At 61.9% G+C, this 57,125-nt stretch carries 50 protein-coding genes and 1 tRNA gene (2 of these 51 cut by a window edge); 36 read left to right on the top strand and 15 right to left on the bottom strand.

The genetic code is table 11. From position 1 onward, the window contains the following. Nucleotides 1–264 carry the 5' portion of a hypothetical protein gene (locus QRN46_RS09150; protein ID WP_011333385.1) on the bottom strand. The gene continues 39 nt to the left of window position 1, outside the view, so only the first 264 of its 303 coding nucleotides appear in the window; the start codon lies at nt 262–264; its stop codon lies off the left edge, out of view. A gap of 371 nt (nt 265–635) precedes the next feature. Between QRN46_RS09150 and thrS the strand changes: the two genes are divergently transcribed. The 9 genes from thrS (at nt 636) to QRN46_RS09105 (ending at nt 8,091) form a co-directional block, all read left to right on the top strand. After that, nucleotides 636–2,558, top strand: coding sequence for a threonine--tRNA ligase (thrS, locus tag QRN46_RS09145; protein ID WP_011333386.1), 1,923 nt, complete (start codon nt 636–638; stop codon nt 2,556–2,558). Further along, a complete protein-coding gene (gene infC / locus QRN46_RS09140) occupies nt 2,558–3,109 on the top strand; it encodes a translation initiation factor IF-3 (RefSeq protein ID WP_169432615.1) in 552 nt (183 codons plus the stop codon). The genes thrS and infC overlap by 1 nt, the downstream gene beginning before the upstream one ends. A gap of 60 nt (nt 3,110–3,169) precedes the next feature. Beyond that, entirely contained in the window at nt 3,170–3,364 is a 195-nt protein-coding gene (gene rpmI / locus QRN46_RS09135) for a 50S ribosomal protein L35 (protein WP_002553160.1), read from the top strand. A 30-nt stretch (nt 3,365–3,394) separates the two neighbouring features. Then, on the top strand, nt 3,395–3,751 hold the full coding sequence (gene rplT, locus QRN46_RS09130) for a 50S ribosomal protein L20 (protein WP_002553161.1): 357 nt from the start codon (nt 3,395–3,397) through the stop codon (nt 3,749–3,751). A gap of 109 nt (nt 3,752–3,860) precedes the next feature. Then, nucleotides 3,861–4,877 (top strand): phenylalanine--tRNA ligase subunit alpha, encoded by a 1,017-nt coding sequence (pheS, locus tag QRN46_RS09125; protein WP_011333387.1) that lies wholly within the window; start codon nt 3,861–3,863, stop codon nt 4,875–4,877. 26 nt (nt 4,878–4,903) lie between these two features. Then, a complete protein-coding gene (gene pheT / locus QRN46_RS09120; RefSeq protein ID WP_285354563.1) occupies nt 4,904–7,282 on the top strand; it encodes a phenylalanine--tRNA ligase subunit beta in 2,379 nt (792 codons plus the stop codon). A 3-nt stretch (nt 7,283–7,285) separates the two neighbouring features. After that, complete coding sequence (gene ihfA / locus QRN46_RS09115) at nt 7,286–7,588, top strand: integration host factor subunit alpha (RefSeq protein WP_002553164.1); 303 nt, start codon at nt 7,286–7,288, stop codon at nt 7,586–7,588. Further along, the gene (locus QRN46_RS09110) at nt 7,569–7,925 is read left to right on the top strand and encodes a MerR family transcriptional regulator (protein ID WP_003179985.1); all 357 of its coding nucleotides are present in this window, start codon (nt 7,569–7,571) and stop codon (nt 7,923–7,925) included. The genes ihfA and QRN46_RS09110 overlap by 20 nt, the downstream gene beginning before the upstream one ends. 89 nt (nt 7,926–8,014) lie before the next feature. Further along, a tRNA-Pro gene (locus tag QRN46_RS09105) sits at nt 8,015–8,091 on the top strand. 88 nt (nt 8,092–8,179) lie between these two features. On the opposite strand, the gene QRN46_RS09100 is transcribed toward QRN46_RS09105, so the two are convergent. Together QRN46_RS09100 and rtcR are read right to left on the bottom strand one after the other, a co-directional pair. Next, nucleotides 8,180–8,437, bottom strand: coding sequence for a hypothetical protein (locus QRN46_RS09100; protein ID WP_201817670.1), 258 nt, complete (start codon nt 8,435–8,437; stop codon nt 8,180–8,182). 339 nt (nt 8,438–8,776) lie between these two features. Further along, a complete protein-coding gene (gene rtcR / locus QRN46_RS09095) occupies nt 8,777–10,378 on the bottom strand; it encodes an RNA repair transcriptional activator RtcR (protein WP_285354562.1) in 1,602 nt (533 codons plus the stop codon). Between the two features lie 205 nt (nt 10,379–10,583). Between rtcR and QRN46_RS09090 the strand changes: the two genes are divergently transcribed. The 5 genes from QRN46_RS09090 to QRN46_RS09070 all read left to right on the top strand — a co-directional run bounded on the left by QRN46_RS09090 (nt 10,584) and on the right by QRN46_RS09070 (nt 15,867). Continuing rightward, entirely contained in the window at nt 10,584–12,131 is a 1,548-nt protein-coding gene (locus QRN46_RS09090) for an RNA-binding protein (protein WP_201817665.1), read from the top strand. A 237-nt stretch (nt 12,132–12,368) separates the two neighbouring features. Then, nucleotides 12,369–13,595, top strand: a complete 1,227-nt coding sequence (locus QRN46_RS09085; protein ID WP_285354561.1) for an RtcB family protein — start codon at nt 12,369–12,371, stop codon at nt 13,593–13,595. A 39-nt stretch (nt 13,596–13,634) separates the two neighbouring features. Beyond that, nucleotides 13,635–14,423 carry a nucleotidyltransferase domain-containing protein gene (locus tag QRN46_RS09080; RefSeq protein WP_201817645.1) on the top strand — a complete coding sequence of 263 codons (789 nt, stop codon included), beginning with the start codon at nt 13,635–13,637 and terminating at the stop codon, nt 14,421–14,423. Nucleotides 14,424–14,431: 8 nt separating this feature from the next. Then, nucleotides 14,432–15,460 carry an RNA 3'-terminal phosphate cyclase gene (gene rtcA, locus QRN46_RS09075; RefSeq protein WP_011333398.1) on the top strand — a complete coding sequence of 343 codons (1,029 nt, stop codon included), beginning with the start codon at nt 14,432–14,434 and terminating at the stop codon, nt 15,458–15,460. Nucleotides 15,461–15,537: 77 nt separating this feature from the next. Continuing rightward, the gene (locus QRN46_RS09070; protein WP_011333399.1) at nt 15,538–15,867 is read left to right on the top strand and encodes a hypothetical protein; all 330 of its coding nucleotides are present in this window, start codon (nt 15,538–15,540) and stop codon (nt 15,865–15,867) included. A 57-nt stretch (nt 15,868–15,924) separates the two neighbouring features. Here the strand turns inward: QRN46_RS09070 and QRN46_RS09065 are convergent, their stop codons facing one another. The 4 genes from QRN46_RS09065 to QRN46_RS09050 all read right to left on the bottom strand — a co-directional run bounded on the left by QRN46_RS09065 (nt 15,925) and on the right by QRN46_RS09050 (nt 19,838). After that, nucleotides 15,925–16,338 (bottom strand): VOC family protein, encoded by a 414-nt coding sequence (locus tag QRN46_RS09065; protein WP_011333400.1) that lies wholly within the window; start codon nt 16,336–16,338, stop codon nt 15,925–15,927. Between the two features lie 160 nt (nt 16,339–16,498). Further along, nucleotides 16,499–17,443 carry an alpha/beta hydrolase gene (locus QRN46_RS09060; RefSeq protein WP_011333401.1) on the bottom strand — a complete coding sequence of 315 codons (945 nt, stop codon included), beginning with the start codon at nt 17,441–17,443 and terminating at the stop codon, nt 16,499–16,501. A 112-nt stretch (nt 17,444–17,555) separates the two neighbouring features. Continuing rightward, the gene (locus QRN46_RS09055; protein WP_285354560.1) at nt 17,556–18,554 is read right to left on the bottom strand and encodes an NAD(P)H-quinone oxidoreductase; all 999 of its coding nucleotides are present in this window, start codon (nt 18,552–18,554) and stop codon (nt 17,556–17,558) included. Between the two features lie 63 nt (nt 18,555–18,617). Then, a complete protein-coding gene (locus QRN46_RS09050) occupies nt 18,618–19,838 on the bottom strand; it encodes a YbfB/YjiJ family MFS transporter (RefSeq protein ID WP_285354559.1) in 1,221 nt (406 codons plus the stop codon). A 111-nt stretch (nt 19,839–19,949) separates the two neighbouring features. Between QRN46_RS09050 and QRN46_RS09045 the strand changes: the two genes are divergently transcribed. Next, the gene (locus QRN46_RS09045; RefSeq protein WP_285354558.1) at nt 19,950–20,825 is read left to right on the top strand and encodes a LysR family transcriptional regulator; all 876 of its coding nucleotides are present in this window, start codon (nt 19,950–19,952) and stop codon (nt 20,823–20,825) included. Between the two features lie 67 nt (nt 20,826–20,892). Here the strand turns inward: QRN46_RS09045 and QRN46_RS09040 are convergent, their stop codons facing one another. After that, nucleotides 20,893–21,615 (bottom strand): pirin family protein, encoded by a 723-nt coding sequence (locus QRN46_RS09040; protein ID WP_064378885.1) that lies wholly within the window; start codon nt 21,613–21,615, stop codon nt 20,893–20,895. Between the two features lie 211 nt (nt 21,616–21,826). Between QRN46_RS09040 and QRN46_RS09035 the strand changes: the two genes are divergently transcribed. Both QRN46_RS09035 and QRN46_RS09030 read left to right on the top strand, forming a co-directional pair. Beyond that, nucleotides 21,827–22,777, top strand: coding sequence for a GlxA family transcriptional regulator (locus QRN46_RS09035; protein ID WP_285354557.1), 951 nt, complete (start codon nt 21,827–21,829; stop codon nt 22,775–22,777). 90 nt (nt 22,778–22,867) lie between these two features. After that, on the top strand, nt 22,868–24,340 hold the full coding sequence (locus QRN46_RS09030; protein WP_285354556.1) for an ATP-binding protein: 1,473 nt from the start codon (nt 22,868–22,870) through the stop codon (nt 24,338–24,340). Here the strand turns inward: QRN46_RS09030 and QRN46_RS09025 are convergent. After that, entirely contained in the window at nt 24,302–27,088 is a 2,787-nt protein-coding gene (locus QRN46_RS09025; RefSeq protein ID WP_285354555.1) for an ATP-binding protein, read from the bottom strand. The two genes, QRN46_RS09030 and QRN46_RS09025, sit on opposite strands and share 39 nt — an antisense overlap. Nucleotides 27,089–27,421: 333 nt before the next feature. On the opposite strand from QRN46_RS09025, the gene QRN46_RS09020 reads away from it, so the two are divergent. Continuing rightward, complete coding sequence (locus QRN46_RS09020) at nt 27,422–27,991, top strand: flavodoxin family protein (protein ID WP_064378889.1); 570 nt, start codon at nt 27,422–27,424, stop codon at nt 27,989–27,991. A 7-nt stretch (nt 27,992–27,998) separates the two neighbouring features. Here the strand turns inward: QRN46_RS09020 and QRN46_RS09015 are convergent, their stop codons facing one another. Further along, nucleotides 27,999–28,400 (bottom strand): helix-turn-helix domain-containing protein, encoded by a 402-nt coding sequence (locus QRN46_RS09015; RefSeq protein WP_064378890.1) that lies wholly within the window; start codon nt 28,398–28,400, stop codon nt 27,999–28,001. Between the two features lie 249 nt (nt 28,401–28,649). Here QRN46_RS09015 and QRN46_RS09010 point away from each other — a divergent pair, with 249 nt between their 5' ends. The 7 genes from QRN46_RS09010 to ycaC all read left to right on the top strand — a co-directional run bounded on the left by QRN46_RS09010 (nt 28,650) and on the right by ycaC (nt 35,137). After that, entirely contained in the window at nt 28,650–29,633 is a 984-nt protein-coding gene (locus QRN46_RS09010) for an MBL fold metallo-hydrolase (RefSeq protein ID WP_285354554.1), read from the top strand. 45 nt (nt 29,634–29,678) lie between these two features. Further along, nucleotides 29,679–30,602, top strand: a complete 924-nt coding sequence (locus tag QRN46_RS09005; RefSeq protein WP_011333412.1) for a LysR family transcriptional regulator — start codon at nt 29,679–29,681, stop codon at nt 30,600–30,602. 317 nt (nt 30,603–30,919) lie between these two features. Further along, nucleotides 30,920–31,291 (top strand): DUF6124 family protein, encoded by a 372-nt coding sequence (locus QRN46_RS09000; RefSeq protein WP_285354553.1) that lies wholly within the window; start codon nt 30,920–30,922, stop codon nt 31,289–31,291. A 230-nt stretch (nt 31,292–31,521) separates the two neighbouring features. Then, nucleotides 31,522–31,938, top strand: a complete 417-nt coding sequence (locus QRN46_RS08995; protein WP_074687718.1) for a DoxX family protein — start codon at nt 31,522–31,524, stop codon at nt 31,936–31,938. Continuing rightward, nucleotides 31,931–32,557, top strand: a complete 627-nt coding sequence (locus tag QRN46_RS08990) for an antibiotic biosynthesis monooxygenase (protein ID WP_011333415.1) — start codon at nt 31,931–31,933, stop codon at nt 32,555–32,557. The genes QRN46_RS08995 and QRN46_RS08990 overlap by 8 nt, the downstream gene beginning before the upstream one ends. Nucleotides 32,558–32,602: 45 nt before the next feature. Continuing rightward, entirely contained in the window at nt 32,603–34,441 is a 1,839-nt protein-coding gene (locus QRN46_RS08985; protein ID WP_011333416.1) for an amidohydrolase, read from the top strand. Between the two features lie 69 nt (nt 34,442–34,510). Beyond that, entirely contained in the window at nt 34,511–35,137 is a 627-nt protein-coding gene (ycaC, locus tag QRN46_RS08980; RefSeq protein ID WP_011333417.1) for an isochorismate family cysteine hydrolase YcaC, read from the top strand. A gap of 58 nt (nt 35,138–35,195) precedes the next feature. Here ycaC and QRN46_RS08975 read toward each other — a convergent pair whose 3' ends face one another. Together QRN46_RS08975 and QRN46_RS08970 are read right to left on the bottom strand one after the other, a co-directional pair. Further along, on the bottom strand, nt 35,196–36,623 hold the full coding sequence (locus tag QRN46_RS08975; RefSeq protein ID WP_011333418.1) for a mechanosensitive ion channel family protein: 1,428 nt from the start codon (nt 36,621–36,623) through the stop codon (nt 35,196–35,198). Between the two features lie 63 nt (nt 36,624–36,686). After that, entirely contained in the window at nt 36,687–37,703 is a 1,017-nt protein-coding gene (locus tag QRN46_RS08970) for an alpha/beta hydrolase (protein ID WP_007956098.1), read from the bottom strand. 162 nt (nt 37,704–37,865) lie between these two features. On the opposite strand from QRN46_RS08970, the gene QRN46_RS08965 reads away from it, so the two are divergent. Beyond that, the gene (locus QRN46_RS08965) at nt 37,866–38,765 is read left to right on the top strand and encodes a LysR family transcriptional regulator (protein ID WP_011333419.1); all 900 of its coding nucleotides are present in this window, start codon (nt 37,866–37,868) and stop codon (nt 38,763–38,765) included. Between the two features lie 149 nt (nt 38,766–38,914). Here the strand turns inward: QRN46_RS08965 and QRN46_RS08960 are convergent, their stop codons facing one another. The 3 genes from QRN46_RS08960 to gspG all read right to left on the bottom strand — a co-directional run bounded on the left by QRN46_RS08960 (nt 38,915) and on the right by gspG (nt 41,284). Further along, entirely contained in the window at nt 38,915–39,577 is a 663-nt protein-coding gene (locus QRN46_RS08960) for a hypothetical protein (protein WP_285354552.1), read from the bottom strand. 76 nt (nt 39,578–39,653) lie between these two features. Then, nucleotides 39,654–40,841 (bottom strand): type II secretion system F family protein, encoded by a 1,188-nt coding sequence (locus QRN46_RS08955; RefSeq protein WP_007956102.1) that lies wholly within the window; start codon nt 40,839–40,841, stop codon nt 39,654–39,656. A 14-nt stretch (nt 40,842–40,855) separates the two neighbouring features. Further along, nucleotides 40,856–41,284 carry a type II secretion system major pseudopilin GspG gene (gene gspG, locus QRN46_RS08950; RefSeq protein ID WP_011333421.1) on the bottom strand — a complete coding sequence of 143 codons (429 nt, stop codon included), beginning with the start codon at nt 41,282–41,284 and terminating at the stop codon, nt 40,856–40,858. Nucleotides 41,285–41,487: 203 nt separating this feature from the next. Here gspG and QRN46_RS08945 point away from each other — a divergent pair, with 203 nt between their 5' ends. The 10 genes from QRN46_RS08945 to QRN46_RS08900 form a co-directional block, all read left to right on the top strand. Beyond that, nucleotides 41,488–42,099, top strand: coding sequence for a lytic transglycosylase domain-containing protein (locus QRN46_RS08945; protein ID WP_011333422.1), 612 nt, complete (start codon nt 41,488–41,490; stop codon nt 42,097–42,099). Nucleotides 42,100–42,300: 201 nt separating this feature from the next. Continuing rightward, a complete protein-coding gene (gene mnxG / locus QRN46_RS08940) occupies nt 42,301–48,126 on the top strand; it encodes a manganese-oxidizing multicopper oxidase MnxG (protein WP_285354551.1) in 5,826 nt (1,941 codons plus the stop codon). 75 nt (nt 48,127–48,201) lie between these two features. Beyond that, nucleotides 48,202–50,124, top strand: a complete 1,923-nt coding sequence (locus tag QRN46_RS08935; protein ID WP_285354550.1) for a YncE family protein — start codon at nt 48,202–48,204, stop codon at nt 50,122–50,124. Nucleotides 50,125–50,137: 13 nt separating this feature from the next. Then, complete coding sequence (locus QRN46_RS08930) at nt 50,138–50,788, top strand: SCO family protein (protein ID WP_085613423.1); 651 nt, start codon at nt 50,138–50,140, stop codon at nt 50,786–50,788. Next, nucleotides 50,785–51,411, top strand: coding sequence for an SCO family protein (locus tag QRN46_RS08925; protein ID WP_221615679.1), 627 nt, complete (start codon nt 50,785–50,787; stop codon nt 51,409–51,411). The genes QRN46_RS08930 and QRN46_RS08925 overlap by 4 nt, the downstream gene beginning before the upstream one ends. Nucleotides 51,412–51,420: 9 nt before the next feature. Further along, nucleotides 51,421–52,971: an ABC transporter substrate-binding protein gene (locus tag QRN46_RS08920; protein WP_285354549.1), complete on the top strand. Its 1,551-nt coding sequence runs from the start codon at nt 51,421–51,423 to the stop codon at nt 52,969–52,971. A 15-nt stretch (nt 52,972–52,986) separates the two neighbouring features. Then, a complete protein-coding gene (locus tag QRN46_RS08915) occupies nt 52,987–53,940 on the top strand; it encodes a peptidylprolyl isomerase (protein ID WP_221615680.1) in 954 nt (317 codons plus the stop codon). A 236-nt stretch (nt 53,941–54,176) separates the two neighbouring features. Further along, nucleotides 54,177–54,710: a response regulator gene (locus tag QRN46_RS08910; RefSeq protein WP_039769033.1), complete on the top strand. Its 534-nt coding sequence runs from the start codon at nt 54,177–54,179 to the stop codon at nt 54,708–54,710. An 83-nt stretch (nt 54,711–54,793) separates the two neighbouring features. Next, nucleotides 54,794–56,515 (top strand): GspE/PulE family protein, encoded by a 1,722-nt coding sequence (locus QRN46_RS08905; RefSeq protein WP_236191730.1) that lies wholly within the window; start codon nt 54,794–54,796, stop codon nt 56,513–56,515. Then, nucleotides 56,496–57,125, top strand: partial view of a hypothetical protein gene (locus QRN46_RS08900; protein ID WP_285354548.1) — the 5' portion only. 174 nt of this gene lie beyond the right edge of the window; the window shows 630 of its 804 coding nt (coding positions 1–630); it begins with the start codon at nt 56,496–56,498; its stop codon lies off the right edge, out of view. Before QRN46_RS08905 ends, QRN46_RS08900 begins: the two co-directional genes overlap by 20 nt.

Raw genomic sequence — 57,125 nt, 5'->3', positions numbered from 1 at the left:
TTGCCCCAAGGCTTTCTGTTGCAGTTCAGGCGTGGCCTTGTTGTCCATCAATGCCTGAATGTCGCTGGCCGGGTAGGACTTGATGGCATCGGCACCGCACGCGCAGTGGGATTTTGCGGCAGCGGCACCTATTTGCGGAGTGGCCGCCTGGGTGCACTGAGCCATGTATTTCTCACGCTCGCCCTTTGGCCAGTCGGCGTGGGCGCTCAGCGGCAGCAGCAAAACGAGGGGGGCGACTGCAGCAAGCAGGGTGTTAAGACGCATGCGAGGATGCTCCTTGTGGGTCAATGTCTTGTTATCTGAGGGCCCAAAGGCCGATCAAGTTCAGCACTCTGGCATAAAACAGACGATTTGCCTCTCGCTAAAACCTGAGTGCATCGGTGACCGTTCATCTGTGCTAGCATGCCTGGCTCGGGCGTTCGCAGGCTCCGGATGACCTTCAGTCCCGGTAGCGGCAGCGCACGAATTTTCCGATTTGAATCCCAGTCACTCTGGTTCGGTTTTCCGGTTGGCCGCAAGGCTCCTGCCGCTGTAAGGCAGGCGTTCGTCATTGAATGGCCTGGATCGGATCTTGTACTGGCTCATCCCAACCCACGTGACCTTTGGTAGGGGTCACCACTAGGAGAGGAGGCGCCATGCCAACTATTACTCTTCCCGACGGCAGTCAACGTTCATTCGATCACCCGGTTTCCGTAGCCGAGGTCGCCGCCTCCATCGGTGCAGGTCTGGCCAAGGCCACCGTAGCCGGCAAGGTCAATGGCAAGCTGGTCGACGCCTGCGACATCATCGACAGCGATGCGACGCTGCAAATCATCACGCCAAAGGATGAAGAGGGGCTGGAGATCATTCGCCACTCTTGCGCCCACCTGGTCGGCCATGCGGTCAAGCAGCTGTACCCGACTGCAAAAATGGTCATCGGGCCGGTCATCGACGAAGGTTTCTACTACGACATCGCCTTCGAGCGTCCTTTCACTCCGGACGACATGGCCGCCATCGAGCAGCGCATGCACCAGCTGATCGATACAGAATATGACGTCATCAAGAAAGTCACTCCGCGTGCCGAAGTGATCGAAGTGTTCAAGGCTCGTGGCGAAGACTACAAGCTGCGCCTGGTCGAAGACATGCCGAACGAGCAGGCCATGGGCCTGTACTATCACGAAGAATACGTCGACATGTGCCGCGGTCCGCACGTGCCGAACACTCGCTTCCTGAAATCCTTCAAGCTGACCAAGCTGTCCGGCGCCTACTGGCGCGGTGATGCCAAGAACGAGCAATTGCAGCGCGTTTATGGCACCGCGTGGGCTGACAAGAAGCAACTGGCTGCTTACATCCAGCGTATTGAAGAAGCTGAAAAGCGCGATCACCGCAAGATCGGCAAGCGCCTGGGCCTGTTTCATACCCAGGAAGAAGCGCCGGGCATGGTGTTCTGGCACCCGAACGGCTGGACGCTGTACCAGGTGCTCGAGCAGTACATGCGCAAAGTGCAGCGCGACAACGGCTATCTCGAGATCAAGACGCCGCAAGTCGTTGACCGCAGCCTGTGGGAGAAATCCGGGCACTGGGCAAACTACGCCGACAACATGTTCACCACTGAGTCGGAAAGCCGCGACTACGCTATCAAGCCAATGAACTGCCCATGCCATGTGCAGGTGTTCAACCAGGGCCTGAAGAGCTACCGCGAGCTGCCGATGCGTCTGGCCGAGTTCGGCGCCTGCCACCGTAACGAGCCATCGGGTGCGCTGCACGGCATCATGCGTGTGCGTGCGTTCACTCAGGACGACGCCCACATCTTCTGCACCGAAGAGCAGATGCAGGCTGAATCCGCTGCGTTCATCAAGCTGACCATGGATGTTTACCGCGACTTCGGCTTTACCGACGTCGAGATGAAGCTGTCCACTCGTCCGGAAAAACGCGTCGGTTCCGACGAGCTGTGGGATCGCGCCGAAGCAGCTCTGGCTGCAGCCCTTGATAGCGCGGGTCTGCCTTACGATCTGCAGCCGGGTGAGGGGGCGTTCTACGGTCCGAAAATCGAATTCTCGCTGAAAGATTGCCTCGGCCGCGTGTGGCAGTGTGGTACCTTGCAGCTCGATTTCAACCTGCCTGTGCGTCTGGGAGCCGAATACGTTTCCGAAGACAACAGCCGCAAGCATCCGGTGATGTTGCACCGTGCGATCCTCGGTTCGTTCGAGCGTTTCGTCGGAATTCTGATCGAGCACTACGAGGGTGCGTTCCCTGCGTGGCTGGCGCCAACCCAGGCAGTGATCATGAATATCACTGATAAACAGGCAGATTTCGTCGTTCAGGTCGAAAAAACTCTCAACGAAAGCGGGTTTCGTGCCAAGTCCGACTTGAGAAATGAAAAGATCGGCTTTAAAATCCGCGAGCATACTTTGCTCAAGGTTCCATATCTCTTGGTTATTGGGGATAAGGAAGTCGAGATGCAGACTGTCGCTGTGCGTACTCGTGAAGGTGCTGACCTGGGCTCGATGCCCGTCGCCCAGTTCGCTGAGTTTCTCGCGCAAGCGGTTTCCCGGCGTGGTCGCCCAGATTCGGAGTAATTATTATTAAGCGTGAAATGAGACAAGATAAACGAGCTGCACCGAAAGCCCCGATCAACGAGAATATCTCGGCACGCGAGGTTCGGTTAATTGGCGCTGATGGCGAGCAGATTGGCATCGTCTCGATTGATGAAGCGCTTCGTATTGCTGAAGAAGCAAAGCTTGATCTGGTAGAAATTTCTGCCGACGCAGTCCCACCGGTTTGCCGTGTGATGGACTACGGCAAATCGATCTTCGAAAAGAAGAAGCAGATTGCTGCGGCGAAGAAAAACCAGAAGCAGATTCAGGTAAAAGAAATCAAGTTTCGTCCAGGGACGGAGGAAGGGGATTACCAGGTAAAACTGCGCAACCTGGTACGTTTCCTGAGTGACGGGGACAGGGCCAAGGTATCCTTGCGATTCCGCGGCCGTGAGATGGCCCACCAGGAGCTGGGGATGGAACTCCTCAAGCGGGTTGAACAAGACCTGCTCGAGTACGGTTCGGTCGAACAGCATCCTAAGATGGAAGGACGCCAGCTGATCATGGTCATCGCCCCGAAAAAGAAGAAGTAATCAACAGGGCACGGCAGGCCTTCTGATTATGTTTATCAACTGAATGCGGAGTATCCGAACATGCCAAAGATGAAAACCAAAAGTGGTGCTGCTAAGCGGTTTCTGAAAACTGCTAACGGTATCAAGCACAAGCACGCTTTCAAGAGCCACATCCTGACCAAAATGTCGACCAAGCGTAAGCGTCAACTGCGCGGTAGCAGCTTGCTGCATCCGTCTGACGTGGCAAAAGTCGAGCGCATGCTGCGCCTTCGTTAATTTTTGGATCAAGAATAGAGGAAGTAACTCATGGCTCGTGTAAAGCGTGGCGTCATTGCCCGTAAACGTCACAAAAAAATTCTGAAACTTGCTAAAGGCTACTACGGCGCACGCTCCCGCGTATTCCGTGTTGCCAAGCAAGCGGTAATCAAGGCAGGCCAATACGCCTACCGTGACCGTCGTCAGAAAAAACGTCAGTTCCGCGCTCTGTGGATCGCTCGTATCAACGCTGGTGCTCGTGTTAACGGTCTGTCCTACAGCCGTTTCATCGCTGGCCTGAAAAAAGCGTCCATCGAGATCGACCGTAAGGTTCTGGCTGATCTGGCAGTGAACGAAAAAGCGGCGTTTGCTGCGATTGTCGAGAAAGCTAAAGCCACCTTGGCTTAAGTACCCCCGACAGTCACCCGGCCTCACCTCTGTGGAGCCAGGTGTTAAACGTCATAAATAGGGGAAGAGCCTTCAAGCTCTTCCCCTATTTTGTATCTGGAGTCTGTACATGGAAAACCTGGATGCGCTGGTCTCTCAAGCACTAGAGGCTGTGCAAAGCGCTGAAGATATCAATGCCCTGGAGCAAATCCGGGTTCAATACCTTGGCAAAAAGGGTGAATTGACTCAGGTGATGAAGACCCTGGGGAATTTGCCGGCAGAAGAGCGTCCGCAGGTCGGCGCGCTGATCAACGTTGCCAAGGAACGTGTCACAGGCGTTCTCAATGCGCGCATGGCTCTGTTTGAGGAAGCCGAACTGGCTGCCAAGCTGTCTGCCGAATCCATTGACGTGACCCTGCCGGGCCGTGGTCAGACCTCCGGTGGTCTGCATCCGGTAACCCGGACTCTGGAACGTATCGAACAGTTCTTCACTCATATCGGCTACGGCATTGCCGAAGGCCCTGAGGTCGAAGACGACTATCACAACTTCGAGGCGCTCAACATCCCAGGCCACCACCCGGCCCGGTCGATGCATGACACCTTCTATTTCAACGCCAACATGTTGCTGCGCACCCATACCTCGCCGGTACAGGTCCGCACCATGGAATCGAAAAAGCCGCCGATCCGCATCGTCTGCCCAGGCCGTGTGTACCGCAGCGACTCCGATATCACCCACTCGCCGATGTTCCACCAGGTCGAAGGTCTGCTGGTCGATCGCGATATCAACTTCGCCGACCTAAAAGGCACGATCGAAGAGTTCCTGCGGGTGTTCTTCGAGAAAGAACTGGCCGTGCGTTTCCGTCCTTCGTACTTCCCGTTCACCGAGCCTTCCGCCGAAGTCGACATGGAATGCGTGATGTGCAGCGGTAAAGGCTGCCGCGTCTGCAAGCAGACCGGCTGGCTGGAAGTGATGGGCTGCGGCATGGTTCATCCGAACGTGCTGCGCATGTCCGGAATCGATCCGGAAGAGTTCTCGGGCTTCGCCTTCGGCATGGGCGTTGAGCGTCTGGCCATGCTGCGTTACGGCGTGAACGACTTGCGTCTGTTCTTCGACAACGACTTGCGGTTCCTCGCGCAATTTCGCTAGTCGTAACGAATTCTTAGGAGAGCAGGATGAAATTCAGTGAACAATGGCTGCGTGGCTGGGTCAGCCCGCAGGTAGATCGCGACGCGCTGGTTGCCCGTCTGTCGATGGCCGGTCTTGAGGTCGATAGCGTTACGCCGGCCGCCGGTGTTTTCAGTGGCGTGGTTGTGGGCGAGGTGCTGAGCACCGAGCAGCACCCCGATGCCGACAAATTGCGCGTTTGCCAGGTCAGCAATGGCGCGGAAACTTTCCAGGTTGTGTGTGGTGCGCCAAACGTGCGTCCGGGCCTGAAAATTCCGTTCGCAATGATCGGTGCCGAGCTGCCGGGCGACTTCAAGATCAAGAAGGCCAAGCTGCGCGGCGTCGAGTCCAACGGCATGCTGTGCTCGCAAGCCGAACTTCAGATCGGCGAAGGCAATGACGGTCTGATGGAGCTGCCGGCTGATGCGCCGGTGGGCGAAGATTTTCGTGTTTATCTGGACCTGGAAGACGCCAGCATCGAAGTCGATCTGACTCCGAACCGCGGCGACTGCCTGTCCCTGGCCGGTCTGGCCCGTGAAGTCGGCGCGTTGTACGACGCTCCGGTCACTCGCCCGGTGGTGAAGGCCGTTCCTGCAGTGCACGACGAAGTGCGCTCCGTCGAAGTCCTGGCACCTGCTGCCTGCCCGCGTTATCTGGGCCGTGTCATCCGTAACGTTGACCTGTCCAAGCCGACGCCACTGTGGATGGTTGAGCGCCTGCGTCGCGCCGAAGTCCGCAGCATCGACGCCGCCGTCGACATCACCAACTACGTGATGCTCGAGCTGGGCCAGCCGCTGCACGCTTTCGATCTCGCCGAAATCAATGGCGGCATCCGTGTGCGCATGGCAGAAGAGGGCGAGAAGCTTGTGCTGCTCGACGGTCAGGAAGTCAGCCTGCGTAGCGATACGCTGGTGATCGCCGACCACACTCGCGCTCTGGCCATTGCCGGCGTGATGGGTGGCGAGCATAGCGGTGTATCTGCGACCACTCGCGACGTATTCCTTGAAAGTGCGTTCTTCGACCAGATCGCGGTGGCGGGCAAGGCTCGTTCCTACGGTCTGCACACCGACGCTTCGCACCGCTACGAGCGCGGTGTAGACTGGCAACTGGCCCGTGAAGCCATGGAGCGCGCCACTGGCCTGCTGTTGGAAATCACCGGTGGCGAAGCCGGCCCGATCATCGAAACCGTCAGCGAACAGCACTTGCCGTTGATCGCGCCGATCACCCTGCGTGCGCAGCGCATCACTCAGATGCTGGGCATGGAAATGGATACGGCCGAAGTCGAGCGCCTGCTCAATGCTTTGGGTCTGAAGGTTTCCGCCGACGGAGCAGGGCAGTGGCGCGTAGAAGTGCCAAGCCACCGCTTCGATATCAGCCTGGAAGTCGATCTGATCGAAGAGCTGGCGCGTCTGTACGGTTACAACCGCTTGCCGGTTCGTTACCCGCAAGCTCGTCTGGCGCCACAGGCCAAGGCTGAAGCGCGCAGCGATCTGCCGGAGCTGCGTCGTCTGCTGGTCGCTCGTGGCTATCAAGAAGCGATCACTTACAGCTTCATCGATCCGAAGCAGTTCGAGCTGTTCAACCCGGGCGTCGAGCCGCTGCTGTTGGCGAACCCGATCTCCAATGACATGGCCGCCATGCGTTCGTCGCTGTGGCCGGGTCTGGTCAAGGCGCTGCAGCACAACCTCAACCGTCAGCAGGATCGTGTTCGTCTGTTCGAGAGCGGTCTGCGCTTCGTCGGTCAGCTGGAAGGTCTGAAGCAAGAACCGATGATCGCCGGTGTGGTGTGCGGCAGCCGTCTGCCGGAAGGCTGGGCGCAAGGCCGCGATACCGTCGACTTCTTCGACGTCAAGGCTGATGTTGAGGCGGTGCTGGGCTTTGCCGGTGCGCTGGATCAGTTTACTTTTGCACCGGGCAAGCACCCTGCACTGCATCCAGGCCAGACCGCACGCATCGAGCGGGAAGGGCGTGAAGTCGGCTTTATCGGCGCGATTCACCCTGAGCTGTCGAAATCCCTGGGTCTCGACCGTCCGGTCTTCGTCTTCGAGCTGGTTCTGGCTGAAGTCGCTCTGGGGAAAATGCCGAAATTCCACGAGTTGTCGCGCTTTCCTGAAGTGCGTCGTGACCTGGCACTGATTGCGCACAAAGACGTTGCAGCCTCGGCTGTACTGGACGTAATCCGTGAAAATGCAGGCGAATGGCTGACAGACCTCAGGCTATTTGACGTGTATCAGGGTAAAGGCATTGATCCTGATAGAAAAAGCCTCGCAGTCGGCTTGACCTGGCAGCATCCATCGCGCACTCTTAATGACGATGAGGTGAATTCGACGACGCAAAATATCCTCACCTCGCTCGAACAAAGGTTGAACGCCACGTTAAGGAAGTGACGTATGGGGGCTTTGACGAAAGCTGAGATGGCGGAACGTCTGTATGAAGAGCTGGGCCTGAACAAGCGGGAAGCCAAGGAGTTGGTGGAACTGTTTTTCGAGGAAATCAGGCACGCTCTTGAAGACAACGAGCAGGTCAAATTGTCGGGTTTCGGCAATTTCGACCTTCGGGACAAACGCCAGCGGCCTGGCCGCAACCCGAAAACGGGGGAAGAAATCCCGATCACGGCTCGCCGTGTGGTCACCTTTCGTCCAGGGCAGAAGTTGAAGGCCCGAGTTGAGGCTTATGCTGGAACCAAGTCATAACGACGAACTCCCCGTCATCCCGGGCAAACGCTACTTCACCATCGGTGAAGTCAGCGAGCTGTGTGCGGTTAAACCTCATGTGCTGCGCTATTGGGAGCAGGAGTTTCCTCAGCTCAACCCCGTCAAACGGCGCGGAAACCGCCGGTATTATCAGCGCCAGGACGTGCTGATGATCCGGCAGATCCGTGCGCTCCTTTACGATCAGGGGTTCACCATCGGCGGCGCGCGCCTGCGTCTGTCCGGCGATGAAGCCAAAGACGACACCACCCAATACAAGCAAATGATCCGCCAGATGATCGCCGAGCTCGAAGACGTTCTGGTGGTTCTCAAGAAATAATTTCCTGCTTTTAAATACTTCCAGTTTTCAAAAGCTTGCGATATATTCTTGAGCGTTCTTCGAGATGAAGAACGAGTTTCAAACCTAGTCGGGGCGTAGCGCAGTCCGGTAGCGCACTAGCATGGGGTGCTAGGGGTCGAGTGTTCGAATCACTCCGTCCCGACCATTATTCCTGAGTAGAATCAGACACTTAAGCCGATCAGCCAGATCGGCTTTTTTGTGCCTGCGCAAAACTCCTGGTGCAGCAAAATCGTTCAAGGTTTTCTTTCTTCAGCTTCATTCTTAGATCCGCTGGATGTTTGCGCATCCTTCTCGGTCTCATGGGCCTCTGCGCCGGAGTTCGACCCCGAGGCTTCTTCACCCTTCTTGTCGGCCTTGTCTATCCTGGATTCGGTGCCTCCCTGGTTGACCCCGGGAATACCCGTAGGCGGAACGGTGCTTCCCGCCATCGCCAACGGTGCGGTGGCAGATAAAAGACTTCCAAGCATGAGGGCTGCAATGGTTCTGTTCATCGTCGGGCTTCCGCGTCAGGTGGATAGACGTTGGAAGTTCTGACGCGGGGTAAAGTGCCGGTCAACTGACGGGCGGGAACTCATAGCTATTTGTTCACGGACGCCCGCTATAGATGTGGTTCAGCAAGAACAGCTCGATGATCGCCACAAAGACGCAGGTCACGACAAATCCGCGGGTGAAGACTCTGCGAGGCTTTTGGCCGGACGTCTCGAAGCTGCACAGTGATAGCAGGTCTGAGAAAAACTCCAGTAAGCTCATCCGTGTCTGTCCTTCGCTTGATGTTTGTATCGCGGTGTGGCGCAGTTTATCTCAACGGCTTAGTCGATTGCGGCCGCGCTTCACTGCTCACGCAACTGGTTCCATTCAATGCCGAACCTTCCAAGATACTTCCTCAATCGGTCCGCATCGTTGGGCTGTGCTTTCGCCTGTCGCGACACGCCGAACAGTCGTCTGCCGGCATCCGACAAGCTGTCTGCCTGTCTGCAAACCTCCAGCACTGCCTTCAATTGCAATCGATCGAACAGGTCCAGCGTCTGCGCATCGCCCGGCAGCTCATTCTTCATCCCGGTTGGTTGCGCCAGGCCCCACGCATACCGCAGCCGATCAATTTCCTCCTCGACCTGCGCTTCATCGATTCGCCCGCTGTCGGCCAGCGTCGCCATACGCGTGATCGAGGCCGAGAGTTCACGGAAATTGCCCAGCCACGCAGCTTCCCGTGAGCTGGCGAAACTCAGGTAGCGCCGTCGGGCTTCAAGATTGAAACGCACCAGTTGGCCGTATTCGCGTGCGTGACGTTCAAGCTCGAAATCGATATTGGGTTCGATGTCTTCGCGGCGTCCGGCCAAGCCTGGCAGGTCGAACGTCCAGAGGTTGATCCGTGCGTAGAGATCTTCCCGGAACAGACCTTCGGCGACGCGACTGCGCAGGTCGCGGTGGGTGCCGGCGATGATCAGGAAGTCGCTGTCGACTTCCTTGTCCGAGCCCAGCGGGAAGAAGCGCTTCTCTTCGATGGCCTTGAGCAGCATCGCTTGTTCATCTGCCCCCAGTTCGCCGATCTCGTCGAGAAACAACATGCCGCCGTCAGCCGCTCGCAGCAGGCCGTCGCGAGCGTTTTGTGCGCCGGTAAAGGCGCCTTTGACGTGGCCGAACAGCGCGGACATTGCGCCGTCGCCACGCAGGGTCGCGCAGTTGACTTCAACGAAACGCCCCTGCATTTGATGGCGACTGCGTTTGAGCTCATAGATGCGTCGGGCAAGAAAGGACTTGCCGGCGCCGGTCGGGCCGATCAGCAGCATCGGCGCTTTGGAGCGCACGGCCACGCGTTCGATCTGCTCGATGGAACGGTTGAACGCGGTGTTGCGAGTGGCGATGCCGGACTTGAGAAACTCCAGGCCTTCCAGACGTTTGTGGGTGAATCGTGAGGCAATCCGGTCGTAGCGCGACAGATCAAGGTCGATCAGGGCGTGGGTGCCGGTGGCCGGCTCTTCTTCGCTCTTGCGACGGGCGGGGGAGGTCTGGATCAGGCGTGCCGGCAGGTAGCGCGCCTCGGTCAGCAAGAACCAGCAGATCTGCGCGACGTGGGTCCCCGTGGTGATGTGCACCAGATAGTCCTCACGCTCGGTATCGAAGGTGTATTCGGAGGTGAAGTCGTGGAGTGCGCCGTAGACCTCTTCGAAATCCCAGGGGTTGCGCAACGCCATCGGGTGGAGGCGTACCTCTGTGTCCGGCGATACCTGACGGATGTCCTCGCGAATGCGTTCGGCCAGGCTTGCGTCCCGTGCATCTGTGCCGTGTATCAGTTCCAAGCGATGGATCAAGACGTCCGGTTGCTGGCACAGGCCGACGCTAGGCCGCCAATGGCTCCAGCGATTGGCGCCTTTGCCGACGCGATCGAGGGTGGCGCCGATGAAACCGATGGCGACAGTGCGCTTGCTGGGCATGGATTATCCTGAAAGATAAATGACGATAACCAATGATAGTATTCGAGGGCGTTATTTGTCGTGGCGAAAATTCAGGGATGCTCGTTGTTAGAACAAAACCCTTTAAAATCAACTAGATAAAAATATTTCGCGAACGTTTTCCAAAACTGGCACAGCGGCTGCAATACCTGTCACAACGAACAGGACAACACAGCGAGACGCCACGATGGCCAACTTCAACCTCTTCAACACGCAATCGAAAAACCTGCCGGCGTGCGACACCTTGAATGCTTCCGGGGCTGCGGCTTATGCCTACACGCCCAAGCATCAGCTGGCCCAGCTGGCAGTCACCGGTTGCCTGAATTCGACCTTTTACGCAACGGCTCAAAGCCAGTTGGATCAGGTGCTGAAGCTGGTGGCGGAGCTGGACAGCCGTTTCGTGGCAAATGCCGCTCTTTATGCTCGCCAGAAAGGACACATGAAAGACATGCCGGCGTTGTTGCTGGCAGCGCTGACGGCTCAGCGTTCGGCTCTGGTGCCGGAGGTGTTCGGGCAGGTCGTGGACAGCGGCAAGATGCTGCGCAATTTCGTGCAGATCCTGCGCAGTGGCGCCACCGGTCGCCGATCCTTGGGCTCCCAACCCAAGCGTCTGGTGCAGAACTGGCTGAACAGCGCGACCGAGCGACAGCTGCTGCAGGCATCGATCGGCAATCAGCCTTCGCTGGCGGATGTGGTGAAGATGGTTCACCCAAAACCGTCCGAGGCCTGGCGTGAAGCGTTTTTTGCCTGGGTGATCGGCAAGCCGGTGGATGCAAAGGCGTTGCCCGCACTGACTCGCGATTTGCTGGCCTTTCGCAGCGGTGCGAGTGAGCAAGTGCCTGAAGTGCCTTTTCAATTGCTCGGTAACGAAACCTTGAGCAAGGAACAATGGGCAGCTCAGGCGCGGAACATGGGCTGGCAGGGACTGCGCATCAACCTCAATACGCTGGCGCGCCATGGTGCTTTTGACGTGCCGGGTTGCACCGAATACGTGGCCGCGCGGTTGGCGGATCCCGAAGCCGTTGCGAAGGCGCGGGTGTATCCGTACCAGTTGCTGGCAGCGTACCGGATGGTCGGCGATGACGTGCCGGCGCTGATACGCGAGGCTTTGCAGGATGCGCTGGAGCTCTCATTGACCAATGTGCCGAAGCTGCAAGGTGCGGTGGTGGTTTGCCCGGATGTTTCCGGCTCGATGGGCAGCCCGCTGACCGGGTATCGTCAGGGCGCGACCACGGCGGTGCGCTGCATCGATGTGGCGGCATTGATTACGGCGGCGGTGTTGCGTAAACAACCGACGGCACGGGTGATGCCATTCGAATGGAAGGTGGTGGATATCACCCTCAACCCGCGCGACAGTGTGATCAGCAATGCCGAAAAGCTTGCAGGCATTTTCGGCGGCGGAACCTGCTGCTCGGCGCCGTTGAAGAAACTGGCGGACAGCAAGGCCAGGGTCGATACGCTGATCATGGTGTCGGACAACGAATCCTGGATCGATGCGCGACGTCAGGGCGCCAGCGAGACGATGCTGCAATGGGAGCGGATAAAGCGCATCAATCCCCAGGCACGCCTGATCTGCATTGACCTGCAACCGGGTTGGGCGACACCGGCGGCGGATCGTGACGACATCCTGAATGTCGGCGGTTTCAGTGACGCGGTGTTTGATGTGATCGAACAGTTCACTGCCGGCCGGTACGGACCGCAGCACTGGGTCGAAGCGATTGAGCGCATGGGATGAAGCCATGAGCCGCCCAAAGAATTGATTTGTCACGGGCACTGAATGCCGGTGGGACTACATCCAAGACGTCTCACCAAATCCTTGTCAGTGCGCGTGACGGCACGAATGCCGATGGTTGTACATCTGAGGCCGGCCAACCCCGGTGCGCGGCAACGCGCAACAGTCATCAATCTTTGTCGTGCCACCTTTTTGAATCCGCCGGCGAATGCCGGTGGAACTACCTGAAGAATCGAGATGATGAAAGAACACACTTACCAACTGCTGGAAGTCGCCAACGGCAAACCGATCAAGCTCTGGACCGAAGGCGTCCCGGTGGAAAACGAAGCGCGCGAGCAGTTGATGAACACGGCGAAGATGCCCTTCATCTTCAAGCATCTGGCAGTGATGCCGGACGTCCATCTGGGCAAGGGCTCGACCATCGGCAGCGTGATTCCCACGGTCGGCGCGATCATCCCGGCAGCGGTCGGGGTGGACATCGGTTGCGGCATGATTGCCGCGCGAACCTCGCTGACGGCGGCCGATCTGCCGGACAATCTGCATGGCCTGCGCAGTGCCATCGAGCAAGCGGTGCCCCATGGCCGCAGTTCGACCCGCTCGCGCCGTGACAAAGGCGCCTGGGACGAGATTCCGCAACAGGCCGATCAGGCCTGGGCGGCGCTGAATCCACGCTTTAAGGCGATCACCGACAAGTACCCGAAACTGGCCAACACCAACAACCGCGGGCATCTCGGAACACTGGGCAGCGGTAACCACTTCATCGAAGTGTGCCTGGATGAGGTCAACCGGGTCTGGTTCATGTTGCACAGCGGCTCGCGCGGTGTCGGCAACGCCATTGGCAACCTGTTCATCCAGATGGCCCAGGCGGATATGCGTCAGCATATCGCCAACCTGCCGGATCGTGACCTGGCGTACTTCGAAGAAGGCAGTCGGCACTTTGACGATTACGTGGAAGCCGTGGGCTGGGCCCAGGATTTCGCCAAGCAGAACCGTGCGCTGATGATGCAAGCGGTGATTCAGGCCACGCGGCAGATCATCCGCAAGCCGTTCGAAGTCGCGCTGGAAGCGGTGAACTGCCACCACAACTACGTGCAGAAAGAGCGGCATTTCGGCGAGGACATTCTGGTCACCCGCAAAGGTGCGGTGTCGGCGAAGAAGGGCGAGTTGGGGATCATCCCCGGTTCGATGGGCGCCAAGAGTTTCATCGTGCGCGGTCTGGGTAACGAGGAATCGTTTTGCTCCTGCAGCCACGGTGCCGGTCGGACCATGAGCCGTACCAAGGCCAAAAACACCTTCACCGTCGAAGATCAGATCCGCGCCACCGCGCACGTCGAATGTCGCAAGGACGCTGCGGTGATCGATGAAATTCCGATGGCCTACAAGGACATCGACAAAGTCATGCACGCCCAGCGTGAGCTGGTTGAAGTGCTGCACACCCTGCGTCAGGTGGTGTGCGTCAAGGGATAACGCGTGCCGCAAGGCACGCCGGAACAAGGATTGAAGGACATGAAATTCGAAGAGCGTCACCCGCTGTGTAGCGTCATGCGCGGCCGGGTACTGGAAGAACTGGCGCGCATAGAGCGCGAACGCAATGTCACGGTGCTGTATGCCTGCGAATCGGGCAGCCGGGCCTGGGGATTTGCCTCGCCGGACAGTGATTACGATGTGCGCTTCGTTTATGTGGAGAAACCGGAGTGGTTCGTCCAGGTCGATGCACCAAGTGATGTGATCGAGCGCCCGCTGGATGACGAGCTGGATGTCAGTGGCTGGGAGTTGCGCAAGACCCTCGGGCTGTTGCGCAAATCCAACCCGACCTTGCTCGAATGGCTCGACTCCCCGCTGGTTTATCGCAGCGAGACTGCAGCGGTTTCTCAGCTACGGGCACTGGCCGAGGCATTCTACAGCCCGCCAGCCGCGCGCAATCATTATCTGTCGATGGCGAAAAAGAACTTTCGTGGTTATCTGCAAGGCGAAAGCGTGCGGTTCAAGAAGTACTTCTATGTACTGCGGCCCTTGCTGGCGGTGCGCTGGATCGATCAGGGACGGGGTCGGCCGCCGATGACGTTCAGCGATCTGCTGAGTACCGTCGATGACCGAGTCTTGCTCGATGAAGTTGATGAACTGCTCGCGCTCAAGCGCAATGCCGATGAGAGCGCATACGGTCCTCGTCGTCCGGCGCTGCATGCGTTCATCGAGGCGGAGCTTGAGCGTGCGGTGCCGACATTGCCCAGAACCCGGGAGGATTCGCGGCAGCTCGATCGATACCTGCGGGAAACCGTTGGTCTGTACGCCTAAGGAAAAAAATGAAACAGGACGTGATTGAACTGGACGGCGCCATCGGCGGTGGCCAGGTGTTGCGCAGTGCGCTGAGTCTGTCGATGGTGACGGGCCAGGCGTTTCGAATAGTGCGGATTCGGGCCCGGCGCAGTCGTCCGGGCCTGTTGCGCCAGCACCTGACCGCCGTGATGGCGGCGGCGCAGGTCTGCGGTGCAAAGATCCAGGGGGCTGAACTGGGCTCGCAGACATTGAGCTTCGAGCCGGGGCCGATTCGTGGCGGCGATTATCGCTTTGCCATTGGCACCGCCGGCAGTTGCACCCTGGTGTTGCAGACCTTGCTGCCCGCCTTGTTACTGGCGCCGCAAGCCAGCCGCGTGCGGATCAGCGGCGGCACTCATAATCCGCTGGCGCCACCGACCGATTTTCTCAGCCGCAGCTGGTTGCCGCTGCTGCGACGGATGGGCGCGGAGGTTGAACTGACGTTGCTGCGCCACGGGTTTGTACCGGCCGGCGGCGGTGAAATTGACGTCAGGGTGCAACCATCGAAACTGTCAGCACTGCACCTGTGTGAGCGCGGCTTGCCGCTCTCGCAACAGGCGTTTGCGCTAACGGCCGGACTGGCGCCGAGTGTCGGTGTCCGCGAGCTCGAAAGGGTGGCCCAGCGATTGAACATGGCGTCAGCAGAATTGAACACCGTCATCCTTGATCCGGCCTGTGGCCCGGGCAATGTGCTGCTGCTGGAATATTCGTTCGAACACGTCACGGAGGTTTTCAGCGCTTTCGGTCAAGCCTCACTGCGTTCGGAGAAGGTTGCGGACGCCGCGATCGATCAAGCGACCGATTGGCTGCACAGCGGTGCGGCGGTGGCAGAGCATCTGGCCGACCAGTTGCTGTTGCCGATGGTGCTGGCCGGAGGTGGATCGTTCACCACACCCAGGATGACCGAGCATTTGCACAGCAACATTTTGGTCATCGAGCGTTTTGTACCGATAACGATCCAGTGTGAGGAAGAAGGTGCAGACCGGTTGAGGGTTGAAGTTCGAACCAAGGAGTAACAGGCGGCAAATTGCTGGCCCCCGAATGTTTCAAGTCCCGGCAAACTCGCTTTTTTTCAAAAGGTTAGGTGGGCTATATGCGGACGATTGTCATCACCGTAGCAACGCTTTCCCTCGCTCTGTTCGCGGTGCAGGCCCAGGCCAGGGAGCTGAGCAAGAGCCATCGTTTTGCGTGTACCTGGGGTTCGGACATTGCCGCCGGTGCGCAACAGTCGAAGCTGTCCGGGATTTCCCTCTATGGCGCGCGCAAGCGCTTGCAGGCGCGCAAGTTCCAGCAACCGTGGATGCGCATGACCGCCATGGGCATCACCGAGCAGACCTACGACAGCGCGTCGCGGCTCAAACCGGCGGCCGTCAAGCAGACCTATTACGAACAGTGCATTCGCCACGAATTGGCCCAGCGTTGAACGAAAAAGCCCGACCTGAAAAGGTCGGGCTTTTTCATGTCCGGCGCAATGACAGCGTCACTTGTCACTTTCGCAATTGACCATCCACGACACGCCAAAACGATCCACCAGCATGCCGAATCGTGCGGCCCAGAAGGTGGCTTCCAGCGGCATGTCGACGCGACCGTCTCTGGCCAGGGCGTTAAATACCCGCTCGGCCTCGACGATGCTGTCGACATTCAGCGAAATCGAGCAACCGCTCATGCCTTGGGTCGGGCGGTCGGGGGTGGTGTCCGAAGCCATGAGCATCTGATCACCGACTTTCAGGCAGGTGTGAATGATCAGGTTGTGGTGCTCTTTCGGTACATGTTCGGCGGCTGGCGTTTCGCCGAAGGTCATCATCGCTTCGAGCTTGCCTTGCAGGCATTGCTCGTAAAACGTAAAGGCTGCGCGGCAGTCGCCGTTGAAGATCAGGTACGGGTTGATTTTCATGGTGGTGCTCCCGAATAGGCAGTGGAACGCTGCGCGGCCGGGTGTGCCGAAGCAGCGTCATGGATTGACTCCATCCAGCAAAGCGTCAGATCGCCGAATTTCCAGCCGATGCTGCAAGAATTTCCTTTCGGGGTGACCGATGGTCTGCGGGGGAGGGACGTCAGGAATCGCGCGGATTCTTTTGCACCGCAGCGCCGGCCACCCGGGCGGCAGGTCGGGTTTGCATCAGCGCATCGATTGCCTTGCGATAGTTCTGTCCGCCCAGCGCCATGCTGTTGTTGTGCGTTGCGCCGGGCACCAGCAACAGGCGTTTCGGCTGCCGGGCGGCGGCGAACAGTTGTTCGCTGAAGCGTGACGGCACGAAGGCGTCGGCCAGGCCGTGTACCACCAGCAACGGCATGTGGATCTCGGCGATCTTGTCGATGGAATCGAATTTCTGCGACAGCAACCAGCGGACTGGAAGGGAGGTGTTGGCCACGGCTGCCGCAACATCCGCCAAGGAGGTGAAGGTGGATTCGATAACCAGTCCGCGCACCGGCAATGGGGTGTGGTTTCTGGTGGCGTCGCGACCGAGTTCGGCAGCCAGATCGATGGCGACCGCGCCACCCAATGAATGCCCGTAGATCAGGCGTTTGTTCGGATCGGGTTGCAACAGCTGGAAGCGTTCCCAGGCTACCCGGGCATCTTCGTACACCGTGCTTTCCGACGGCAGATCGCCACGGCTCTGGCCGAAACCGCGATAGTCGATGGCCAATACCGAATAACCTGCCGCGCGCAATTGTTCGATACGAAACAGTTGCCCTGTCAGATTCCAGCGTACGCCATGCAAATAAAGAATGGCCGGTGCATCGGCGCGCTCTGCCGGCCACCACCAGGCGTGAATGTTTTGCCCGGCCTTGAAGCTTTTCGGTTGCAGGTCGAGTTCCTGCACGCTGCCGGGCAAACCGTGATACCAGCCGGCGGTGCCCGGTTCGATGCGAAACAGAAGCTTGCGCTCTGTGTGTTCCAGCACGGCACAACTCGCCGGCACGCCGACGATCAGGGCGGCCATGCAGGCGAACGCCAGACGGCGGCGTCGAACTCGGGTCATGAAGGCCAGGAACATTAAACGTTTCACCACCGCGTGGACAAAGAACGCTTTTTACCAGAAGCCTGGACACGCGCGTGACATTTTCGACCGCCGCCCACCCGCAACGATTACAAAATGCTGCAACGACTCAGTCGATCTTCAGCACGATCTTGCCGATGTGGTCGCCCGCTTCCATGTGCGCATGGGCCTTGGCTGCTTCGGCGAGCGGATAGACCTTGTCGATGATCGGCAGGCAGCGTCCGGCGGCCAGCACCGGCCAGACGTGTTCGCGCAATTGATCGGCGATGGCGGCTTTTTCCGCCGAGGTACGGGCGCGGAGGAGGGAACCGGTGACCACCGCACGTTTGCCGAGGATCGCCAGCAGATCGATGTCATTGGCTCGCGCGCCGCCGAGGAAACCGAGCATCACCAACCGTCCATCCATTCCCAAGGCGCTGATGTTCCCGTTGAGGTATGAGCCGCCCATGATGTCGAGGATCACATTCACGCCCTGGCCGGCGGTTTTCTCGGCGATGACCGCCGCGAACTCCTGTTCCCGGTAGTTGATCGCGTCGCCGCCCAGATTGCGGATCGCTGCACATTTATCGGCGCTGCCGGCGGTGGCGAAAGCTTCGATGCCAAACTCGCGGCACAGCATGAGCGCGGTGGTGCCGATGCCGCTGGTGCCGCCGTGGATCAAGGCGCGCTGACCACGGCTGGCGCCGCCGAGGCCGAACAGGTTGGCCCACACAGTGAAAAAGGTTTCAGGAATAGCCGCAGCCTGAATCCAGTCGAGCCCGTCGGGAATTGGCAGAGTCTGGCCGGCCGGGACCGTGCAGTATTCGGCGTAACCTCCGCCATTGGTCAGCGCGCAGACCCGGTCACCGACCGCGAATGTGCTGACACCGCTGCCGATCGCCACGACCTCGCCGGCCACTTCAAGGCCCGGAATCGGGTTCATGCCGGGCTTCATCGGGTATTTGCCGGCGCGTTGCAGGGCGTCCGGGCGATTGACGCCGGCGGCGTGCACGCGGATCAGAACTTCGCCTTCTGCGGCAACCGGGAGCGCGACGCGTCGGGATTGCAGAACCTCGGGCCCACCCGGTTCGGTGATTTCGATTCGGGTCATTTCATTGGGCAACGTCATTTTCGATTCCTCTTGAAAAAGTGATCAGTAGATGGGAGCACGTTCAGGGCCCAATGATTCCCGTCATTCGGCGCAGCAGCGTTGTTCGACGGAGGAGGGCAGCAATTTCATGGCGTACTCAAGTATCAGAGCGATCAAGATGGCACCGCCGGCTATCACGAAGAGCAGCGCATGTTGTCCGCCCGTGGCGTTGAACAGCGCCGAATAGGCGAAGCCCGCCAGCGCCTGAAACGTGGCGAACGACACCGTGGCCCGGCTCCACGCCACCTGTTGGCGATGGTGATCCGGCACCAGCTCATGCACCCGAGCCAATGCCAGCGGCACAATGCCCGGTGGAAATGAACCAAGGACCACCGCCAGCAGCGCCAACGCCAGGAACGAATGCGAAACCGCCAGCAAACCCAGGGTGATCGCCTGCACCACCAGCACCAGACGAATGCCGGTCCGCGCGCCGAGATGATCAGCGAGAAAGCCATAACTCACCGGGCCGACGATGGCGCCCAGACCGTACATGACCCAGATCAGCGCGCCGACGTGCGCCCCGGCACCCAGGCCACGGGCGACGTAATCCACCAGAAAGACCATGGCCGGTACCAGCCCGGCGGCCATGAACGCGTACTGGGCAAACAGCAGATAAACAGCAGGCGGTGTTGGTTCTGCCGGTTCCACCTCAGCCGTTGCGGTGGTTGCATGGGGCAGCTCCGAAGGCCAGCCGAACCAGCTCAATGCCGTCAGTGCCAGCGACAAAGCGCCCAATCCCAGCCACGTTGCTTGCAAGCCCAGGCTCAACAGCAGCGGAACGATCGTCCCCGAGCCGGCGATGCCCAGACCGATGCCGAGGAAAATCGCGCCACTGGCCAGACCTTTGCGTGCGACGGGTACATGGGGCAGTACGGTCGCGGCCACCAGCACCATGATCGCGCCGCCCGCGATTCCCGACAGCAAGCGCCAGCCGAAATACCAACTCACCGACACGGGGTACGCACAGGCAAAAAACGCCACGGTCACCGCCAGCATCATCAGTCGCAAGGCGTTTCTCTGGGTGAGCCGGCGTGCCAGCGGTCGGCCGAGGAGGGCGCCGATCAGGTAACCGACCAGGTTGGCCGCGCCGAGATAGACCACATCATGGGCGGAAAACCACTGCGCCTGAATCAGCGAAGGGATCAGCGGTGTGTAGGCGAAACGCGCCAGACCGATGCTGACCAGGCTGGCGCAGAGTCCGGCGAAGATCGCCAGCCAGACACTTGTGTCCGGACGTTCGGGCGAAGCAATTGAAGTGTGCATCACGGCAATCCTTTGAAAGGTTTATGGCGCCCAGCATATCGGCTATCGTTGCTGCGTTAATGCAGCGAGTTTGCGTGGTTGTGATGCGTTTATGCATCAATGGAGAACGGTATGAACTGGGATGATGCAAGGGTGTTTCTAGCGGTCTGCCGCGAGTCGACGTTGCGCGGGGCCGCGCGCGTGCTGGGCGTGGATCAGGCGACGGTCGGGCGACGCATCACGGCACTGGAAAAGTCGCTGGGCGCGACCTTGTTCCTGCGCACCTCCGAGGGCTATGCACTGACGGCAGTCGGCGAAGCGGCACTCAAGTCGGTGGAAAAAATGGAGCATTCGGCGCTGGAGCTGGAGCGGCGTATCCAGGGCCTGGACGACCGCCTGACCGGCAGTGTGCGGGTCAGCACCACCGATTCGCTGGCCATCGACTTTCTGATCCCGGCGATGGCGCAGTTGCACGAACAGCATCCCGACGTGCGCGTGCAACTGGACGCCTCCACACAGATCCTCAGCCTGGCCAAACGCGAAGCGGACATCGCCGTGCGCAATACCCGTCCGGACAATCCGGACTTGATCGCCCGGCGCATCGCGCGTTGGCCGGTGGGGCTGTTTGCCTCGCAGGCTTATGTCGACAGCCATGGCGTACCGGCACCGGGCAGTTCGTTCGAGGGCCACGATCTGGTGGTCTACCAGCCGTATCTGCAGGGCAACAAGGATCTGACCCTGGTGTCCGAGCCCATGACTCGCGGGCGGATCGTCGCCGGTCTGAGTTCCAGTCTGCTGGTGCGGCGCTCGATTGCCGCCGGTCTGGGTGTAGGAGAAATCCCGGTCTACATGGGCGAGCGTGATGGTCTGGTCAGGCTGTGGCCGGAACGTACGCGGCCGTTACCTTATGAAGTGTGGCTGGTGACCCATGCGGATTTACGCCACACCGCGCGGGTCAGGGCGGTGATCGAACACATCGTCGAGGCCTTTATGTCGGAAAACGAGTAGTTGTTCTGCCAATAAAAAAAACGGCCTTCAGTGAAGGCCGTTTTTTGTGGGCGCAGAAACCTGCGCCTCATGGCATTTCCGGCAGTTCCTGCGGCCGCAGGTCAAACACCAGGACTTCGGCATCCTGGCCATTGCTCAGGGTCAGTGCCTGTTCTTCACGAACCCTTACGCCGTCGCCTTCCTTCAACTGCATGCCGTTCAATTCCACGCTGCCGCGAGCAACGTGCACATAGGCGTAGCGGTTGGCAGGCAGCTTGAGGGTGGCGCTTTCCTGGCCATCGAAAAGCCCGGCATACACCCGTGCATCCTGCCGTACTTTCAGCGAGCCGTGACTGCCTTCGGGCGAAATGATCAGTTGCAGGCGACCGCGTTTTTTCTGTTCGCTGAAGTGCTCTTGCTGGTAACGCGGTTTCGCGCCGCTGACGTCCGGCACGATCCAGATCTGCAGGAAGTGCACCGGCTTGGTCGCCGAATGGTTGAATTCGCTGTGGGCCACGCCGCTGCCGGCGCTCATCAGTTGTACATCGCCGGGGCGGATCACCGAACCGGTGCCGAGGGTGTCCTTGTGTTCCAGCGCACCTTCGAGCACATAGGAGAAAATCTCCATGTCACGGTGCGGGTGCTGGCCGAAGCCTTTGCCAGCGGCGACGCGGTCATCGTTGATGACCAGCAGGTCGGAGAAACCCTGTTCACGCGGGTCACGGTAGCTGGCGAAGGAAAAGGTGTGGAACGACTTCAACCAGCCATGATTGGCCAGACCACGGTCGGAAGCTTTGCGAAGGGTCAGCATGATGAAATCTCCTTTCAGGACGTTGATTCGTCCGAGTGAGGAGAAGGTTACTGGTTACCCTGCGATGCAATAAGTAGATGAAAATTGAAATACTGTCCCTTTATGGTTGACAGTTGTGTGGGCTGGATCACGCATTCTTTTCCAACGATTTCGCCTGTTCCGGCCATAATGCGCGAACTTATGACTTTGCATGGATTTTGGTGATACCCCCATGAAGACCGTGGCCATGGTGCTGTTTCCCGATTTTCTGCTGCTCGACATGGCCGGGCCGCTGGAAGTGTTTTCGGTTGCCAACCGCTACCTGAAACCGCAATCCCACTATCACCTGACCACCCTGGGCACCGGGCGCGGGCCGTTGCGTGCGTCCAATGGCGTGCTCGTGCACACCGATCGGCACATCGACGAAGCCGATGAGCGCTATGACTTGCTGCTGGTACCGGGCGGCCCCGGCGCCTACAACGAAAAACACCCGCCGTTGCTCGCCTGGCTGCAAGGCGCGGTCACGCGCGCCGGGCAATATGGCTCGATCTGTACCGGCGCCTTCGTGCTGGGCCATGCCGGACTGCTCGACGGCTATCGTGTGACCACTCACTGGAATTACACCGAACGCTTGATCAAGGGCTTTCCGAAGGCAAACGTCGCGACCGATCAGATTTTTATTGAAGATCGCAACCTGATCACCTCCGGAGGTGTCACCGCCGGGATCGATATGGCGTTGGCGGTGGTGGCTCGCGATCATGGCAAAAAAATTGCTCAGGACGTGGCCAAGGTGCTGCTGGTCGTCATGAAACGTCAGGGCGGGCAAGCGCAGTTCAGCCCGTTGATGGCGGCAGTGGCGCCCCAGGAAACCCCGATCACCCGGGTGCAGAACCATGTGCTGGAGCACCTTGAAGAAGCTTTTACCGTCGAGCGCATGGCAGGGCTTGCGAACATGAGTGCGCGGCATTTTGCCCGGGTGTTCGCTCGCGAGGTCAACATGACGCCCATGGAATTCCTGCAAAGTGCGCGCATCGATTGCGCGCGCAATCTGCTGGAAACCAGCGATCTGCCGTTGAAAACCGTGGCCTACAAAAGCGGTTTCGGCAGCGTGCGGCACATGCGTTTTCTGTTCGGCGAAAAGCTCGGGCTGACCCCGACGCAGTATCGCGAACAGTTCAGCTAGAGCGGTTCTGTCCGTTCCGGGCATCCGGATGTCCGTGCTGGACCCCGCGTGGTGGTTGTACCGTCATCGAGGCCTGCGAAGATAACGGACATGAACAGCCTCAACGAATTGAACTCGGCGTCGGTCCTGCGTTTCGGGCCGTACGCCTTCCATTTGCGCCAACGGCTGATCCTCGAAGGGGATCGGCAATTGCGCATGGGCGGTCGTGCGCTGGACATTCTGCAAGTGCTGGTCGAGCGCGCCGGCCAGGTGGTCAGCAAAGAACAATTGATCGCGCTGGTGTGGCCGACCTCGGTGGTCGAGGAGATCAACCTGCGGGTACACATCGCCGCGCTGCGCCGGGCCCTCGGAGATGGTGAAAACGGTCAGCGCTACATCGTCAATGTGCCGCAACGCGGGTACAGCTTCGTGGCTCCGGTGCAGGGCGACAGTGTCACCCAAGTGGTGTTCGAAAACCTGCAAGCGCCCCAGCACAATTTGCCTGCACGACTGACGCCGGTCACCGGGCGCGATTCATTGGTCGGCGGTCTGGTGCGGCAACTGCCGTTGTCCCGGCTGCTGACGGTGACGGGGCCTGCCGGTGTCGGTAAGAGCACCGTGGCGCTGCGCGCAGCGGAACTGCTGCTGCAACATTTTCGTGACGGCGTGTGGCAGGTGGATCTGTCGCTGATCGATGAAAACATCCCGCTCCTCGATCACTTGCTGAAAACCCTCGACCTCGATTTCCCCACTCTGGCAGCGCGCCATGCCTTGCTGGTGCTGGACAACTGCGATCACCTGCACCAGGCCTGCCGGAGCCTGCTGCAAACATTGCTTGATGCCGCGCCCCGTCTGTCGATCCTTGCCACCAGCCGCGAGCCGTTGCGTCTCGCTCTGGAAGTCCTGCAGCCGCTGGCGCCCCTGACCCTTCCCAAAGCTTCGGCCCTCAACAGTGTCGCCGAGGTCATGGGCTATTCGGCGGTGCAGCTGTTTGTCAGTCGTGCCCGCGCCCGTCAACACGGCTTCAGTCTGCGTGAGCAGGATCTGGAAACGGTGCGCGATATCTGTCGCCGGCTCGACGGTCTGCCGCTGGCGATCGAGTTGGCAGCCGCGCAGATCGATGCGCTGGCGCTGGTCGGATTGCAGACGCAACTGGACCAAGGCCTGCAAGTCCTGAGTCACGGTCGCCGCACCGCCGTACCGCGCCACCAGTCAATGAAGGCTGCGCTGGACTGGAGCTATCAACGCTTGAGCGAGCAGGAACAGCGCGTGCTGCAACGCTTGTCGGTGTTCAAGATGGCATTCACCCTGGATGCCGCCATCGGCGTGATCAGTTGCGCGCAATTACCACCCTCGACACTGGTGGCTGTGGTCGAACAGCTCGCGGCCAAGTCGTTGCTGACCACAGATCGATCCAGCGGGACGCTGCGCTACCGAATGCTCAACATCACGCGCCGCTATGCCCGCGAACAGCTGGAGCAGGGCGGCGAACTCAATGATGTCGAGCGTCGGCACGCGCGTTACCTGGGCCGTACCCGACCCGTCTCAAGCGGCCGACTGACCGCGCAGTTCGTCGAGCAGTAAGCGCACTTTGCGCAAGTCCGGGGTGGCATAGCCTTCGGTGAAGCGCTGGTAGACCGGCGCCAGCAATTCGATAGCCTCACGATAACGCGACTGGCGCTGCCACAACTGTGCCAGCGAAGTCGCGCTGCGCAACTCCCAGGCCAGGGCACCTTGGGTCCGGGCAATCTCGAGCGATTGCTGCAAGGCGCTTTCGACCGTGTGATGACAGGGCGATTCAGCGGCCAGCAATCGCTCGGCCCGGGCCCGCAAAATTTCCGCAGTACTCCAGCCGGCCGCGCCGCTTTGTGCTCGTTCAAGCAGGGCATCGTCAACGAAGCCTGGATCCAGCGTGACCATGATTTCCCTGACCAGACCGCTGTCGGCGGGCGGGATGGCGGGGGATTTGTCGGCGTCGATCACCTGCGCGTAGTGCCGCGCCCACGTGTAGAACAGCAGCACCGAATGCTTCTGCGCCTGTTCGAGCAACAGTTGCAGCAGCGCCCGGGCGTTCTGTGTATCTCCGTTGTAATGGGCGATCAGGCACGAAGCGAGTGCCAGGGTGTAGCAGATCGAGGTGCCGTGATTGATCTGCACCGCGATGTCCAGCGCCTGCCGTGCTGTACGCCAGGCTTGCTCGGGGAAACCTTGCAGCCACAGCACACGGGCAAGGACGGTCAGCGAAGCGACGCTCTGGTCGTATTGCACGCCGAAACCGTGAGTGAAGCGGTTGAGGTGGCCGCTGTGGGCCATGCGCTGAATGACTTGCTCGGCGTGGATTCGCGCCTGGTGCTGATCGCCGGCGTAATGCAGCGCGAGCACCCGCAAGCGGTGGGTACTCAGGGACAGCTGCGCATCGCCGTGCACTCCGAGGCTTTCGAATTGCTCGCTCTGCTCCAGCGCCATCCGGTAATGCCCGCAACTGAGATTGACCGCCATGTGCCCCGACACGGCGCGCAACTGACCGGCCATGTCGTCGTGCTGTTGTGCCAGCAGCCGGGCGCTGACGAAGGCCTCGATGGTTTCCGGCGTGCCGCCCCAGGTGTGGTAACAGGCGCTGCCCAGGGCCAGTTTCAAGGCGATTTCCAGTCGCGGGCAGGGCTCGTCGGATGAAGCCAGCAGCGCCAGTGCCCGGCGCACATGAACGCCGTACTCCTTGAGCAAGGACAGTTCCTGCCACAACGGCGCCGAGGTCGCCGTCAGTCGAACGCCGAGCGCGCGCGAGCCTTGGTCATTCAGCGTCCACTCAAGGGCCGCCCGCAAGTCTTCAAGGCCACGGGCGTAACGCTCGATCCAGACTTCAGTCGCCGTGTTCTCCCAATCGGCCTGGGCCTGATACATCAGCGCCAGGCTGCGTTCGGCATGGCGTTCGCGGGTTTCGCCGAGTTCGGCGGCCTGGTCGAGTTTTTCCAGCGCATAGCGGCGGGTGGTGTCGAGCAGGCGATAGAACACTTCTTCATCGCCGACCTCGACGTTGAGCAGCGACTTGGCGACCAGTTGCGTGATCGAAGCGAAGACTTCGTTCGGCTCGATGTGCTGACCGACGATAACCGCCGCCGCCGATTCCAGCGTGAACGCGCCACGGAATACACCCAGTCGGCGCAGGCCGGTCTGTTCGCAGGCATTGAGCAGATTGAAGCTCCAGTCCAGCGTAGCGCGCAGGGTTTCATGCCGACCGAGGCGAGTCTGGTTGCCAGCCGGCAAACGCCCCTGGAGCTGACTCAGCAAACCCTCCAGCCCAAGACCCGCGACCTGCGCAGCGGCCAGTTCCAGTGCCAGCGGGATGCCGTCCAGTCGCCGACAGATGTCGATGATCAAGGGCAGGTCGGCATTACCCGGCTCAAAATGTTCGTGGGCCGCCATCGCCCGTTCGACGAACAACTGCAGCGCGGAGAATTCCATCGCCTGATCGCGATCCAGCACCGCAATCGGCGGCGGGCAGTCGAGGGATTCCAGGCGCTGCACATACTCGCCCTCGGCACGCAGGCTTTCGCGGCTGGTGGCCAGAATGTGCACCTGCGGTGCGCCGCGCAGAATGTTTTCACTCAGCATCGCCACGGCGTCGATCAAGTGCTCGCAGTTATCGATCACCAGCAGCATCTGCCGCTCGCGCAGGCTGTTGATCAGGCAGGCCATCGGTTCACTGTCGTGCAGCGAAAGGTCCAGCAGGGCGGCGAGGTGCGAGCAGATCGAGCCCGGATGTTTGAGCGGGGCCAGATCCAGCAGACGAATACCGTCGCGATAACGGCCGATCAGTTGCTCGGCGACACGCAGGGCCACGGTGGTCTTGCCGATGCCGCCGGGGCCGACCAGGGTGATGCAGCGCTGGCGCGGCAGTTGCGTCATCAGGCTGTCGACCACCGACTGGCGCCCGATCATCCGCGTGCGGCGCAGCGGCAGGTTATGCCGGCCGAGGTTGGCGGTGGTGGGACGTTGTTCAATCGATTGCAGCACGACCGGCGCGACGAAACTGTATCCGCGCTGCGCCACCGTGACGATGTAGCGCTGCCCGGCCTGACCGTCGCCGAGGGCCTTGCGCAGCGCGGCCATGTGCACCCGCAGATTGATGTCCTCCACCACGCTGTCGGGCCAGACTCCGGCGATCAACTGCTGCTTGCTCACGACCTCGCCGGCATGGGCCAGCAGGATCAGCAGGATGTCCATGGCGCGCCGGCCCAGGCGCAAAGGCTGGTCGCCTTCAAGCACCAGCCGCTGGCCGGGGTGGATCCGATAGGGGCCGAAACCGATGGCCTGATTCGGGGAAAGACTCAACCGCTCACTCCTTCGACGCTTTTTATGATCCTGATCCGTCAGGGTGAAGAATCCGTGACGGGCAGGGCGAATAGAGGCTTGAGGGGCACGCAAGCCGTCTGATCCGCAGTATCCGAGCATATTCCTCAGGATTTGACGCCAGCGCAACTTTCGCGAAGGACTCGGGCCTTTGCATCACTCGGCATCCAGTACCGTCACCACTGTATTCAAAGGCCGGAACCCGTGCCGTTTTGCCCGATAGCCGGGGAAAATTAACAACGATTAACTCGTCCGCGTCGGCTTCAGAGCCAAAACTCCACGGCAATGGAATGCATACGTCCGGAGGACGCTGCGATGAGCAAGGTAGTAGTGGTTTATCACAGTGGCTACGGGCACACCCGCGTCATTGCCCAGGCTGTGGCCCAAGGTGTGGAGCGCCACATGGGCAGCACCTGCCTGTTGCTGGCGGTAGAAGACGTGGAAGCCCACTGGGATGACCTGCATCGCGCCGACGCCATCATCTTCGGTGCGCCGACCTACATGGGCAGCGCTTCGGCGGCGTTCAAGCAATTCATGGAGGCCACGGCCTCGTTCTACCTCGCCCGGCCGTGGCGCGACAAACTCGCGGCGGGCTTCACCAACTCCGGCAGCCTGTGCGGCGACAAGCTCAATACCTTGCTGCAAATGGCGGTGTTTGCGGCCCAGCATTCGATGATCTGGGTCGGGCTCGATCTGTTGCCGGCGCGTGCGTGCGCAGGTGTTTTCGACGGGCAATTGAATCGCCTCGGCAGCTCCCTCGGCGCCATGTCCCAGTCCTGTGTCGAGCAACCGCCCGAGCAGGCGCCGCCGCTGGAAGACCAACAAACCGCCGCGCACCTGGGCGAGCGGGTGGCGCGACTGGCCCAGCGGATGGCTCGAGGGTGAAACCGCCTCAGCGGTTTTTCATGACCTGACAACGCCACGCAAACGGGTTGATCCCTTCGCTGCGGGTGAAGATGTGGCAGAAGTGCGCCTGATCGCAAAAGCCGCACTCCAGGCTGATCTGCGTGAGGCTGTGGTTGGTGTGTTGGATCAACTGCTTGGCTCGGGCAATGCGCTGGGTGCGGATCCAGTCTTGCGGCGAGTACCCTGTGCTGCATTTGAACGCCCGGGAAAAATGGCTGCGCGAGAGTGCGCAGGCATTGGCCAGTTCGGTGACTTCAAGGCTGTCGCCGAGGCGTTCGAGAATCAGCTGTTTCACCAGCCGTTCCCGTTGCGGGCTGAGGCCGCCAGTGCTGGGCTTGCGGGGTTCGCTGGCAGGGGCGAGGGCGACGGTTTGCTGTGAGTGAGCCATGGCCAAGGTCCGTGTCGGTGGGGAACGCACGGTCAGCGCTTTCCCTCAGGTCAAAAAAACAACGCTGCGCAGAGGGATTCATTGTTTGGCGAGGGGCGGGTGCTGACGAGTTAAACGTTGTTAATTCCACCGTCGGCTGCAACTCAGCACACCGCTGCAAGTCCCCATGACGGGAACCGGGCAGGATGGCGACGATTGGGGGCGGGCCATAAGGGGCCGCAGAATCGGGCTCGGGCGAGGGGCATGCAGATGAAAGATTTGGTACGCGGCGTAATCGGCTTGGCGTTGGTCGGTGTGATGTCCAGCGCCATGGCGCAGGCACCGCAGGTCGGCACGCAGGCGCCGGGTTATTTCCGGCTGGCGCTGGGCGATTACGAGGTGACGGCGCTGTTCGACGGCTACAACGATTTGTCGCCGAAGCTGTTGCAAGGCATGAGTCAAAGCCAGATTCGCGCGCTGCTGGCCCGGCGCTCGATTGAAACGCCGGGCGTGCAGACCGCGTTCAATGCGTTCCTGGTCAACACCGGCAAACAACTGATTCTCGTGGATACCGGCGCGGGCCAGTGCATCGGCGCCACCGCCGGCCAGCTCTCGGCGAACATGCAGGCAGCGGGTTACAAGCCTGAGCAGGTCGACGCGATTCTGCTGACGCACCTGCACCTGGATCACGTCTGTGGGCTGGTCGACGGCCAGCAACGGCCGATCTTTGCCAATGCCACGGTTTATGCAGCCAAGGCCGAAGCCGATTACTGGCTCGATCCGCAGGCCGAGGCCAAGGCGCCGGCCGGTGCCCGGGAGTTTTTCAAGATCGCCCAGGATTCCACTGCGCCTTACGTGGCGGCCGGGCGCTTCAAGACGTTCGCAGAGGGCCAGTCCCCTTTGCCGGGTGTGGTCGAAGCCACACTGGAAGCCGGGCACACGCCGGGCAGCACCACCTACCGCTTCACTTCGCAGAACCAGAGCATCGTGTTCATGGGCGATCTGGTGCATAACCTGGGGGTGCAGTTCGATCATCCGGAGGTGTCGATCCGCTTCGACGTCAACGGTCAGCAGGCGATCAAGAGTCGTACCGCCGTGTTCAGTGCAGCGGCGGCCAGCAAGACCTGGGTCACGGCCGCGCACTTGCCATTCCCGGGCATCGGCCACATCACGGCGGTCGACAAGCACTTCCAGTGGGTGCCGGTTGAATACGGCCCCTACAAACGCGCGGCCAAAGTGCCGCTGATCGAGTAAAGTTCCCACCTTTCACGTCAGGCTAAAACAAGGAAAACGTGCCCCATGAACCGTAACGATCTGCGCCGCGTCGACATGAACCTGCTGGTGATTTTCGAAGCGCTGATGTTCGAAAAGAACCTGACCCGCGTCGCCGAAAAACTGTTCATGGGCCAACCGGCGGTGAGCGCGGCGCTGGGGCGTCTGCGCGATCTGTTCGATGATCCGCTGTTGCTGCGCAATGGCCGGGGCATGGAGCCGACGGCGCGGGCGCTGGCGATTCTCCAGGAGCTGCAACCGGCGATGGACGTGATTTCCGGCGCGGTCAGCCGGGCCAAGGAATTCGATCCGGCGACCAGTTGCGACGTGTTTCGCATCGGCTTGTCGGACGATGCCGAATTCGGTCTGTTCCCGCCGCTGCTGCGCCAGTTGCAGGAAGAGGCGCCGGGGATTGTCGTGGTGGTACGTCGCGCCAATTACCTGCTGATGCCGGGGTTGCTGGCTTCGGGGGAAATCTCTGTCGGCGTGAGCTACACCACCGATCTGCCGGCCAACGCCAAACGCAAGAAATTGCGCGACATTCCCTGCAAGGTCCTGCGTGGCGACAATCGTCCGGGCCCGCTCACGCTTGACGAGTATTGCGAGCGCCCGCATGCGATGGTCTCGTTCTCCGGAGACCTGAGCGGCAACATCGACATGGACCTGGCCAAGGTTGGCCGCAGCCGCCGTGTGGTGCTTGGTGTGCCGCAGTTCAGTGGATTGCGCGCGCTGCTGGCGGGCACCGAGATGATCGCCACCGTGCCGGATTATGCGGCGTGTGCGTTGGTGGAAGGGTGTGCGTTGCGGGCTGAAGATCCGCCGTTTCCGATTGATGCGGCGCAACTGTCGATGGCGTGGAGCGGGGTGCATGACAACGACCCGGCAGAGAAATGGCTGCGTTCGCGGATCAGTCAGTTCATGTCGGTGACGCTGGATATTCCGGCGGTTTAGCGCGGTGTTGAAAGGCGTTTAAGGTTACTTCCGGTAAGCCACAACGCCTTGCGCCTTTGCCTACGTGTACGCCAGAATCCGCCGGCTTGTGCGCCTTGGGGTTGGGTCTTATCGTTTCCGGGTCGCTGACGAATCAGCGATCGGGTCTCGCAGCCCGCGATCTCTGGACGCACAACATCCTCCGGTTTTATGGCGGCTGTACGTGGGAGACCCTCGGGTCTGCCGGTTCTAGAGTCCCGGTCTGCGACCCGCGTATGGCTGCCACCCCTTCGTATCGCAGCGAATCGTGGCAGCTCAATGACTCTGGAGATGCAAGCATGATCAAACCCACGCCAAACCCGCCTGAAACCGACACAACCTCGCCCTACGAAACCCTCGACTCCAAGAAATTCCACGAAGCCGCCGAGCGCGCCCTCGACCATTACCTCAATCCGCTGCTCCCCCGAAAACCGCTGCTCAAACCCAACACCCGCTACCTCATCGCCCCCGGCATCGACAGCGAAGAACTGCTGGCGGACGCCTGCGAAACCCTGACTTCGGCCAAAATCATGGCCACCGACTTCGCCGGGCTGGTGGACGGCCCGCAGCGGCATGTGCTGCTGGGGATCGCGCAATTGATCATGCTGGGTGAGCTGGCGGTGAACCGGGCGCTGGATAATCTGGAGTTGAAGACTGAGGCGCCGCTGTAGCCTGCTCAGTTTCACTGATCGTTCCCACGTCGAGGCGTCGAACCGTCCGCGTTGGAATGCAGCCCGGGACGCTCCGCGTCCCAAAGAGCGGACGCAGAGCCTCCATTGAGGCATTCCCACGCAGAGTGGGAACGATCGACGGTGGTCTCAAAAAGAGAGCACACCCATCCAATTTCCCCCCCGGTCAATCGTTGCACCATTGCCTGCAATGATTGATCAAGGGTGGGCCCATGAACGCTGTACAACGCAATGACCAGGCGCAAGATCTCGGCCTGCTGTTTCTGCGGGTCGCCGGCGGACTGTTTCTGCTGTTCGTCCACGGCTTGCCCAAGCTGCTGGACTTCACCGCGCAGCTGCAACTCATCGAAGATCCGTTTCACCTCGGTGCCCACCTCACTTTGATTCTGGCGATCTTCGCCGAAGTCCTCTGTCCGCTGCTGATCGTCGCCGGGGTGCTGGCGCGTCTGGCGTGCTTGCCTATTCTCTTTGTGCTGCTGGTGGCGCTGCTGCTTGTGCATCCGCAATGGAGTGTGGCCGAAGGGCAGTTCGGCTGGTTGCTGTTGATCCTGTTTACCACTGTTCTGATCGCCGGGCCGGGACGGCTGGCGCTCAATGTTCGTTTGCCCGGAGTGCTCCGTTATGCCTGATGCCCAGACCCCGAAAAAACCGGGACCCGAAGAAACCGTGACGCTGATCGTAAAGCACCGGGTCAAGGCCGGTTTCGAACAGCCGTACGAAGCGTGGCTGCGCAATATCGTCAGCGTGGCGGGGCGCGAAGAAGGGCATCTGGGCGTGGACGTGATGCGCAGCCAGCAGGGCGGGCTCGCGCTGTTCACCTGCGTGCTGCGTTATTGCTCGACCGACGCGATGCAGCGCTGGCTCGACTCGCCGCAGCGTCAGAAACTGATCGATGAAGCCGCGCCGATGCTCGCCGACGGCGATCAGACCGAAGTCAACGCAGCCAACGAATTCTGGTTCACGCCGACGGCCGAGGCCGGATCGCCGCCACCACGCTGGAAGCAGGCCGTGGTGACGCTGCTGGTGATCCTGCCGCACACCTTGCTGGTGCCGCTGATCTGGGGGCCGTTGCTGCAACTCAATGCGTTCCTGTCCAACTACGTGGTCGCCACGTTCCTGATCACCCTGACCATCGTGGTATCGGTGGTCTACGTGTTCATGCCGCCGGTGACCCGTCTGTTCGCGCCGTGGCTGGAAGCCGGTCAGTCACACAAACACCTCGAATCCAATGCCAATCCGCCGCGCTGAAGCGGCGGGTCCGGGCTCCGTTTCACTTATCTCGAAGGAACTGCGATGAACGCCGATCTGATTCTGTTCAATGGCCAATTTCATACGGTAGACCGCGAAAAACCCCTCGCCAGCGCCGTGGCAATCAAGGACGGGCGCTTCGTCGCCGTCGGTAACGATGCCGAGGCGATGGCGCTCAAGGGCGCCGGCACTCAAGTGGTCGACCTCAAGGGCCGCTGCGTGATTCCCGGCCTCAATGACTCGCACTTGCACTTGATCCGTGGCGGTCTGAACTACAACCTCGAACTGCGTTGGGAAGGCGTGCCGTCGCTGGCTGATGCGCTGCGCATGCTCAAGGATCAGGCCGACCGCACACCGACCCCGCAATGGGTGCGCGTGGTCGGCGGCTGGAACGAATTCCAGTTCGCCGAAAAACGCATGCCGACCCTCGAAGAAATCAACCAGGCCGCGCCGGACACCCCGGTATTCATCCTGCACCTGTACGACCGTGCGTTGCTCAACCGCGCTGCGTTGCGCGTGGCCGGTTACACCCGCGACACGCCGAACCCGCCGGGTGGCGAGATCGTGCGCGATGCCAACGGTAACCCGACCGGCATGCTGGTGGCGCGGCCGAACGCGATGATCCTGTACTCGACGCTGGCCAAGGGGCCGAAGCTGCCGCTGGAGTATCAGGTCAACTCGACCCGTCAGTTCATGCGCGAACTCAATCGGCTCGGCCTGACCAGCGCCATCGATGCCGGCGGCGGTTTCCAGAACTATCCGGACGACTATCAGGTGATCGAGCAACTGGCCAAAGACGACCAGTTGACCGTGCGCATCGCCTACAACCTGTTCACCCAGAAGCCGAAAGAAGAGCTGACCGACTTCCAGAACTGGACCGGCAGCGTCAAGTTGCATCAGGGCGATGACTTCCTGCGCCACAACGGCGCCGGGGAAATGCTGGTGTTCTCGGCAGCGGACTTCGAAGACTTCCTCGAACCGCGCCCGGACCTGCCGCAGACCATGGAACAGGAGCTTGAGCCGGTGGTGCGCCACCTGGTCGAGCAGCGCTGGCCGTTCCGTCTGCACGCCACCTACAACGAATCGATCAGCCGCATGCTCGACGTGTTCGAGAAGGTCAACCGCGACATTCCGTTCAACGGTTTGCCGTGGTTCTTCGATCACGCCGAAACCATCACCCCGCAGAACATCGAGCGGGTGAGGGCACTGGGCGGCGGCATTGCGATCCAGGATCGCATGGCCTTTCAGGGCGAATACTTCGTTGACCGTTACGGCAAACAAGCCGCCGAAGCCACGCCACCGATCAAACGCATGCTCGCCGAAGGCGTGCCTGTCGGCGCGGGCACCGATGCCACCCGCGTGTCGAGCTACAACCCGTGGACTTCGCTGTACTGGATGGTCAGCGGTCGCACCGTTGGCGGTCTGGCGCTGTACGAAGAAGGGTTGCCACGCAGCACCGCGCTGGAACTGTTCACCCATGGCAGCGCCTGGTTCTCGTCCGAACAGGGCAAGAAGGGCCAGATCAAGGTCGGGCAACTGGCGGACCTGGCAGCGCTGAGCGCGGACTTCTTCAGCGTCGAAGAAGAAGCGATCAAGTGGATCGAGTCGGTAATGACCGTGGTCGGCGGCAAGATCGTGTACGCCGCCGGCGACTTCGAAGACCTCGGCCCACGTTCATTGCCGGTGCTGCCGGACTGGTCGCCGGTAGTGAAAGTCCCTGGCCACTGGCGCCCGAATTCGCCCTTGCAGGCCCAGGTTCATCAGTGCAGCGGCCCGTGCGCAGTGCATACCCACAGCCATGAAAAAGCGCGGATGTCGAATGCGCCGGTCAGCGATTTCGCCGGTTTCTGGGGCGCGTTCGGCTGCTCCTGCTTCGCGTTCTGATCCTTTTGAAAAAGCGCCGCTCTGTGTGAGCGGCGCTCCCCGCAACAACCATCCATCGAGGAGTTTCACATGAGCAACGTTCCTTACAAACGCTTGAACAAAGACGATGCCGTTGTGCTGTTGGTCGACCACCAGACCGGTCTGATCTCGCTGGTGCAGGATTTCTCGCCGAACGAGTTCAAGAACAACGTGCTGGCCCTGGGCGACATCGCCAAGTTCTTTAACCTGCCAACCATCCTCACCACCAGCTTCGATTCCGGCCCGAACGGCCCGATCGTGCCTGAGCTGAAAGAGCAATTCCCGGACGCACCGTTCATTGCCCGTCCTGGCCAGATCAACGCCTGGGACAACGAAGACTTCGTCAAGGCCATCAAGGCTACTGGCCGCAAGCAACTGATCATCGCCGGTGTGGTGACTGACGTGTGCGTGGCGTTCCCGACCCTGTCGGCCATCGCTGAAGGCTTCGAAGTGTTCGTGGTCACCGACGCTTCCGGCACCTTCAACACCACCGTGCAACAAGCGGCGTGGGCGCGTATGTCGGCTGCCGGCGCACACCTGCTGAACTGGTTTGCTGTGGCCTGCGAGCTGCAGGGTGACTGGCGCAACGACATGGAAGGCTTGGCGAATCTGCTGTCGCAGCGCCTGCCGAACTACCGCAACCTGATCAACAGCTACACCAAGTTCACTGCCAAGTAAGCTTGTAACGAAGAGGCCCGCCAAAATGGCGGGCCTCTTTTTGCCTTCAGAAAAGGGCTCAGCGCTTTTGCAACCAGCCCAGAAATCCACCTTTTTTCACCGGTGCCGGTTTGGCCATCAACGCCAGCCGACTGTTCTGCTGCCTTACCGCCTGCAACTTGTTCAACGCCCGACCCACTTCACTGCGCTGTTCCATGCACTGGCGAGTCAGGTTCTTGTCGAGGCGATAAATGATCGAAGACGTCAGTGCGGTGAACGTCGCTTGCGAAGGCGTATCCGCCAGAATGCTCTGCTCGCCCATGACCTCGCTCGGCCCCATGCGCCCGGCCTCGGTGAAGCCGTTGCCGTCCGGAACGCTGGCGCTGACCACGCCGGTGGCGATCACGAACAGGCTGTCCGGCACTTCCTCCAGATCGAGCACCACCTGCCCGGCGCTGTACTGCTGCGCGACCATCGACTCGGCGAGGCGATCGCGTTCCTCATGGCTCAGGGAGCGGAAGATTTTCACTTCATCGAGCAACGCGCGGGCGCGGGTCGAAGGTTCGATCACACCGTCCGGGTGCCGCGAAATACCGGCCGCTTCGAGATGGCGGTGGGCGAGGTCGAACAGTTGATTGCGCACCTCGCTTTTCTTGCCCAGTTCGGCGATGAATCCGCTGGCCACGTATTCCGACATTTCGTCGCCGGCCTCTTTCAGCACCGCTTTCGGTGCGGGCGTCAGCAACAGACTGCTGCTGCCTTGCAGCGTGCGCTCGAGGGCGTCGAGCACTCGGCGCGGGCGAATGTGGTTCGGCACCTTGATGCTGATCGACACGCCGTGCAGGTTGTTCGGGCGGCTGAGGTTGACGATCTTGGCCTTGGCCGCCACCGAGTTCGGCACCACGGCCAGAGTGCCGGTGCTGGACAGCAGGTGCGTGGCACGCCAGTTGATGTCGAGCACCTTGCCTTCGACACCATCGATGACCACCAGATCATCTACCTGATACGGCTTGGTGGTGTTGAGCACGATGCCGGAAAACACGTCGGCCAAGGTGCTTTGCAGCGCCAGACCAATGACGATCGCCACCACCCCGGAAGTCGCCAGCAGGCCTTTGACCGGCAGATCCAGCACATAACCGGCCGCTGCGACGATGGCCGCCAGAAACACCAGCGCACCGATCACGTCCTGCAACAGACGACCGCTGTGGCCGATGCGGCGCATCAGGATCAGGCCGATGACTTCGGTCAGCACCCGCGCGGCGTACAGCCACCAGAGAATGCCCAGTGCCGTCGCTCCGAGTTGCGCCACCGGGTCGTCGGCAAACAGCGGCGCCTGCAACGGGCTGACGCCGGCGTTGATGGCCAGCGCGTTGAAGGCCAGGAACAGCACCAGTCGCACGGCGACCCGTTGCGCGCGATGCTTGAACGGTGCGAGGTGCCAGAGCAAGGTGTCGAGCACCAGCAGCAGAGCGCTCCAGGACAGCAGGTGGGCAGAAAAAAGGCTCATGAGGTGAACTCCGGCGGACACAAAAGAAAACGCCACACCCGAAGGTGTGGCGAGTGGCTGGACTCAGTTCAGGTGGGTCTTGAGTTCTGCCGCAGCCTGGCGCACGGCGGCCTTCACCTCAGGAATACCGTTCAGCGGGTTGAGCAGGCCGAAGTCGTGAATCATCCCGTTGTAGCGCACCGAGGTCACCGGCACGCCAGCCGCGTCGAGGTGGCGGGCGTAGCCTTCGCCTTCGTCACGCAGCACGTCGAACTCGGCGGTCTGCACCAGCGCGGCGGGCAGGCCCTTGAGCTGTTCGGCGCTGGCGTTGAGCGGCGAGGCATGGATCTGCGCACGCTCGGCCGGGTTGGTGGTGTAGTTGTCCCAGAACCACTGCATCATGCCCTTGGTCAGGAAGTGGCCCTCGGCGAATTGCTGGTACGAGCCGTTATCGAACCCGGCGTTGGTCACCGGCCACATCAGCAACTGGAAGCGCAGGGCCGGGGTTTTCTGTTCCTTGGCCATCAACGCCACGACCGCCGCCATGTTGCCGCCGACGCTGTTGCCGGCCACCGCCAGACGCTTGCCGTCGACACCGATGTCCTTGCCGTGCTCGGCCACCCATTTCGTCGCGGCGTAAGCCTGATTGATCGCGGTCGGGTACTGCGCTTCCGGCGACGGCGTGTAATCGACGTACACCGCCACCGCGCCAGAGCCCACCACCAGATCACGAATCAGGCGTTGGTGCGTCGGGAAGTCGCCCAACACCCAGCCGCCACCGTGGAAGAACATGAACACCGGCAACTCGCCTTTGACCTTGGCTGGACGCACCACCTTCAGGTTGATCGTCTGGCCGTCGACCTTGATCGCCTTGTCGCTGACTTCAACGCCGGACAGGTCAACCTTCACCGAAGCCTGGGCGCCGGTCAGCACCGCACGGGCGTCTTTCGGGCTCAGTTGCTCGAGCGGTTTGCCACCGCCGGCGGCGAGGGCGTCGAGGAAGGCCTGAGTGTTGTGTTCGACGCCAGTGCTTTCGGCGGCGAAGGCGTTGCCGATGGACAGGGCGAGCAGGGAAGCGGCGAGGGTTTTCTTGATGTTCATGTGCAATTCCTTTTTAAGTCGTTTGAGTTTTTGTATGCCTTGGGATCGGGCTGCTGTGGCGCTGGGCTTCAGGCCTCAGCAACACCGTGAGCACAGATTAATGAGGTGCCGGAAAGTGAAAAAGCGGCTATAAAGCGTTTAACTGTCAACCAGGGAGTGACAATGAACCCGTTCGAAGACATGCGTATTTTTTGCCAGGTGATGGACTCCGGCAGCTTCACGGCGGCGGCCGATCAGTTGGGCCTTTCCAAGCAGTTCGTCAGCCGTCGGTTGATGCAACTGGAGGAGCGCCTCGGCGTGCGATTGCTCAACCGTTCGACCCGGCGCCTGGACGTGACGCCGCTGGGCCAGAGCTATTACGAGTCGGCGCTGCGTTTGCTCGGTGAAGTCGAGTCGGTGGAGCAGGGCATCGCCGGGCAGACTGCCGAGCCGCGCGGGGCGATTCGCGTGAGTGCGCCGCTGTCGTTTGCGTTGGCCCATCTGGGCTGTCTGCTGCCGCCGTTTCTGCAGCGTTATCGCGAGGTCACGGTGGAGGTGGACTTGAGCGACCGGCCGGTGGATCTGCTGGGCGAGGGTTACGACCTGGCGCTGCGTATCGGCGTGCTGGAAGACTCGACCCTGATCGCCCGACGCATCGCGTCAATCGAGCGGGTGTACTGCGCCAGTCCTGCTTATCTGGCCGAGCGCGGTGCGCCGGTCAGACCGGAAGATCTGCTGGGCCACGACTGTCTGCCTTACGGCCACGGTCGTTCGGTGCAGTGGCGGTTCAACGCGGGGCAGGGCAAGCCGCTGCTGGTGAATGTCACCGGGCGGATGCGCGTCAACAACGGTGAGTTGCTGCGGGATGCGGCGGTGGCGGGGATGGGGATTACTTATCTGCCGACGTTCATCGTTGGCGCGGCGCTGAAGGATGGGCGGCTGGTGCCGGTGCTGGACGAGTTTCGGCCGGAACCGCTGACGCTGTCGGCGGTGTACCCGCAGCATCGTCAGGCATCACGGCCGGTGCAGGCGTTGATCGAGTTTTTGCGCGAGCGGCTGGATCAGAATCATGTCGCTCTCTAGGTTTTTTGGTGAACTGGTGGGCACCGATGAGCCCTGTGGGAGTCGGGCTTGCCCGCGATAGCGGTGGGTCAGTCAGTGATGCTTTAACTGACCAGGCCTCATCGCTGGCAAGCCAGCTCCCACAGGAATTGCGGTGCTTTCAGTTCGGGTCAGTTGGCGCGCTTGTCATCGCCAGGCTCGCCGCCGACATGCACACCGCGATCATCGCCCGGTTGGCCGGCTGCATGCAGGCCATGGTCATCACCGATTTCACCGGCACGATGTACGCCATGGTCATCGCCGACTTCACCAGTGCGGTGTACACCATGGTCATCGCCGATTTCACCAGCGCGATGCACGCCATGGTCATCGCCGACCTCTCCGGCCCGATGTACACCATGGTCGTCGCCGGGTTCAGAATGCGTGCCGCTGCGGCCCGATGACGCCGTGTTGCCGGAATGGCCCGAGCCGTGGTCACTGCCGCTGTGGCCACTGTTGCCACCGCCGCCACTGCCGCTGTTGCCGCCACTGCCGCTGCCGCCGTGACCACCACCATTGCCACCGCTGCCGCCGCCTCCATTACCGCCACCACCGCCACCGCTGCCGCCGCCTCCATTACCGCCACCACCGCCTCCGCTACCGCCCCCTCCATTACCGCCGCCACCCCCACCGTTACCACCGCCGCCGCCCCCCCCGCCGCTTCCTCCACCACCACTTCCCCCTTCCTTGGCCTGAACACTCGATACCCCGGACAGGTTGTCCGGAATCAGTACGGTAGACGCCGACAGGACTGCGCCGATGGCCATTGCGAGCACGAGCTTTTGAATGTGCATATCGTTCTCCGTCTTTGTTGTCTTGATTGGGAACGTGGATGTGGCTTGTTGCGTGTGATCCGACCCGTTCCCGAGGTCAGTGGATACTCGAAGCCAGTTCGAAGATCGGGATGTACATCAGGATTACGATCACCCCGATCAACAGGCCGATGAAAGTCATGAGCAGCGGTTCGAACAACCTCACGAACCACTCGATCCAGCGGCTGATTTCCTCGTCGTAGAAATCGGCGCTGCGTTCCATCATTTGCCCGAGGTTGCCGGACTGCTCGCCAGCGCGCAGCAGGCGCAGGGACACGGGCGTCACCAGCCGGTTGAGCTCAAGGGCAGTGGACAACGATTGCCCCTCGCGCACCCGCTCGCAGGCCTGGTCCAGCCGAGCTCGCGAGGCCACGGTGAGCAGGCCACGCACCATGCCCATGGCGGTCACCAGCGGAATTCCGCCTTGCAGCAGAATCCCCAGTGACCGGTAAAACCGTGCCAGCTCATACATGAAAATCCGCTGGTGCACGGCAGGCAGTTTCTCCACCAGCCGATCCAGCCCACGGCGAAACGCCGGTTGTTTCTGCAGCACGGCGAGGGCGATGACGATTGTCGCCAACAGGCCGAAAAACTCACCCTGATGCGCATGCAAAAACATGCCGCTGCTCATCAGGATCTGCGACAGCCACGGCAGGTTCGAGCCCAGTCCTTCGAACACCAGGCTGAAGCGCGGCACCACATAGCCCATCAGAAACAGCACCACGCCACCGCCGACCACCAGCAACAGCAGCGGGTAGATCGAAGCGCTGACGATCTTCTGCCGCACCTCGTCCATGCGCTGGCGATAGCTCACGTAACGGCCCAGCGCATCGCCGACCGCGCCGGTCTTCTCGCTGGACTGTACCAGCGCCACGTACAACGGCGGGAACACCGCCGACAACTGGCCGAGCGCCTGGGAGAACGATTTGCCCTCGTACAGCAGCCGCACCAGCTCACTCAAGGTTTTGCGGGCGGCGGGGGCGGTTTCTTTTTCGGCCAGGCTCTCCAGCGCATCGATCAGCGGCAGGCCGGCGTTGAGCAGGGTAGTCAGTTCCTGGCTGAACAGCACCAGGTTGAAGGTTTCTCGCTTGCTCAGGCGCAACGAACGCCAGTGCCTCTCGGCGTGCAGGCTGACCACACGCAAGCCCTGATCCTCGGCGATGCGCCGCGCTTCGCTCTGGCCGGGCGCCTCGACGCTCAGCGACACCACCCCGGCCTTGCCCACTGCTTTGAGTTGAAATCGCATGCCGTGAGCTCCGCTTATTGCCAGTTGGTGACTTCGGCGTTTTCGCCTTCGCCGCCGGGCTGGCCGTCCTTGCCCATCGAGAGCAGGTCGTACTCGCTGTTTTCGCCGGGATAGCGGTAGGTGTAGTTACGCCCCCACGGATCCTGCGGCAGTTTTTTCTGCAAGTACGGGCCGGTCCATTTGGCTTCGTCGCTCGGTGCGGTCACCAGCGCCTGCAAGCCCTGTTCGGTGGACGGGTAGTGGCCGACCTCCAGTCGATAGAGATCCAGCGCCTTGCTCAGGCCTTCGATCTGCGCCTTGGCGACCTTCACCTCGGAACGCCCCAGCTGGGCGAAATATTTGGGCGCGACGATCCCGGCCAACAGGCCGAGCACCACCAGCACCACGAGCAATTCGAGCAGGGTGAAACCGCGTTGGGCACGCGGACGAAATTGCAGCTTCATGATGACCTCCCGTGAGTGGCAGCCGTGTTGCCACAAGGGCTTATGCAATTGCCATGCTCAGCCTCCGATAAATTCGGCTGTCGGGCTGGAGCCCTTGTATTACGGGCTTTTCCAGAGTCGGCACAGTGCTTGCGTACGGCTGATCAACGACGGGTCAGTGGGGCATTTCCCCCAATTTTTCGGGGCCTGTCAGGGGAGGCCCAATGATCCATTCATTCACTGCAGGACTGCTCGGCTGCGTGCTGTCGGTCGGTGTCGCGCAAGCCGATGTCTTCGTTTCCATGGACGCCAAGGGCAGCTACGTGCTGTCCAACGTCCACCGTCCCGGACGCACTTACGAGCGGGTGATTCGCGAGTCCGATGCGCCGCTGGTCAGCCTTGACCGGCAACCGCAATTGATCGCCAACCAGCCCTACGCCGAGCTGGTGTCAGCGGCGGCCAGCGCCAATCACCTGCCCGAGGCTTTGCTGCACGCGGTGATCAAGTCCGAATCCAATTACAACCCCGGTGCCACCTCGCCCAAGGGCGCCGGCGGACTGATGCAATTGATGCCCGACACCGCCCGCGAGCTGGGGGTGAAAGATGTCTACGACCCCAAGGCCAACATCCAGGGCGGGGCCAAATACCTCAAGCGCCTGATGACCCTGTTCGACAACGACATCGCCCTGGCCGTAGCGGCCTACAACGCCGGGCCTGACGCGGTGCTCAGCCGCGGCCGGGTGATTCCTCCGTTCGCCGAAACCCAGCGCTATGTCCCGAGCGTGCTGCGTCAGTACCGGCGCCTGCAGGGGCTGGCGGTGGATGCACCGTTGTAAAGGATGTCCCCGGTTTCCCCACTTTCGGGGCAAACCCGAGGGCCCGGAAAAGTGGGGAAACGGGTGGGGAATATCCCCCGGATTCTCAAGTGACCTGTGTAACCGTTTGAGTTGGAACGACATTTTTTGTGGCACGCGGATTGCTCCAAGGGGTTTATCGAGAATCGTTCCCTGTGAGCACCCACTACGAGGTTTCCGATCATGGTTGGCATTCACCACGCTCCGCCCCTGTTGAACTGGCTGCTATTGCTGGTCTCGATGCTCAGTGTCGAACTGGCCAGCGCCGCCGTGCGCTGCGAGCGCAATCTGGTGGCCAATGTGGTCGCCTTCGATCAACCGCTGATGTTCAACCGCCTCGGTGCGCAAAATGCCAACGGCATGATGTACGCCCTGCGCCGTGATGTGGTCGATGAGCACGATGTCTCGCTGGCCTATGGCGGCAGCGCGGTGCCGGGGAAGGTGTCGCTGCGTGCGGACAAGCGTCCACGGCCGCTGGTGCTGCGGGTGGCCGCCGGTGATTGCCTGACGATCAACCTGCAGAACCTGCTCGATTACCAGGCCAACCCGAACAAGCATTTCGAAGGGCCTGAAGGCGAGGAGGGCACCGTGAACCCCGGTGGCGCCGATGCCTTCAAGGTCGACGAGCAGGTCGCCGACCGCCATGTCGGCTTCCAGGTCAACGGCCTGCAAGCGGTGAACAGTATCGACGACATTTCCTCCTACACCGGGCGTAACGCCAACACCCTGGTGCCGCCGGGCGCGAGCCGTTCGTACGTGCTGTACGCCGAGCGCGAAGGGGCGTTTGCCGTCAGCAGCCGTGGTGCGACATTCGGCGGGGAAGGCGCGGCCGGCAACACCGCCAATGGCCTGTTCGGTCAGGTCGTGGTGGTGCCGAAGTCGGGACGCACCTATCGCAATACCCTCACCGAAGAAGAAATGCGTCTGGCCACCACCGGCCGCACACCGGCCGGTCACCCGATCGTCGATTACCAGGCCCGCTACCCGCAGCGCGAACCGTGGCTGCGTGAAGGCAAGGCCGGCACGCCGATCATCAGCATGGTCGACGGCAACGAAATCATCTCCAGCGAAAGCGATGCAATTGTCATGGGCAGCAACGCCGATGGCAGTTTTGCGCCCAGCACCTATCCGCTGGAATCGGTGGGCAAACGTAACCCGGCGATCCCCAACCGCCTCGAGCCGTTTCGCGATTTCGCTTCGCAGTTCCAGGACGAAACCGCTGCCACCCAGGCATTCCCCGCCTACTGGGCCGACCCGGTCATGGCCCATGTGCTGGAGCCGACCCGCGACTCGTTCATGATCAACTACGGTTCCGGCGGCATGGGCGCTGAAGTGGTCGCCAACCGCCTCGGCGTGGGGCCGATGCACGACTGCCTGTCGTGCGCCTACGAAGAATTCTTCCTCAGCTCGCACACCGTCGGCGACGTGGCGATGCTGGTGGACGTGCCGGCCAACACCGGGCTCGAGAACATCGCCCCCGGCCAGACACCGAGCGCCGATCAGGTCGGCGTCAAGGCCACCATGGCCCTGTATCCGTCGGAGCCGTCGAACGTCAACCACAGCTACATCGGTGACTTCGTCAAATTCCGCAATACCCACAACGGCCACGAGCAGCACATTTTCCACCTGCACGGCCATCAGTGGCTGTTCAACCCCAACGACGACAACTCCGATTACGTCGATGCCCAAGGCATCGGTCCGGGCGCCGGCTATACCTACGAAATCGCCAACGGCGGCTCCGGCAACCGCAACCGGGTGGCCGGTGATGCGATCTATCACTGCCACTTCTACCCGCATTTCGCCCAGGGCATGTGGTCGATGTGGCGGGTGCACGATGTGTTCGAGGAAGGCACCCGGCTGGAAGTCTCGCAACAGGGTGCCGATGGTTATCACAGCGAACCTTACGCACTGCGCAGCGGTAAACCGGCCGCCGGTGCACGGGCCTTGCCGGATGGCGAGATCATTGCCGGCACGCCCATTCCTGCCGTCGTGCCGCTGCCCGGCAAAGCCATGGCGCCGATGCCGGGCAAAGTGGTGGTGGTGCCGAAAATCGGCGAAACCCTGGTCGCCGGTAACGATGACGACGATGAGGGCGATGACGACGGCGAACACCACGGTGGTAACGGTGAATCGCAAGCCATCGGTTCGCTGGCACTGGTCGATCGCAGCGAAGCCAACCGCAACGCCGACGGCAGCCTGAAAAACCCTGGCTATCCGTTCTGGATCGGCGGCATGGAAAGTTCGGTGGGTCAGCGTCCGCCAACCCCACCGCTGGACATGCTCGACGCGGCCACCGCGCAATCCTTGAAAGCCAGCGGCAAAGCGCTGTGGGCCAACCTTGACCCGAATCAGTCCGGCGGCTGGGATGGCGGCTTGCAGCGTCACGCCCTCGACGGGGTGGCGGCCGGAGGCGCGGCGCACACCGTGACCACCTCGCTGGACTTCTCCAAGGAAGTCACCCGCGCCAAACCGATTTACCTGCCCGAAGAGGGCACCGAAGTGGAACAGGCGGCGATGGCGTTCCACGCGAAAAAGGATCACCCAAGCTTTGCCTTGCTGCCCGGCAATCAGATCGTGGCCAAGGCCTTCCGCACCAACGGCGCCTTGCCGATGGCCGGCGCGCCGTACTACGAACCGTGCATGGACGACCGGCAAAAGCGCCTGACCAGCAGCGCCGGCAGCGGTGAATTCGCCAGCGGCGACCGGCTGGACGGCATGTCTTTCGTCGGCGCCTCGACCTTCACCGCCGACCGGCCACGGATCTACAAGGCCGCCAACATCCAGTTCGATGCGGTCTACAACAAGGTCGGTTATCACTTCCCGCAAGCCCGGATTCTGGCGTTGTGGGAAGACGCCTGGCCGGTGATCACCAAGCAGCGTCCGCCAGAGCCGCTGGTGATGCGCATGAACACCTTCGACTGCGTGCAATACCAGCAAACCAACCTGGTGCCCGCCACCTACGAGATGGACGACTATCAGGTGCGCACGCCGACCGACGTGATCGGCCAGCACATTCACCTGCCGAAGTGGGACCTGACGGCTGCCGACGGTTCTTCCAACGGCTGGAACTACGAGGACGGCGTGCTCTCGCCCGGTGCTGTTCAGGAACGCATTCACGCGATCCGCGAATTCAACCAGTGCGCAGGCAGCGATCCGCGCGACGGCACCCAGGCGTGCCCGAAAGCCAAGGCGCATCCGTTCTTCGGTCAGTTCGGGCGCAGTGACTGGATGGGCGCGCGCACGGCCATGCAACGCTGGTTCGTCGACCCGGTGGTCAACGCCAAGGGCGTGGATCGTGGGCTGGGCACCATCTTCACCCACGACCACCTCGGCCCATCGACTCACCAGCAGATCGGGCTGTATGCCACGGTGCTGGCGGAACCGGCCGGTTCCACCTGGTTCCACGCCGAAACCGGCGAGCCTCTGTACAGCGGCGCGCGCCAGGACGGCGGGCCGACCTCGTGGCAGGCGGTGATCAACACCGGCGACCTCGACGGCGACGGCAAGAACGACAGCTTCCGTGAGTTCTTCCTCGAATACAGCGACTTCCAACACGCGTATGAAGCCGGTGTGTACGTGGGCGCCGGCCCCAACGGCGTGCCGAATCCGCAAGCCTTCCCGGCCACCGCCGACAGCTTCCGCTACGCGATCAACCCGCCGGTGCGCAACAACGCCAGCACTCTGCTCGAAGGCGTATTGGAAGTGCAGGGCGGTCAGGTGCCGGGCTGCCCGAGCCGGCCTTGCCCGCAAGCGATCTCCGTGGATGATCCGGGCATGTTCGTCGTCAACTATCGCAACGAGCCGCTGGCCCTGCGGGTCTACGACCCGAACAAGGTCGGTCCGGACGGCAAGCGCGGCATGCAGGCCGACGGCCTCGGCGGCGATCTGGCCTATGCCATGCAAAGCCGTACGGACCGGGCGATCCCGGCGATGAACCTGGCGCCGAACCTGGTGACGGCTGCCACCGGCCCGACCGGCGGCACCACGCTGTTCCCGCCGCACATCAACAAGGGTGGCAGCGAACCGGGCGATCCGTTCACCCCGATGCTGCGCACCTACACCGGCGACAACGTGCGTCTGCGGGTGCATGCCGGCGGCCACGAGGAAGAGCACAACGTCACCCTGCACGGCGTGAAGTGGCTGCAGAGCGGTTCCGGTTTCGGCAACAGCTCCAACTCGGGCTGGCGTGCCTCGCAGATGATCGGCATCTCCGAACAGATGGGCTTCATCGCACCGGTGTCGATGCTGTCCAGCTCTGCGGCGACCACCGGTGACTATCTGTACTCGATGGACGCTTCGATCGAAGGCTACTGGAGCGGGATCTGGGGCGTGATGCGCAACTACACGGCCAAACGCAATGACTTGTTCGCCATCCCCAACAACCCGAATCCGGCCGGCATGCGCAACACCGTGGCGTTCGAAGGCAGTTGCCCACGGATCAGCGCCAACCCCAACGGCATCGGCACCCGGCCGACGGTGCAGCGCAACTATGAAGTGGTGGCGGCGCTGGCCAACGACATCCTCGGCAATTCGCTGGGCCTGAGCATCGGCGATTCGGCCGGGCTCGGTCAGCATGTCGGCGGGCCGCTGAATCCGGCGGGCGGCACCCTGGTGCTGAACTCGCGCACGGTGAGCATCCCGCAGGTCACGGTCACTGATCCGGAAGACGGCGAGACCATCACCATTGGTGGTCAGAGCGGGCCGCTGCATGATCCGACGGCGATCCTGTACGTGCGCAAATCCGACCTCGATCCGGTCAGCGGCAAGCTCAAACCCGGCATTCCGGTCGAACCGCTGGTGCTGCGCGCAGCGGCCGGGGACTGCATCAACATCACCCTGGAAAACCGTCTGCCGAGCGTGATGCCGGACCTGACCCAGACTGCGGTGATGCAAGGCATGGTCAAGCGCGACCGCAACAGCGGCCTGGGCTCGACCACCTTCAGCAACAACCTGATGCGGCCATCCAGCCACGTGGGGTTGCACGCCCAGCTGCTGGCCTACGACATCACCAAATCCGACGGCACCAACGTCGGCGCCAACCCGACCCAGACCGTGCCACCACGGGTTGGCAGCAGCGGCGCCTACCCGACCCGTACCTATCAGTACTACGCCGGGCACCTGGAGCGTGAAGGCAAACCGGTCACGCAACTGGGCCGCAGTGTCGACAACATCAACGCCACGGCCGTGGAGTTCGGAGGCCTGAACTTCACCCCGGCAGATGTGATCAAGCAACCGCAAAAAGGTCTGGGTGGGGCGATGAGCATCCTGCCGATCGGCGCGACCTGGGTCGACGATGCGCGCAAGGTCAACGCCACGGTCACCGCACCGGGGCAGACGACTTACCGCGACTTTGCGATGGTCTGGCACAAGGCGCTGAACACCCGCTGGGCCAATGGCCGGCCGGTCGAAGGCATCGCTGCCGAGGGCTTCGGTGTGCCGACCGATCCGCAGGACAACTCGAGCATGGCCATCAACTACAAGACCGAACCGCTGTGGTATCGCTTCGGCCTCGCTCCGGATGCGCCGTTCGGCCATGCCGATGGCGCGGGTTACGGCGACATGACCAACGCGCACATGGCCTACAGCAATGCGCTGGTGGGCGGCGATCCGCAGACGCCGGTGCTGTATGCCAAGCCGGGTCAGCCGTTCCGCACGCACATCCTGATGCCGAGCGGCGGCAGTCGCGGCACGACGTTCCAGCTCGACGGACACGTCTGGTCGCTCAACCCGTTCCAGGCCGAGAAGAGCGACACCGGTGGCTACCCGATGGGCACGCCGGGCGTGGGTTCGGTGCGCTTCGGCTACAACCCGATGTCGATGTACATCGGCGCTCACGAAAGCATCCTGCCGGCGGCGCACTTCAGCTTCATGATCCCGAGCGCCGGGGGCAGCAACGCGATACCGGGGGACTACCTGTTCCGCGATTACGCCGCCTATGGCAACACCTCGGGGCTGTGGGGATTGCTGCGGGTGACCAATGAGCCGGAGCCGGCGCCGCCTGCTCAGTAGGTGCCAATGCGCGACCTGTGGGAACCGGTGAACCCGCTCCCACAGGTAGGGACAGGATTTGTAGGGGAGAGCGACATGAACAGGATCATCAACATCATCGGCGTCTGCCTGCTGGCGATGGCCGGCGCGCTGCTCACGCTGAGCGAGATTGCCCTGGCGCAAACCGGCGCCGGGCAGGTGCTGACCCGCGACGGCGTATCGATCGCCTTCGATCTGAAGCCGCTGGCCAGCGACGGCCAGCTGCGTGAGGGCGAGTTTGCCGACGTGCAGTTTCGCGTCACCGACGGCGCCTCCGGCCAGCCGTTGTCCGGTGTGGCGCCGGGGGCGTGGATCGATCCGCAAGCCCTTGCCGCCGATCAGGCCCAGGGCCGTGACCAGAGCTGCAAGTCGCGGGTCGGCACGTTCCTCAAGTCCAACATCGGCGCGCGGCCGCTGCTCGACCTCAACAGCTATTTCCTGCTGGTGATGAACCGCGATGCCAGTGTTTCGGTGGTTGATCCGTCCGTCTCGGTCGGCGGCATTACCAGCACCCTGGCGCGGATCGAACTCAAGCAATCGCCGATGGACTGGGTCACGCCCAAGGACAACAAAAAGGTCTTCGTGTCGATGCCGACGGCGGGGGAAGTGGCGGTGATCGACAGCGAGCAATTCAAGGTCATCGACTCGGTGGCCGCCGGCAGCCAACCGGTGCGGGTCGCCCTGCAACCGGACGAGCGCCTGCTGTGGGTCGGCAACAACGCGAGCAAGGCTGAAGAATCCGGGGTCACGGTGATCGATACCCAGAGTCTCAAGCCGCTGAAACACCTGGCGACCGGTCGCGGCCACCACGAAATCACCTTCAGCAAGGACAGCCGTTTCGCCTTCGTCAGCAACCGCGACGACGGCACCCTGAGCGTCATCGACGTCGCCAGCCTGAGCCTGCTGCAACAGATCAAGACCGGCTCCAGCCCGTTGTCGGTGGCGTATTCGCCGTTGTCCGGCGCGGTGTACGTGGCCGATGGCAAGGACGGCACCGTCACCGTGATCGACAGCAACAGCCGCGCCGTACGCCGGGTGATCAAGCTGCAACAGGGCCTCGGCCCGATGGACTTCAGCGCCGACGGCCGTTTTGGCGTGGTGCTGAACACGGTGGAAAACCGCGCCACAGTCATCGACGCGGCCAACGATTCGGCGATCCATGACCTGGAGGTTTCAGCCGAACCCTATCAAGTGGTGTTCACCCAGGCCTATGCCTACGTGCGCGGACTGGCCTCGCCGAAAGTCACCATGATCAACCTGTCTTCGCTGGGCGAAGGGCGTCAGCCGATTACTCAGGGTTTCGAAGCCGGGCCGCAGCCGCCACGGCTGGCCGGGGATTTGCCGCTGGCGTCAAGCCTTGCGGTATCGCGCGATGACAACGCGGTGTTCGTGGTCAACCCGGTGGACAACACCACCTATTTCTACGCCGAAGGCATGAACGCGCCGATGTCCGGTTACCCCAACCGGGGGCAAATCGCCCGCGCCGCGCTGGTGATCGACCGCAGCCTGCGCGAAGTGTCGCCGGGGCTCTACAGCGCCCGGGTCAAGCTGCCAGCGGCGGGGCGCTTCGACGTGGCGTTCCTGCTCAACCAGCCGAACATCATTCATTGCTTCACCGCCCAGGTAGCGTCCGACGGCGCGCCGGAAAAACACCTGGGGGCGGCAAAAGTCGAGTTCCTGCTGGACAAGACCGCCGTGGCCCTCAACGACCCCTACGTGGTGCGGTTCCGCATCGTCCAAGGCAAACAGAAGACCCAACGCAGCGGCGTGACCGACGTGCAGTTGCGCTACTTCCTCGCGCCGACTTCCCGGCCCCGTGAAGTGGCGGCACTGGAAGTCGCCGACGGCGTGTACGAAGCACCGGTGACCCTCGACCGCAGCGGCGCCTGGTACCTGCACGTGCGCGCGGCCTCGCTGGGCGCCGGTTTCGACGACAAGACCTTTGCCAGTGTCCGGGTGCTGCCCGGCCAGACTCAGTGACGAGGAAACGACCATGAACCGATTTGCATCCCGTGGCCTGCTGACCCTGTGCCTGTTGGCCGTCGGTATCCAGCAGGCCAGCGCCCACTCGGCGGACGAGCATGCCGGCCACACCGCACCGGCCGCCAACAGCCAGGAACACGCCCAGGTCAAATTCGCCGACGTGCCGCTGCTTGACCAGAACGGCAAGACCGTGCACCTGGAGCAGGATCTGGTGCACAACAAAATCGTGGTCATGAGTTTCATCTACACCAGTTGCACCACGGTCTGCCCGGTGGTCTCGTCGATCATGGGCAAGGTGCAGAAACAGCTCGGTGCCCGGGTCGGCACCGAAGTGCAACTGGTGTCGATCAGCATTGACCCGCAGCGCGACGACCCGAAACGCTTGCAGGATTACGCCCGCACCTTCCAGAAAGGCCCCGGCTGGAGCTGGCTGACCGGTTCGCCGCAATCGATCAGCGCCACGCTCAAGGGTCTGGGCAGTTTCAGCGGCGACTTCAAGAATCACCAGCCGCTGATCCTCGTCGGTGACGGCAACAGTCGCCACTGGACGCGCTATTACGGCTTCACCGACCCGGCATTGCTGGCCAAGGAAGTCGAGAAACTCAGCGGCCTGCGCACCCACGCCAAACACACCGCGATTGCCATGGAGCAACAGCCATGAGAACCCTGGACTGGCTCACCCTGACGGTGTGTTTCTGGATTTTCAGCGCCATGGCCCTGGCTCACGAAGGCCACGAACAGCCCACACCGGCACCGGCCAGCGCTGCGCCCGCACCGGCCAAAGGCACCCACGACGCGAAAACCTGGTTCACCGACACCCCGTTGCTCGACCAGCACGGCGACGTCCAGCGTTTCTACAGCGATGCGCTGCACAACCGCGTGGTGCTGCTCAATGTGATTTTCACCAGTTGCAATGACGCCTGCCCGCTGATCACTCGCAAGCTCAAGGAAGTCCGTGAGCTGCTGGGCGACAAGGCCGACGGCATCACCTTCATTTCCCTTACCAGTGATCCGCTGCGCGACACGCCGGCGGTGCTCAAGGCTTACACCTTGAAGCAGGGTGCCGATGACCCTCACTGGCTTTTCCTTACCGGCGACAAGGCGCAGATGGACCTGGTGCTGGGCCGCATCGGTCAGATCGTGCCGACGCCCGAGCAGCACTCGACCCAGTTGATCGTCGGCGATGTGGCCAACAAACGCTGGAGCAAAATCCGTCCCGACGCCCCGGCCGCCGCCATTGCCCAGCGCTTGCAGCTGCTGACAATGCCCGTGGCCGGCCGCTGAGTCCGCGCCATGAACCTCGGCCGCGTCCTCGCCCTGATCCTGCTCGCTGGCGTCAGCCTCGGCGCGGCCGCGTTGCCGCTGACCGATGAGGAAAGCGCCGGCAAGCGTCTGTACCGCGAAGGCCTGTCCGCCAGCGGCGAGCCGATCATGGCGCGGGTCGGGGCGGCGGATGTGTTGCTGCCGGCCACCAGCCTGCCGTGCGCCAACTGCCACGGCGCCGACGGTCTCGGCCGGCCCGAGGGCGGGGTGCGTCCGCCGGAACTGAACTGGTCGCGGCTGACCAGCATCCACGGTCAGCAACAGGTCAACGGGCGCAACTACCCGGCCTACACCGACAGCAGTCTGGCGCGGGTGATTCAGCAGGGCCGCGACCCCGGTAACAATCGCCTTGACCCGAGCATGCCGCGCTTCCTGCTGTCGATGAAGGATCAGCGCAATCTCACGGCTTACCTCAAACGCCTGGCCGATGACCGCGATCCGGGGCTCGATGACCAGACCTTGCACTTGGGCACCTTGCTGCCCAGCCAGGGGCCGCTGGCCGAGGAGGGCGCCACCATCGCGGCGGTGCTCAACGGCAGTGTGGCGCGGATCAATCAGGCCGGTGGCATTCACGGTCGGCAGTTGCGCCTGACCGTGGCCGATCCCGGCCCGGATCGCGCCAGCGCCGAACAGGCCCTGCAACGGCTGATCGAGGAAGAGCAAGTCTTTGCCCTGATCGCGCCGCTGGCCCCGGCGCTGGACAGCGAACTGGCGCCGCGTCTGGAGCAGTCCGGCGTGCCGCTGATCGGGGCCCTGTCGTTGCTCGGCCCGGTGCAGGCCAGCCCACAGATTTTCGAACCGCTGCCGGGCCTGCGTGAGCAACTGATCGCATTGGCCGACTACGCCACCGCCAGTTTGCGAGTGCTGCAAGGGCCGACGCTGATTGCCTATCCCGATGACCCGGCGCAGGTGCTGGCGGCGCAGACCCTCGGCCGCTATCTGCAGGAACACGGCTGGGAAAAAGTCCATCTGCAGGCCTACGACCCGGCGGCGGACAGCTTGCCGCTGGGCTCGCGCTCAGTGTTCTACCTCGGTAGCGGCGGAGGTTTCAGTCGGCTGGCGGCCGGATTGCAGAATGCCGGGCAGGTGCCGTACCTGTTTGCTGCGTCGAGCCAAGTGGCGGGGGATCTGCTGCAAGTGCCGGAGGGTTTTTCCCGGCGGGTGTTTCTGGCGTATCCGTTCGTGCCCAGCGACTGGACCCAGGCCGGGCGCATGGCCCTGACGCTGTTGCGCGAGCATCAAGGCCTCGGCGCCCAGCACGCGGTGCTGCAAGTCGGCGCCTACGCCTCGATGCTGTTGTTCAGCGAAGGCATGAAGCAGGCCGGCCGCGACGCCAGCCGCGAAAAACTGGTGGCGGCGCTCGAAGGCCTGCATGACTTCGACACCGGCCTGACCCCGCGCCTGAGCTTCGGCCCCGGCCGACGATTGGGCCTGAGCGGGGCGCACGTGGTCACCGTTGACTTGCCCGACCAGCGTTTTTATCTGGTCGCTCCCTACAAACCGATTATTGCCACGCCCTGACCGGAGGCCCTGATCATGAAGCTCAAAACCCTGTGTTGGCTGCTGACAGGCTGGTTGTCGGTGGGAATGGCAAACAATGAGCCGGTGGCCGCCCGGGTCAACGGCGAGGCGATTTCCGAGTTTCGCCTGGAACGTTTTTTCGCCGAGTACCTGGAAGATCAGGGCCGCGCCGTGGCGAGCATCCGCAACCCCAAGGCCTATAAACAACTGCGTCAGGCCGCGCTGGACACGCTGATCGACAAGGAATTGCTCTGGCAGGAATCGCGCAAGCGTGGGGTGAAGATCGATGAGCAAGCCGTGCGCGAACAGGTCGAACGGACTCGCACCGCCATTGGAGGCACCGAGAAATTCCTCCAGCGTTTGCAGGACGCCGGTTTCGATGAGGCCTCGTTCACCGAGTACACCCACCGCGAACTGGCGGCGCAGCGGATGTTTGCCGAACTGACCCAAGTCCAGGCCCCGGACGAGCAGACGGTGCGGGCGTTTTTTGCACAACACCGCGCTGAAATGGCCGCACCGGAGCAGGTCCAGGCCCGGCACATTCTGATCAAGGTTGCCGGCGATGCCGATGCCGCCACGGTTGAAGCGGCGCGACTACGCTTGATGCAGATGCGTGCGGCTATCGCAGGGGGGCAAACCTTTGCTAGCGTCGCGCAATCGGGATCGGAAGATGTCACCGCCAGCCAGGGCGGGGACCTGGGGTATTTCGCCCGTGGGCAGATGGTGCCGGCCTTCGAAACGGCAGCGTTTGCCCTCAAGCCTGGTGAAGTCAGCGAGGCGGTGCGCACACCGTTCGGCTGGCATTTGATTTTTGTCGAGAACCACAAGGAGGCGGCCGATGTCCCAGAGGAGCAAGGGCTGGAAACAGTCAGGGCGTACCTCGCCCGACAGCAACAGACCCAGGCTCGTCGTCAGGTGCTCGCGCAATTACGGGCAGAGAACAGGATCGAACGAATTGACGACGACTGAAGGTTCCCCCCCAATAGTGGGGAATGGCTTCGATGCCCATTCAGGTGCTTCCCCGTTTCTGGGGAACGGGGTACCGGGACGAGCGGGCATTTCCATTCAATTCAAGGACATGAAGACAAAAAATTACCGGCATTCAGCCTGGCATGAAGTGTGCGTTACCTCTTGTGAGGCGCACTCCAGCAGGTTCGGGTCATTGAATTTCAATTGCCGGCACTTGAGGTTTCAGGGAGTCCACCTTGGTTAACAAAGTACTGGTTGTCGAAGACGAACAGCTGCTTGCACAGAACCTTCAGGATTATCTGTCGGCGCAAGGGCTGGAAGTCCGGATTGCACATGACGGCGCAGAGGGAATCGGCCTGGCCGAGACTTTCGCCCCCGACGTGCTGGTGTTCGATTACCGCTTGCCCGATATGGAAGGGTTCGAGGTGCTCGACGCGGTCCGCCAGAACAGGACGTGTCATTTCGTGCTGATAACGGGTCACCCGACCGCTGAAGTCTGTGAGCGGGCGCGGCAACTGGGGGTCAGTCACATCCTGTTCAAACCGTTTCCTTTGGCGGAACTGGCCCGAGCTGTCTGCGACCTTCTGGGGATCCAGCGCGAAGCGAAACCCGGTGCGAGCCCATCCGAAGGCTTTGTCGAACGACGCCAGAGCAGGACCGAGAGCTTCCCGTTGCAGTTGTACGATGGCAGTTGGGTGCTGGCGGACCGCCGACGAAACCGGTCGGAGGTCATGGCACCGGACGACGATCAAATGCTCACCGGGGAGTAATGGCGCGATAGACGTTCCGGCACTCGCCGAATTCGCCTCCCGCGCCGTCAGGGCCTCAAGCCCCGGGTGTTGGAGAGCAAGCCATGGATCGTCTGTCCGTTGTCGTCGAACCGCTGTCGGTCAACCCTCCACAGGAGGCACAGACCCCGCCACGCTTTTCCAGTGAGCAACTGGCCCAGGCCCGGGCACGGGCCAGCACGTCCGGGGAACGGGTGCTCGATGCACTGGCCGTGCTCTGTGAACTGGCGCCGATGCCGTTCATTGCCAGCCTCGGCGCCACCCTGCATTACCCGGTGCTCGACACCGACACGCTGTTTCTGGCGAGCCCGGTGTTCGACCGGGTCACCCTCGCGCAATGCCTCAAACGTGAATTCATCCTGCTGCGCCACAACGACGAAGTCATCGGCGTGTTCGCCGACCCCTTCGACACCGCGCGCCTGGCCTGGATCGACGAATGCCTGCACGGCGCGCCGCTGTATCTGGTGCACGCCGATGACCTCAAGGCCTATCTGGCCCGCCACGAAGAAAGCTTCCACGCGGTCGAATCGCTCAATGCTCAGGCTGACGCCGGCAGCGAGACCGACACCCTGCAAAGCCTGTCGCTGACCAGCATCAGCGAAGACTCGAGCGTGGTGGTGAAACTGGTCAACTCGACCCTCTACGACGCGCTGAAAATGCACGCCAGCGACATCCACCTCGGCACCACCGGCCAGGGGCTGGTGATCAAGTACCGGATCGACGGCGTGCTGAACAACATCGGCAAGATCCAGGGCAGCGAGTTCGCCGAGCAGGTGATCTCGCGGGTCAAGGTCATGGCCGAACTGGACATCGGCGAAAAACGCGTGCCCCAGGACGGTCGCTTCAAGATCGGCATCAGCGGTCGGCAGATCGACTTCCGGGTGTCGATCATGCCGAGCATCTTCGGTGAAGACGCGGTGCTGCGGGTGCTGGACAAACAGGACCTGGCCGACAAGGTCTGCGGCGTGCAACTGCAAGCGCTGGGCTTTGAAGACGAAACCCTGCGCCAACTGCGTCGCCTGGCCGCCGAACCCTACGGCATGGTGCTGGTGACCGGCCCCACCGGCAGCGGCAAGACCACCACGCTGTACGCGATGATCACCGAGATCAACCACGGCGTGGACAAGATCATCACCATCGAAGACCCGGTGGAATATCAGCTGCCCGGCGTGCTGCAAATCCCGGTCAACGAGAAAAAAGGCCTGACCTTCGCCCGTGGCCTGCGCTCGATCCTGCGTCACGACCCGGACAAGATCATGGTCGGCGAGATCCGCGACCCGGACACCGCACAGATCGCCGTGCAATCGGCGCTCACCGGTCACCTGGTGTTCACCACCATCCACGCCAACAACGTGTTCGACGTGATCGGTCGTTTTACCCAAATGGAAATCGACCCCTACAGCCTGGTCTCGGCGCTCAACGCGATTCTCGCCCAGCGCCTGATCCGGCTGGTGTGCAGCAGTTGCAGCACGCCGGTCAACCCGAGCGATGAAGAGCTGCGCGCCTCGGGCCTCGACCCACAGAAAGTCGATCACTACCACTTCGTCCACGGCAAGGGCTGCGGCCACTGCCGGGGCAGCGGCTATCGCGGACGCACGGCGATTGCCGAACTGCTGCACCTGGACGACGAACTGCGGCAGATGATCGTCGAGCGCCAACCCATCACCCAGATCAAAGCCCTGGCCTGCGCCCGTGGTTTGCGCCTGTTGCGCGAATCGGCGCTGGAGCTGGTGGAGCACGGTCGGACCACGCTGGAGGAGATCAATCGTGTCACTTTTATCGCGTGATCAATTTATCGCCGTGCTCGGCGCCAGCGGTGTCGGCCTCGGTCAGCGCCGGGGCAGCGACACCCTGTGGCTGGGCAGCGTCGGCTACATCGACGAAGGCTTTCAGAGCTACGCGGTGGCGCTGGACACCCTCGACCGTCTGCTCGGCGAACACACCCGTGCCGGTGCCGAGCTGAGCGTGGTGATCTCCGGCCACTTCAGCCGCTTCTGTCTGGTGCCGTGGAGCGAGCAGATCAGCAGCCCTGACGAACTGCGCGGCTTCGCCCAACTGTGCTTCGAAGACCTGTTCGGCGCCCCGACCCAACCGTGGAGTCTGGTGTTGTCGGCCGAGCCGGCCGGGCATGACCGGATCGCCAGTGCCTTGCCGCAGGACTTGCTGGAACGCCTGCGCACGCTGGTCAGCGGTCGCGGCCTGCGCCTGCGTTCGGTGCAGCCGTACCTGATGACCGCGTTCAACCGCTTCGACAAAAGCCTCGACGCCGGCGACTTCCTGTTCATCGTCGCCGAACCGCAACGCAGCGTGTTGCTGCTGGCAAGGGAAGGGCGCTGGTCGTCGGTGCGTTCGGTGGGCGGCAGCGACAGCGACGCGGCACTCAGCGCGCTGATCGGT

This window comes from Pseudomonas sp. lyk4-R2A-10 (genome assembly GCF_030209075.1).
GTDB lineage: Bacteria > Pseudomonadota > Gammaproteobacteria > Pseudomonadales > Pseudomonadaceae > Aquipseudomonas > Aquipseudomonas glycinae.
Note: the sequence above shows the minus strand (reverse complement) of the source record. Positions and strands in the feature narration are given on the sequence as shown.

Excerpts from the sequence above, each read along its gene's own strand:
- QRN46_RS08975 (WP_011333418.1), bottom strand. The coding sequence starts at position 36,623 with ATGAGCCTTTTTTCTGCCCACCTGCTGTCCTGGAGCGCTCTGCTGCTG.
- rplT (WP_002553161.1), top strand. The coding sequence starts at position 3,395 with ATGGCTCGTGTAAAGCGTGGCGTCATTGCCCGTAAACGTCACAAAAAA.
- QRN46_RS08905 (WP_236191730.1), top strand. The coding sequence starts at position 54,794 with ATGGATCGTCTGTCCGTTGTCGTCGAACCGCTGTCGGTCAACCCTCCA.
- ihfA (WP_002553164.1), top strand. The coding sequence starts at position 7,286 with ATGGGGGCTTTGACGAAAGCTGAGATGGCGGAACGTCTGTATGAAGAG.
- QRN46_RS09015 (WP_064378890.1), bottom strand. The coding sequence starts at position 28,400 with ATGGCTCACTCACAGCAAACCGTCGCCCTCGCCCCTGCCAGCGAACCC.
- ycaC (WP_011333417.1), top strand. The coding sequence starts at position 34,511 with ATGAGCAACGTTCCTTACAAACGCTTGAACAAAGACGATGCCGTTGTG.
- QRN46_RS09055 (WP_285354560.1), bottom strand. The coding sequence starts at position 18,554 with ATGACGTTGCCCAATGAAATGACCCGAATCGAAATCACCGAACCGGGT.
- QRN46_RS08995 (WP_074687718.1), top strand. The coding sequence starts at position 31,522 with ATGAACGCTGTACAACGCAATGACCAGGCGCAAGATCTCGGCCTGCTG.
- QRN46_RS08915 (WP_221615680.1), top strand. The coding sequence starts at position 52,987 with ATGAAGCTCAAAACCCTGTGTTGGCTGCTGACAGGCTGGTTGTCGGTG.
- QRN46_RS09035 (WP_285354557.1), top strand. The coding sequence starts at position 21,827 with ATGAAGACCGTGGCCATGGTGCTGTTTCCCGATTTTCTGCTGCTCGAC.
- QRN46_RS08945 (WP_011333422.1), top strand. The coding sequence starts at position 41,488 with ATGATCCATTCATTCACTGCAGGACTGCTCGGCTGCGTGCTGTCGGTC.
- gspG (WP_011333421.1), bottom strand. The coding sequence starts at position 41,284 with ATGAAGCTGCAATTTCGTCCGCGTGCCCAACGCGGTTTCACCCTGCTC.
- QRN46_RS09090 (WP_201817665.1), top strand. The coding sequence starts at position 10,584 with ATGGCCAACTTCAACCTCTTCAACACGCAATCGAAAAACCTGCCGGCG.
- QRN46_RS09045 (WP_285354558.1), top strand. The coding sequence starts at position 19,950 with ATGAACTGGGATGATGCAAGGGTGTTTCTAGCGGTCTGCCGCGAGTCG.
- rtcR (WP_285354562.1), bottom strand. The coding sequence starts at position 10,378 with ATGCCCAGCAAGCGCACTGTCGCCATCGGTTTCATCGGCGCCACCCTC.
- QRN46_RS08930 (WP_085613423.1), top strand. The coding sequence starts at position 50,138 with ATGAACCGATTTGCATCCCGTGGCCTGCTGACCCTGTGCCTGTTGGCC.
- QRN46_RS09060 (WP_011333401.1), bottom strand. The coding sequence starts at position 17,443 with ATGTTCCTGGCCTTCATGACCCGAGTTCGACGCCGCCGTCTGGCGTTC.
- QRN46_RS08935 (WP_285354550.1), top strand. The coding sequence starts at position 48,202 with ATGAACAGGATCATCAACATCATCGGCGTCTGCCTGCTGGCGATGGCC.
- QRN46_RS09100 (WP_201817670.1), bottom strand. The coding sequence starts at position 8,437 with ATGAACAGAACCATTGCAGCCCTCATGCTTGGAAGTCTTTTATCTGCC.
- pheS (WP_011333387.1), top strand. The coding sequence starts at position 3,861 with ATGGAAAACCTGGATGCGCTGGTCTCTCAAGCACTAGAGGCTGTGCAA.
- QRN46_RS09110 (WP_003179985.1), top strand. The coding sequence starts at position 7,569 with ATGCTGGAACCAAGTCATAACGACGAACTCCCCGTCATCCCGGGCAAA.
- mnxG (WP_285354551.1), top strand. The coding sequence starts at position 42,301 with ATGGTTGGCATTCACCACGCTCCGCCCCTGTTGAACTGGCTGCTATTG.
- rtcA (WP_011333398.1), top strand. The coding sequence starts at position 14,432 with ATGAAACAGGACGTGATTGAACTGGACGGCGCCATCGGCGGTGGCCAG.
- QRN46_RS09085 (WP_285354561.1), top strand. The coding sequence starts at position 12,369 with ATGAAAGAACACACTTACCAACTGCTGGAAGTCGCCAACGGCAAACCG.
- QRN46_RS09080 (WP_201817645.1), top strand. The coding sequence starts at position 13,635 with ATGAAATTCGAAGAGCGTCACCCGCTGTGTAGCGTCATGCGCGGCCGG.
- QRN46_RS09070 (WP_011333399.1), top strand. The coding sequence starts at position 15,538 with ATGCGGACGATTGTCATCACCGTAGCAACGCTTTCCCTCGCTCTGTTC.
- QRN46_RS08925 (WP_221615679.1), top strand. The coding sequence starts at position 50,785 with ATGAGAACCCTGGACTGGCTCACCCTGACGGTGTGTTTCTGGATTTTC.
- QRN46_RS08985 (WP_011333416.1), top strand. The coding sequence starts at position 32,603 with ATGAACGCCGATCTGATTCTGTTCAATGGCCAATTTCATACGGTAGAC.
- QRN46_RS08960 (WP_285354552.1), bottom strand. The coding sequence starts at position 39,577 with ATGCACATTCAAAAGCTCGTGCTCGCAATGGCCATCGGCGCAGTCCTG.
- rpmI (WP_002553160.1), top strand. The coding sequence starts at position 3,170 with ATGCCAAAGATGAAAACCAAAAGTGGTGCTGCTAAGCGGTTTCTGAAA.
- thrS (WP_011333386.1), top strand. The coding sequence starts at position 636 with ATGCCAACTATTACTCTTCCCGACGGCAGTCAACGTTCATTCGATCAC.
- QRN46_RS08990 (WP_011333415.1), top strand. The coding sequence starts at position 31,931 with ATGCCTGATGCCCAGACCCCGAAAAAACCGGGACCCGAAGAAACCGTG.
- QRN46_RS09010 (WP_285354554.1), top strand. The coding sequence starts at position 28,650 with ATGAAAGATTTGGTACGCGGCGTAATCGGCTTGGCGTTGGTCGGTGTG.
- QRN46_RS09005 (WP_011333412.1), top strand. The coding sequence starts at position 29,679 with ATGAACCGTAACGATCTGCGCCGCGTCGACATGAACCTGCTGGTGATT.
- QRN46_RS09065 (WP_011333400.1), bottom strand. The coding sequence starts at position 16,338 with ATGAAAATCAACCCGTACCTGATCTTCAACGGCGACTGCCGCGCAGCC.
- QRN46_RS08965 (WP_011333419.1), top strand. The coding sequence starts at position 37,866 with ATGAACCCGTTCGAAGACATGCGTATTTTTTGCCAGGTGATGGACTCC.
- pheT (WP_285354563.1), top strand. The coding sequence starts at position 4,904 with ATGAAATTCAGTGAACAATGGCTGCGTGGCTGGGTCAGCCCGCAGGTA.
- QRN46_RS09050 (WP_285354559.1), bottom strand. The coding sequence starts at position 19,838 with ATGCACACTTCAATTGCTTCGCCCGAACGTCCGGACACAAGTGTCTGG.
- QRN46_RS09020 (WP_064378889.1), top strand. The coding sequence starts at position 27,422 with ATGAGCAAGGTAGTAGTGGTTTATCACAGTGGCTACGGGCACACCCGC.
- QRN46_RS08955 (WP_007956102.1), bottom strand. The coding sequence starts at position 40,841 with ATGCGATTTCAACTCAAAGCAGTGGGCAAGGCCGGGGTGGTGTCGCTG.
- QRN46_RS08970 (WP_007956098.1), bottom strand. The coding sequence starts at position 37,703 with ATGAACATCAAGAAAACCCTCGCCGCTTCCCTGCTCGCCCTGTCCATC.
- QRN46_RS09000 (WP_285354553.1), top strand. The coding sequence starts at position 30,920 with ATGATCAAACCCACGCCAAACCCGCCTGAAACCGACACAACCTCGCCC.
- QRN46_RS08920 (WP_285354549.1), top strand. The coding sequence starts at position 51,421 with ATGAACCTCGGCCGCGTCCTCGCCCTGATCCTGCTCGCTGGCGTCAGC.
- QRN46_RS09030 (WP_285354556.1), top strand. The coding sequence starts at position 22,868 with ATGAACAGCCTCAACGAATTGAACTCGGCGTCGGTCCTGCGTTTCGGG.
- QRN46_RS09040 (WP_064378885.1), bottom strand. The coding sequence starts at position 21,615 with ATGCTGACCCTTCGCAAAGCTTCCGACCGTGGTCTGGCCAATCATGGC.